The 57671-nt window shown below is 60.1% G+C and carries 53 protein-coding genes and 1 riboswitch (2 of these 54 cut by a window edge); of the genes, 41 read left to right on the forward strand and 12 right to left on the reverse strand.

Annotated elements, in window-relative coordinates:
* From KX729_RS26515 to KX729_RS26545, 7 genes are all read left to right on the forward strand, one after another.
* Window positions 1–933 carry the 3' portion of a BTAD domain-containing putative transcriptional regulator gene (locus tag KX729_RS26515; RefSeq protein ID WP_219745499.1) on the forward strand. 987 nt of this gene lie to the left of the window's left edge, so 933 of the gene's 1920 nt are visible here — the last part of the coding sequence; its start codon lies off the left edge, out of view; it ends in the stop codon at window positions 931–933.
* 8 nt (window positions 934–941) lie between these two features.
* On the forward strand, window positions 942–1373 hold the full coding sequence (locus KX729_RS26520) for a hypothetical protein (protein WP_219745500.1): 432 nt from the start codon (window positions 942–944) through the stop codon (window positions 1371–1373).
* 3 nt (window positions 1374–1376) lie between these two features.
* The gene (locus KX729_RS26525) at window positions 1377–2597 is read left to right on the forward strand and encodes a YcaO-like family protein (protein WP_219745501.1); all 1221 of its coding nucleotides are present in this window, start codon (window positions 1377–1379) and stop codon (window positions 2595–2597) included.
* A gap of 6 nt (window positions 2598–2603) precedes the next feature.
* Entirely contained in the window at window positions 2604–3299 is a 696-nt protein-coding gene (locus KX729_RS26530; protein WP_219745502.1) for a TfuA-like protein, read from the forward strand.
* On the forward strand, window positions 3292–4503 hold the full coding sequence (locus tag KX729_RS26535) for a hypothetical protein (RefSeq protein WP_219745503.1): 1212 nt from the start codon (window positions 3292–3294) through the stop codon (window positions 4501–4503). The genes KX729_RS26530 and KX729_RS26535 overlap by 8 nt, the downstream gene beginning before the upstream one ends.
* 135 nt (window positions 4504–4638) lie before the next feature.
* Window positions 4639–5061: a helix-turn-helix domain-containing protein gene (locus KX729_RS26540; protein WP_219745504.1), complete on the forward strand. Its 423-nt coding sequence runs from the start codon at window positions 4639–4641 to the stop codon at window positions 5059–5061.
* A 92-nt stretch (window positions 5062–5153) separates the two neighbouring features.
* Window positions 5154–5381: a hypothetical protein gene (locus tag KX729_RS26545; RefSeq protein WP_219745505.1), complete on the forward strand. Its 228-nt coding sequence runs from the start codon at window positions 5154–5156 to the stop codon at window positions 5379–5381.
* A 153-nt stretch (window positions 5382–5534) separates the two neighbouring features.
* Here the strand turns inward: KX729_RS26545 and KX729_RS26550 are convergent, their stop codons facing one another.
* A complete protein-coding gene (locus KX729_RS26550) occupies window positions 5535–5930 on the reverse strand; it encodes a hypothetical protein (RefSeq protein ID WP_219745506.1) in 396 nt (131 codons plus the stop codon).
* Between the two features lie 281 nt (window positions 5931–6211).
* On the opposite strand from KX729_RS26550, the gene KX729_RS26555 reads away from it, so the two are divergent.
* The 8 genes from KX729_RS26555 (at window position 6212) to KX729_RS26590 (ending at window position 15373) form a co-directional block, all read left to right on the forward strand.
* Complete coding sequence (locus KX729_RS26555; RefSeq protein ID WP_219745507.1) at window positions 6212–7465, forward strand: flavin-dependent oxidoreductase; 1254 nt, start codon at window positions 6212–6214, stop codon at window positions 7463–7465.
* Window positions 7466–7504: 39 nt separating this feature from the next.
* Window positions 7505–9250 (forward strand): ABC transporter permease, encoded by a 1746-nt coding sequence (locus KX729_RS26560; RefSeq protein WP_219745508.1) that lies wholly within the window; start codon window positions 7505–7507, stop codon window positions 9248–9250.
* A 39-nt stretch (window positions 9251–9289) separates the two neighbouring features.
* Entirely contained in the window at window positions 9290–10342 is a 1053-nt protein-coding gene (locus KX729_RS26565) for an ABC transporter substrate-binding protein (RefSeq protein WP_219745509.1), read from the forward strand.
* A 30-nt stretch (window positions 10343–10372) separates the two neighbouring features.
* A complete protein-coding gene (locus KX729_RS26570) occupies window positions 10373–11419 on the forward strand; it encodes an ABC transporter substrate-binding protein (protein ID WP_219745510.1) in 1047 nt (348 codons plus the stop codon).
* A 94-nt stretch (window positions 11420–11513) separates the two neighbouring features.
* Window positions 11514–12620 (forward strand): ABC transporter ATP-binding protein, encoded by a 1107-nt coding sequence (locus KX729_RS26575; RefSeq protein WP_219745511.1) that lies wholly within the window; start codon window positions 11514–11516, stop codon window positions 12618–12620.
* Between the two features lie 15 nt (window positions 12621–12635).
* Window positions 12636–13625: an ABC transporter substrate-binding protein gene (locus KX729_RS26580; protein ID WP_219745512.1), complete on the forward strand. Its 990-nt coding sequence runs from the start codon at window positions 12636–12638 to the stop codon at window positions 13623–13625.
* Window positions 13626–13627: 2 nt separating this feature from the next.
* Window positions 13628–14332 carry a class II aldolase/adducin family protein gene (locus KX729_RS26585; RefSeq protein WP_219745513.1) on the forward strand — a complete coding sequence of 235 codons (705 nt, stop codon included), beginning with the start codon at window positions 13628–13630 and terminating at the stop codon, window positions 14330–14332.
* Window positions 14333–14434: 102 nt separating this feature from the next.
* Window positions 14435–15373, forward strand: a complete 939-nt coding sequence (locus tag KX729_RS26590) for a LysR family transcriptional regulator (protein WP_219745514.1) — start codon at window positions 14435–14437, stop codon at window positions 15371–15373.
* Between the two features lie 27 nt (window positions 15374–15400).
* Here KX729_RS26590 and KX729_RS26595 read toward each other — a convergent pair whose 3' ends face one another.
* The 7 genes from KX729_RS26595 to KX729_RS26625 form a co-directional block, all read right to left on the reverse strand.
* A complete protein-coding gene (locus tag KX729_RS26595; RefSeq protein WP_219745515.1) occupies window positions 15401–16201 on the reverse strand; it encodes an ABC transporter ATP-binding protein in 801 nt (266 codons plus the stop codon).
* Window positions 16194–17201: a FecCD family ABC transporter permease gene (locus KX729_RS26600; RefSeq protein ID WP_219745516.1), complete on the reverse strand. Its 1008-nt coding sequence runs from the start codon at window positions 17199–17201 to the stop codon at window positions 16194–16196. Before KX729_RS26600 ends, KX729_RS26595 begins: the two co-directional genes overlap by 8 nt.
* The gene (locus tag KX729_RS26605; protein WP_312992097.1) at window positions 17198–18214 is read right to left on the reverse strand and encodes a FecCD family ABC transporter permease; all 1017 of its coding nucleotides are present in this window, start codon (window positions 18212–18214) and stop codon (window positions 17198–17200) included. Before KX729_RS26605 ends, KX729_RS26600 begins: the two co-directional genes overlap by 4 nt.
* A gap of 3 nt (window positions 18215–18217) precedes the next feature.
* Window positions 18218–19138: an ABC transporter substrate-binding protein gene (locus KX729_RS26610; protein ID WP_219745517.1), complete on the reverse strand. Its 921-nt coding sequence runs from the start codon at window positions 19136–19138 to the stop codon at window positions 18218–18220.
* 67 nt (window positions 19139–19205) lie between these two features.
* Window positions 19206–21353 (reverse strand): TonB-dependent receptor family protein, encoded by a 2148-nt coding sequence (locus KX729_RS26615; protein ID WP_219745518.1) that lies wholly within the window; start codon window positions 21351–21353, stop codon window positions 19206–19208.
* Between the two features lie 283 nt (window positions 21354–21636).
* Window positions 21637–22515 carry a MurR/RpiR family transcriptional regulator gene (locus tag KX729_RS26620; protein WP_219745519.1) on the reverse strand — a complete coding sequence of 293 codons (879 nt, stop codon included), beginning with the start codon at window positions 22513–22515 and terminating at the stop codon, window positions 21637–21639.
* Window positions 22516–22586: 71 nt separating this feature from the next.
* Window positions 22587–23492, reverse strand: a complete 906-nt coding sequence (locus KX729_RS26625; protein ID WP_219745520.1) for a LysR family transcriptional regulator — start codon at window positions 23490–23492, stop codon at window positions 22587–22589.
* A gap of 114 nt (window positions 23493–23606) precedes the next feature.
* On the opposite strand from KX729_RS26625, the gene KX729_RS26630 reads away from it, so the two are divergent.
* Together KX729_RS26630 and KX729_RS26635 are read left to right on the forward strand one after the other, a co-directional pair.
* Complete coding sequence (locus KX729_RS26630; RefSeq protein WP_219745521.1) at window positions 23607–24347, forward strand: SDR family oxidoreductase; 741 nt, start codon at window positions 23607–23609, stop codon at window positions 24345–24347.
* 54 nt (window positions 24348–24401) lie between these two features.
* Window positions 24402–25304, forward strand: a complete 903-nt coding sequence (locus tag KX729_RS26635) for an SDR family oxidoreductase (protein WP_219745522.1) — start codon at window positions 24402–24404, stop codon at window positions 25302–25304.
* Between the two features lie 90 nt (window positions 25305–25394).
* On the opposite strand, the gene KX729_RS26640 is transcribed toward KX729_RS26635, so the two are convergent.
* Window positions 25395–26009 carry a GntR family transcriptional regulator gene (locus KX729_RS26640; RefSeq protein WP_219745523.1) on the reverse strand — a complete coding sequence of 205 codons (615 nt, stop codon included), beginning with the start codon at window positions 26007–26009 and terminating at the stop codon, window positions 25395–25397.
* Window positions 26010–26112: 103 nt separating this feature from the next.
* Here KX729_RS26640 and KX729_RS26645 point away from each other — a divergent pair, with 103 nt between their 5' ends.
* From KX729_RS26645 to KX729_RS26700, 12 genes are all read left to right on the forward strand, one after another.
* Window positions 26113–26964, forward strand: coding sequence for an alpha/beta hydrolase (locus KX729_RS26645; RefSeq protein WP_219745524.1), 852 nt, complete (start codon window positions 26113–26115; stop codon window positions 26962–26964).
* 55 nt (window positions 26965–27019) lie between these two features.
* A complete protein-coding gene (locus KX729_RS26650) occupies window positions 27020–28564 on the forward strand; it encodes an ABC transporter substrate-binding protein (RefSeq protein ID WP_219745525.1) in 1545 nt (514 codons plus the stop codon).
* A gap of 40 nt (window positions 28565–28604) precedes the next feature.
* Window positions 28605–29549, forward strand: a complete 945-nt coding sequence (locus KX729_RS26655) for an ABC transporter permease (RefSeq protein ID WP_219745526.1) — start codon at window positions 28605–28607, stop codon at window positions 29547–29549.
* Window positions 29546–30367 (forward strand): ABC transporter permease, encoded by an 822-nt coding sequence (locus tag KX729_RS26660; RefSeq protein ID WP_219745527.1) that lies wholly within the window; start codon window positions 29546–29548, stop codon window positions 30365–30367. Before KX729_RS26655 ends, KX729_RS26660 begins: the two co-directional genes overlap by 4 nt.
* On the forward strand, window positions 30367–32055 hold the full coding sequence (locus tag KX729_RS26665) for an ABC transporter ATP-binding protein (protein ID WP_219745528.1): 1689 nt from the start codon (window positions 30367–30369) through the stop codon (window positions 32053–32055). The genes KX729_RS26660 and KX729_RS26665 overlap by 1 nt, the downstream gene beginning before the upstream one ends.
* Window positions 32056–32095: 40 nt before the next feature.
* A complete protein-coding gene (locus KX729_RS26670; RefSeq protein ID WP_219745529.1) occupies window positions 32096–33121 on the forward strand; it encodes an amidohydrolase family protein in 1026 nt (341 codons plus the stop codon).
* A 195-nt stretch (window positions 33122–33316) separates the two neighbouring features.
* Window positions 33317–34498: a C45 family autoproteolytic acyltransferase/hydrolase gene (locus KX729_RS26675; protein WP_219745530.1), complete on the forward strand. Its 1182-nt coding sequence runs from the start codon at window positions 33317–33319 to the stop codon at window positions 34496–34498.
* Complete coding sequence (locus KX729_RS26680; RefSeq protein ID WP_219745531.1) at window positions 34495–36066, forward strand: ABC transporter substrate-binding protein; 1572 nt, start codon at window positions 34495–34497, stop codon at window positions 36064–36066. The genes KX729_RS26675 and KX729_RS26680 overlap by 4 nt, the downstream gene beginning before the upstream one ends.
* Before the next feature lie 97 nt (window positions 36067–36163).
* Window positions 36164–37012 (forward strand): aldo/keto reductase, encoded by an 849-nt coding sequence (locus KX729_RS26685; RefSeq protein ID WP_376776074.1) that lies wholly within the window; start codon window positions 36164–36166, stop codon window positions 37010–37012.
* A 138-nt stretch (window positions 37013–37150) separates the two neighbouring features.
* Window positions 37151–38206: a threonine aldolase family protein gene (locus tag KX729_RS26690; protein WP_219745533.1), complete on the forward strand. Its 1056-nt coding sequence runs from the start codon at window positions 37151–37153 to the stop codon at window positions 38204–38206.
* 42 nt (window positions 38207–38248) lie between these two features.
* On the forward strand, window positions 38249–40864 hold the full coding sequence (gene acnA / locus KX729_RS26695; protein WP_219745534.1) for an aconitate hydratase AcnA: 2616 nt from the start codon (window positions 38249–38251) through the stop codon (window positions 40862–40864).
* Between the two features lie 25 nt (window positions 40865–40889).
* Window positions 40890–41570 carry an SGNH/GDSL hydrolase family protein gene (locus KX729_RS26700; RefSeq protein WP_219745535.1) on the forward strand — a complete coding sequence of 227 codons (681 nt, stop codon included), beginning with the start codon at window positions 40890–40892 and terminating at the stop codon, window positions 41568–41570.
* Here KX729_RS26700 and KX729_RS26705 read toward each other — a convergent pair.
* Both KX729_RS26705 and KX729_RS26710 read right to left on the reverse strand, forming a co-directional pair.
* Window positions 41567–42283: a response regulator transcription factor gene (locus KX729_RS26705; protein ID WP_219745536.1), complete on the reverse strand. Its 717-nt coding sequence runs from the start codon at window positions 42281–42283 to the stop codon at window positions 41567–41569. The genes KX729_RS26700 and KX729_RS26705 overlap by 4 nt on opposite strands.
* Window positions 42280–43518 carry a GAF domain-containing sensor histidine kinase gene (locus KX729_RS26710; protein ID WP_219745537.1) on the reverse strand — a complete coding sequence of 413 codons (1239 nt, stop codon included), beginning with the start codon at window positions 43516–43518 and terminating at the stop codon, window positions 42280–42282. Before KX729_RS26710 ends, KX729_RS26705 begins: the two co-directional genes overlap by 4 nt.
* Window positions 43519–43759: 241 nt before the next feature.
* Here KX729_RS26710 and KX729_RS26715 point away from each other — a divergent pair, with 241 nt between their 5' ends.
* The 12 genes from KX729_RS26715 to KX729_RS26770 all read left to right on the forward strand — a co-directional run bounded on the left by KX729_RS26715 (window position 43760) and on the right by KX729_RS26770 (window position 57250).
* A complete protein-coding gene (locus KX729_RS26715; RefSeq protein WP_219745538.1) occupies window positions 43760–44776 on the forward strand; it encodes an ABC transporter substrate-binding protein in 1017 nt (338 codons plus the stop codon).
* Between the two features lie 90 nt (window positions 44777–44866).
* Window positions 44867–46330 carry a sugar ABC transporter ATP-binding protein gene (locus KX729_RS26720; RefSeq protein WP_219745539.1) on the forward strand — a complete coding sequence of 488 codons (1464 nt, stop codon included), beginning with the start codon at window positions 44867–44869 and terminating at the stop codon, window positions 46328–46330.
* The gene (locus KX729_RS26725) at window positions 46327–47268 is read left to right on the forward strand and encodes an ABC transporter permease (protein ID WP_219745540.1); all 942 of its coding nucleotides are present in this window, start codon (window positions 46327–46329) and stop codon (window positions 47266–47268) included. The genes KX729_RS26720 and KX729_RS26725 overlap by 4 nt, the downstream gene beginning before the upstream one ends.
* The gene (locus KX729_RS26730; protein ID WP_219745541.1) at window positions 47265–48212 is read left to right on the forward strand and encodes an ABC transporter permease; all 948 of its coding nucleotides are present in this window, start codon (window positions 47265–47267) and stop codon (window positions 48210–48212) included. The genes KX729_RS26725 and KX729_RS26730 overlap by 4 nt, the downstream gene beginning before the upstream one ends.
* A 23-nt stretch (window positions 48213–48235) precedes the next feature.
* Window positions 48236–49153 carry an SMP-30/gluconolactonase/LRE family protein gene (locus KX729_RS26735; RefSeq protein WP_219745542.1) on the forward strand — a complete coding sequence of 306 codons (918 nt, stop codon included), beginning with the start codon at window positions 48236–48238 and terminating at the stop codon, window positions 49151–49153.
* Window positions 49154–49411: 258 nt separating this feature from the next.
* Window positions 49412–49553, forward strand: a riboswitch (FMN riboswitch).
* 118 nt (window positions 49554–49671) lie between these two features.
* Window positions 49672–50298: a 3,4-dihydroxy-2-butanone-4-phosphate synthase gene (ribB, locus tag KX729_RS26740; RefSeq protein WP_219745543.1), complete on the forward strand. Its 627-nt coding sequence runs from the start codon at window positions 49672–49674 to the stop codon at window positions 50296–50298.
* A 525-nt stretch (window positions 50299–50823) separates the two neighbouring features.
* Window positions 50824–52053 (forward strand): metal-dependent hydrolase family protein, encoded by a 1230-nt coding sequence (locus KX729_RS26745; protein WP_219745544.1) that lies wholly within the window; start codon window positions 50824–50826, stop codon window positions 52051–52053.
* 17 nt (window positions 52054–52070) lie between these two features.
* Window positions 52071–52895 (forward strand): ABC transporter permease, encoded by an 825-nt coding sequence (locus KX729_RS26750; protein ID WP_219745545.1) that lies wholly within the window; start codon window positions 52071–52073, stop codon window positions 52893–52895.
* 2 nt (window positions 52896–52897) lie between these two features.
* Window positions 52898–53953 (forward strand): ABC transporter ATP-binding protein, encoded by a 1056-nt coding sequence (locus KX729_RS26755; RefSeq protein ID WP_219745546.1) that lies wholly within the window; start codon window positions 52898–52900, stop codon window positions 53951–53953.
* A gap of 29 nt (window positions 53954–53982) precedes the next feature.
* The gene (locus KX729_RS26760; protein ID WP_219745547.1) at window positions 53983–55029 is read left to right on the forward strand and encodes an ABC transporter substrate-binding protein; all 1047 of its coding nucleotides are present in this window, start codon (window positions 53983–53985) and stop codon (window positions 55027–55029) included.
* Window positions 55030–55126: 97 nt separating this feature from the next.
* The gene (locus KX729_RS26765) at window positions 55127–55981 is read left to right on the forward strand and encodes an ABC transporter permease (RefSeq protein ID WP_246617877.1); all 855 of its coding nucleotides are present in this window, start codon (window positions 55127–55129) and stop codon (window positions 55979–55981) included.
* Between the two features lie 66 nt (window positions 55982–56047).
* A complete protein-coding gene (locus KX729_RS26770) occupies window positions 56048–57250 on the forward strand; it encodes a M24 family metallopeptidase (protein WP_219745548.1) in 1203 nt (400 codons plus the stop codon).
* A gap of 110 nt (window positions 57251–57360) precedes the next feature.
* Here the strand turns inward: KX729_RS26770 and KX729_RS26775 are convergent, their stop codons facing one another.
* Window positions 57361–57671 carry the final stretch of a GGDEF domain-containing protein gene (locus KX729_RS26775; RefSeq protein WP_246617878.1) on the reverse strand. The gene runs 1345 nt beyond the window's last position, so the window shows 311 of its 1656 coding nt (coding positions 1346–1656); the start codon falls outside the window, past its right edge; its stop codon occupies window positions 57361–57363.

Here is a 57671-nt window from a genome sequence, read left to right on the forward strand (position 1 = left end):
ACGGTGTTCGACAACACCCGCCTGTCCATCGCCCTGATCGAGGAAAACTCCTCCGAAATCATCTGGTCGCTGGAAGTGGCGTTGAACGAGCGGCAGATTTATGCGGCTTTCCGCCTGCTTTCAAAGCAGATTGCGGCAGCTCTTGCCGAGCGGCTCGAGCGATATCATGTCGAGCAAGGCCGGCATCATGATTCTTCGGCCTATATCCATCTCCTGTCCGGTCAGCAGCTTCTGCGCGGAAAATGCGATCTGCCCTTGCTCAGGAGGGCTCGGGCCGAATTCCGGAAGGCTGTTGACCTGGATTCCGGCATGGCTGCCGCAAGGGCTCGAATTGGGCAAAGCCTGCAGCTTGAATGGCTGATGCTCGGCGGCAGTGATCCTCATCTCCTGCATCGTGCGAATGCGGAGGCAAAGGCGTCGATCGATATCGATCCGACGCTCGGTATTGGCCACTGGATGTGCGCGGTGGTTGCGCTCTATCAGCGCAATTTCGATGTCTCCGCCGAAAAGTTCTTCGAAGCGGAGGCGCTTGCGCCGAACTCTGCCGACCTTCTGATCCAGCATGCCGATGCGCTTGCTCATTTCGGCGAACATGAAGAAGCATGGTCGCGCTTTCAGACGGCGATCGACCTCAATCCGCTTGCTCCCGATATCTATTGGTGGGCCGGTGCGAGCATAGCCTTGAAGCGCGAAGACTACTCGACTGCCGTGCAGCTCTGCGGCCGCATGGAGAACGACGAGTCGGCACTACGAATTCTCACGGTCAGCCATTCATTGAATGGTGATCTTGAAATGGCAAAGCAATACGGCAGACGGCTTCAGGAAAATTATCCTGAAATGACTGCCCGACAGCTAAGTCTATTGTCGCCCAACCGCGATCCCGCGGTGAATGAGAAGTTTTATCAAGCCTACCGTTCAGCAGGAATCAAATAGGAGCTACTATGCCGAATTCGCAGTTTTATGTTGTTGGGAAAAAAGGCTCGGGCGTTTTGTTCATACGCACATCGCCGCTTCGCGTAGCGTCGGTTTCTCACGACGTCATCGTTCAGTACGAAACAGCTCATCCGGGAGTCGATGGTTACGCTCGCGTTGCCGCTGCTGCAAAGGCCATGCTGGTCAGCCAGGATGGCAAGCCTGAAACCTCGATCGACCAAGTGCAGATACAGGGCATCGAAACCCTGATCGCCGGTGGCGCTGTCGTATCGGATGCCGACTTTGCTCTGGTTGGCGAAGTCGTCGATGCCGGTTGGGACTTCAACCGTGATGTTCAACTTCCGATCGAGAGCGCCCTCAAGGCCGTCGGCCCGTCTGGCCCGGCAGCCGGACAACTGTTCGAAGCAATCCTGTCGGATTCGCCGAACACCACGCCGTAATTCATGGCATCCGAGAATTCGTCGGTCGCCCTTCCTCCCTCAGGGGGGAAGGGCTTCCTGCATCTGGCCGAGACACTGGTGGAAGACCGCGCATTGCTGAAGTGGTTCGGGATAACGCGCGTCGGTGATGTTACCGATCTGGATGTCATTGGCGTGCCAGTCTGGTTTGCGGTCAGGCCCAATTCGCGAGGGCTTTCGGTCTCGCAGGGCAAAGGGCTCACATCGCGGCAGGCCAAACTTTCAGCGGTAATGGAAGCGATCGAGGGTGCTGTCGCGGAAGACACGCAACGTCATGTCTGCGCACATGGTTCGCTTCTGGCGATGCAGCAACAGAGCAAGCAGCTCGTACCTCTGGAAAATTTGAGCCGCGTCAACCCTGGGGAGATCGATCCACGGCGTGAACGGGCCTGGGTAGAGGGGTATTCGGTTCGCACTGCTTCACCTGCGCTTGCGCCTTACGAACTTGTCGGCATGGATTTTCGTGCAGATTTCCCCTGGGATCGGCATGTATTCCAAATGAGCTCACAAGGGCTCGCCGCCGGGTTCGACCATGACCGGGCAACTCTCCACGCATTGTTGGAGCTGATCGAACACGATGCCTGTTTCGCGATAGGCGCGTTCGAAACACGCCAGTTGGACATGCGGTCGATTTCGTTCTCCAACGGCATCTCCGAGCCGTTCGACCGTTTGTGGTCGCAGGTGACGGAGGCCGGTTTTGTGCCACGCTTTTTCAATATGAGCAGCTCGAACGGAATTCCGGTGATCCTTGCAGCATTGCCGCGCGAGATTACAGCCAAAGGCGGCCCGGGCCTGCGTATCGCCGCGGGGGCGGCATGCCGTCTCGATATCTACGAAGCTGCTACCGCCGCCCTGCTTGAAGCGGTCCAGTCCCGTCTGACGGATATCAGCGGCGCCCGGGACGATCTATCGGTCAGCCGGTACGATCTTGATCATACTGCGGGCAGCTGGAAAGACGCGCCCACTATCACTGTAACGGGGCCGTCGTCGGTCGCGCAGATAAATGCCGGTCGGGATGAACCGCTCTGGCGCCAGGTTGCCGAGCATCTTTTTACGGCCGGTGTCGACGACATCTATGTTTTCTCTCTGGATAGCGGCGTTCCCGGTATTTCGGTTGTCCGGGTGCTTGCCGGCGGCCTTGCGGCGGCAGGGCCGGGATGGAATCAATTCTCAGCCACCGCGCTGGACAGCTTTTTGAAACGGTGAACGCGAATGGGAGCTGTCGTCTTCGCAGGACCCTCGATATTCGGCCTGGATCTTGCCGCTTTTCCGGACGTGGAATTTCTTCCGCCTGCGGCGGCAGGTGATATTTTCGCGGCCATTCAACGAGGTGCAGCGACAATCGGGTTAATCGACGGCCTTTACGGAGATCGTGCTGCGGTCTGGCACAAGGAGCTTCTCCATGCATTATCGGGCGGCATTCCGGTCGTTGGCGCGGCGAGCATGGGGGCGCTACGGGCAGCGGAGTGCGAGCCTTTCGGAATGATCGGCGTCGGAGAGGTTTTCCAAGCCTATCGAGACGGTACCCGGACGTCCGATGCGGATGTCGCGATCGTCCATGCGCCTGTGGACCTCAATTATCGGCCGCTGACGGTGGCGCTTGTCGATGCAGAAGCAACGATCGGTTCGATGGGCGATCTGTCGTCGGATGATTCGGATCGGTTGCTCAACGTGGCGCGGAGGCAGCATTTCTCGAACCGGACGTGGCGGTCGATTGTCACGGAAGCCGGGCTTGCTCCGGAGTTTGCCAAGACGCTGGCTGACAACGTCGTGAGCCTAAAGCGGAATGACGCTCTGCAAATGCTGAAGGCTTTGCAAGCCGGAGACCTCGATCGAACGCCTCGCCCGCAATGGAAATTCCAGAACACCCTGTTTTTCCAGAGTCTGGTAGCGCGCTCCCGTGGTTGAATCCGGAAGCAGAGCAGGCAAGGCGCCCCTTTCCAGCGAGCTCGTCCAGGATTGCGGCGGCTTCATACGGCAGATCGCGCTATCGATTCCTGAGGCGTTTTTCGATGAGGCGAGTACCGGCGGATGGTTCCGGCCGCTTGTGCCAATCGGGAATCTGATTGTCTCGTTGCCTTCAGATATCGAGGTGCTGCTTCTGGTCGATGATGCTGTTCTTCCTAAGGCGAAAGCATGGGCGCACGGATTGCAAGCCAGGTGTAGGATTGCTTTCGTTCCCGTGCCGGCAGGTTCAATCGGCAGCCCTTGGATACAGGATGCGTTTCTTGTCCGAACAGGCGAGGAAACGGATTTTGAAATCCTTTCGTCCGAGGGGTCTGGTCTCGCCGCGTGTATCGCGGGCTTCTTGCAAGTGCCGCTATATTCTCTGCCAGTCCTCCCGCCGGGAGGAAATCAACTGGTTGGTCAGGATTTTCGGCTGATTGGTCGTTCTGAGATAAGATCGAGATATCAGGGGGCTTCGCCCCCCGCAACAACGGTTGCCGGCGCCGTCAAAGCACTGGAGGAGCTAGACAGACGACCGGTCAGCATCTTCGGATATCGGGCCGAAGATCTGTTGCAGGCACAAAGGCCTTCAGTACCGCGGAAGATATTGCGCACCGATGCAGCGGAGATCGAAGGGGGTGGAATCCGCTCCACGGGATCCGAAAGCCTTCTTCATGGAGGCCATCAGTTCGGCTTTCATGTCGATCAGTTCGTTTCCGTCACCGGCTTGAAACGCAATGATCGACCGCTTTTGCTGGTCGGTGATCCCACTACGGCGGGCGAGCCGGAAACCCCTTTGATTGAAAACGCCCGTCGCTGCCTCGATGCCAGCGCCGCCGCGCTGGTTCTTCGAGGGTTCGAGGTTATGCGCAATCCGGTTCCCTACGCTCTTGCGCCCGACAGCGGCAAACGTCTGCCAAGGCTCTACAACAATCTCATCCTTGAAAATCAGGTTCGTTCAGGGCGTGAAAGGCCATTGGCATGGCTGGCGCAATTCGGTGATGTCGAGCCGTCGCTGCAAGCGTTTGACCGAAATAATATCGAAATCTGGGGAGCGCTCGGGTTTGAAGTTCTTCCAGTTTATGGCTGGAGCTATTTCGCAAGCAGGAACGGCGCGCTTCGCTGCATTTCGAAAATTCTGCAACGCAGCAAGGTTTTAGTTTGAAAAATTCAAGTTTTAGCGATTGGTTATCGGAAATTCTTCAATGACTTACAGCAAAGGATTGTATTGCCGTGATGTGCTCTCGCACATATAGTGTTGACTTGGGTCCCGATGCCCGGGTGTGAGGGGAATACTCGAATGCAAAGCAAAGCGCCGAATTCAGTCGATGTTCACGTCGGTTCGCAAATAAGATTTCGCAGGCGTTCCTTAAAGATTACCCAAACAACACTGGCGACCGGGTTAGGAATAACATTTCAGCAGGTGCAGAAATACGAGAAGGGAGCCAATCGTGTCGGTGCTTCGCGGCTCCAGGCAATCGCCGATATTCTCGGCGTAGAGGTTGCATTCTTTTTTAATAATGTCACAGACGATAGTTTACCAATGCCGCATGCGGAAAAGACGGAGAGTATTATGCTCCGTACTTTCCTTAGTTCCATGGAGGGCTTCGCTCTCAATCAAGCCTTTTTCAACATCAAGAGCCCGTTGACGCGTCAGCGGATTGTTTCGCTGGTAAAGTCTCTGGCGGACCGACCGCGGGATGAAGAGGCAAAGATCGACTGACCTTATCTGAGCCGCGTGACGCTGCCGTGACGCATCTTATGATGCAAAGATATGACCTGAACCGTTTTCAGGTCGGGCAGCGCGAGGTTCCTATGACCGAATTGACAGCAGAAACCAAAGACGATGCCGAAGAAATGCTGGCTCTGGGGCGTATGGTCTCATTTGCGTGCCAGCGTGCTCAGTCGATGAAGCTGGAATTTTCCACCTATTGCTTGGAGCTGGCACTCACGTCCCTGATGCAGGATATGGTCAAGGCTGGCGTATCTCTGTCCACGAACGTACCTCAGACAAGCCTCAGCGGCCAAAACGGCCTGCATTGAGTTAATGGCAAAGCGAATTTGCAGGGCGTGCTTTGCATGCTCTTGGACTTGCTCGTCGCCTGCTGACCGGAGTTGATGAAGCCATCTGAATCTATGTCTCGTGCCGGGAAGCCTAGGCGAATACTCACCATGCGCCGCAGAGGCACCGTCGTTCTAAATCACGATATCAAGCCCATAATCTCGCCTAAAACGGCGGAGGTCGACTTCGGAGAAGGGGCATTCGGCACCATGGCTCACCAAAAAGTTGGCGAGAACTGAAATCGCCGCGCCGGCCACGTCGTTATTCGAAATCCCCACACCCCAAGGGAGTCCAGCAAAAAGGTTGGCGCGTTGCGCGGAGAATCGTGCCAACCAGGTCCCTGCGGACCTGCGCGAGATCGACGGCACAAAAGCCGAATTGAAGGTATTTTCGGCAGGCCGATATGCCGCAGGACATGAGCCGCGACCAATGCTCTTCACGCCTTGATCCACCGTATTTTCAGGCTTCCGAAAGCCATGACCGTGATGAAAAGGCTCGTCATCCGCTCCGCGCATGAGCGGACCAGTCATCTGTTTTCGAGATGACTTCAAACAATCTATGTATTTGTCTTCGGGTAAAAAGCCGCCTAGTCATTGTCATACATCGGACAGAGGACGAAGCGACGGCACAAAGGCCACCTGCTTCAAGCGCCGGTGATCGGGAGGACTGCAACATATCGAAGCTCGTGTGCGGCGGATGCTAATCCGGCCGGGTGCGGAGCTTTGCCGAAATCCTGACAACCGATTTTCACGCGCTTCCGCACTTGCGGCGGCGGCGCGCACCATTCTCGCATGGGAGAGGGAGCATAAGCATGGAAGTGACGATTGTAGGTGGAGGCATTGGCGGTCTGACGCTGGCGCTCATGCTCCACGAAAAGGGAATTGCCTCGCGCATTTACGAGGCGGCTCCTGAGTTGAAGGCGCTTGGTGTCGGCATCAACCTCCTGCCGCATGCCTCCCGCGAAATGTGCAAGCTTGGTCTTGAAGAGGCGCTGGCCAAGGTGGCGATCACCACCAAGGAATCCGGCTTCTACAACCGCTACGGCCAGCACATCTTCACCGAGCCGACCGGCCGTTATGCCGAATACGACTGGCCGCAGTTCTCGATCCACCGTGGCGATCTGCATATGGTTCTGGTCGAAGCGTTCAAGGCCCGTTGCGGCGCCGATCGCCTGATGACCGGCTGGTCCTGCACCGGCTTCGAGCAGGACGATGCTGCCGTGACCCTGCATTTCGTCGATCCGCGTGACGGCTCGGCGCGTCCTTCGGTCAAGGCCGAAATGGTCGTCAGCGCCGAAGGCATTCACTCGAAGATCCGCAAGCAGCTTTACCCGAACGAAGGCCCGCCGCGTTATTCCGGCATCAACATGTGGCGCGGCGTCACCAAGTGGAAGCCGTTCCTGACCGGCGCCAGCATGGTGCGCATCGGCTGGCTGAACACGGCCAAGGTGCTGATCTACCCGATCCGCGACAATATCGACGGTGAAGGCAACCAGCTGATCAACTGGGTCGTCGACATCGCCACCGAGAACTACAAGTCGCAGCGCGATTGGAACAAGCCGGGCCGCATCGAAGACTTCTTCGACGTCGTCAAGGACTGGAAGTTCGACTGGCTGGATTGCCCGGCACTATTCAAGGCGGCCGACGCGATCCTCGAATATCCGATGGTGGACCAGGATCCGCTCGACCAGTGGACCTTCGGCCGCGTGACGTTGCTCGGCGACGCCGCTCACCCGATGTATCCGCGTGGCGCCAATGGTTCGGCTCAGGCGATCCTCGATTGCCGTGCGCTGACCGATGCACTCGTTAAGGAAGGCGATCCGATCAAGGCCATGCATGCCTATGAAGCGGTGCGCCGTCCGGCCACCGCACAGGTCGTGCTTACCAACCGCAAGAACCCGCCGGATGCCATCCTGCGCGAAGTCTTCGAGCGTACCGGCGACAAGCCGTTCGACGACATCAACAAGGTGATTAGCCACGAGGACCTCGAGAAGCTATCCACCAGCTACCAGAAGATTGCAGGTTACCATAAGGAAAACCTCGCGATGTCGCCGGCCGGGGCCTAAACCCCGGCAAGCCGGCAGCATTTCGTTCGGGAGGTCGGGATGTCGTTACAGGAAAGCAGTTACGCAAAATCGGTCGAAAAGCCGAGCTTCTTCGGCCGTATTCGGGCCGAGTGGTTGATCATTGGCGCCGCGGTGCTGATCGTCGGCTGGCTTGCGCTGGTGCCGTTGGTCTTCCTTTTGTGGCAGAGTTTCATGACGCCTGCCGCAGGCGATGTTCCGGCCGTCTTCACGTTCGGAAACTATATCCATGCGCTGACGGACAGCACCATCCTGCCGCTGTTCCGCAATTCGGTCGTGTTCGCCACCGGCACGTCCTGCCTTGCGCTGGTCATCGGCACGTTGTTCGCCTGGCTCAACGAGCGAACGAACACGCCGTTCAAGATGATGTTCTATGCCGCGTCCATCGTGCCGCTGGTCATCCCGTCGATCCTGTTCACGGTCTCGTGGATCATGATGGCGAGCCCGCAGATCGGGCTCTTCAACCTCATCCTCAAAAACGCTTTCGGTCTCTCGGGCCCGGTCTTCGACATCTATTCGATGGGCGGCATGATCTGGGTCGAAGGCCTGCATTATTCGCCGATCGCCTTCCTGTTGATGTCGGCGGCATTCCGATCCATGGATCCGTCGCTGGAAGAATCCGCCCTGATGTCAGGGGCTTCGATCGGCCAGATCATGTTCCGCATCACGCTGAAGCTCGTCTGGCCGGCGCTGATCGCCTCCTTCTTCATTCTCTTCATTCGCTCGATCGAATCCTTCGAAGTGCCGGCTCTGCTCGGCATGCCCGTCGGTATTGAGGTCTTCACCTCGGCGATCTATGAAGCGATCCGCGAATATCCGAGCAATGTCGGGCTGGCGTCCGCCTATGCCGCAGCCCTCCTGCTGATCGCCTCCTTCGGCATCTATTTCCAGTCGAAGCTTTCCAGCCAGGGCAGCAAATATTCGACCGTCACCGGCAAGGGGTTTCGCCCGCGGCCGTTCGATCTCGGCCCCTGGCGCATCCCGGCGGCGATCCTGATCGTGTTCTACATGATCCTGGTCATCGTCCTGCCATTCCTCGTGCTGTTCTGGTCGTCGCTGAACAAGTATTACAGCGTACCGTCCTGGGCAGGACTGAGCCGCCTTTCTTTCGATGCCTATGCCAAGGTCATCAACTACCCGATGGTCGGTCAGGCCGTGTGGAACAGCGCGTTGCTTTCGCTCGGTGCTGCCACCACCATCATGTTGCTCACCGCCGTTATCTGCTGGATCGTCATCCGCACCAAGCTGCCGGCCCGCTGGCTGCTCGATAACGTCGCTTCGCTGCCGATGGTCTTCCCGGGCCTCGTTCTCGGCCTGTCGGTGATGATCTGTTACCTCTATCTCGATATCGGCATCTACGGCACGACCTGGATTATCTTCATCGCCTATGTGACGCGCTTCATGCCTTACGGCATCCGCTACAACACCACGTCGATGCTGCAAATCCACAAGGACCTCGAAGAATCTGCCGCAATGAGCGGCGCGTCCTGGAGCCAGAGTTTTGTCCGCATCGTGCTGCCGCTGCTGAAGCCCGGCCTGCTGGCTGGCTGGATTTACATCGTCGTCGTCTCGATCCGCGAACTGTCCAGTTCCGTGCTGCTCTACAGCCCGGGTTCGGAAGTGGTGTCGATCGTCATCTGGGAACTCTGGCAGAACGGCCAGTATGTCGAACTCTCCGCCTTCGGGGTGATGATGATCATTGCGCTCTTCATCGTGGTGATGCTCGCCCAGCTGGTCGGCAAGAGGTTCGGGGTCAAGGAAGCGTAAGTCGGATTGGGAGGTCCGGCTTTAAAAGAGGAGGAACGCATGAAAAAATCGCATATTCTAAAAGGTATTAGCCGCAGGGCGCTGGCAATCGGCTTCGTTGCAACGCTCGCCGCCGGCCCGGCGCTTGCGCAATCCGTTGCGGATGTCGCCGCCTATAGCGGCCCGGACCGGATGGAAAAGCTGGTCGCAGCCGCCAAGAAGGAAGGCAAGCTGACTCTCTACACCGCAACGCCGGTGGATGACGTCAATCAGGTGATCGCCGCCTTTACCGCCAAATACGGCATTCAAGTCACGCTCTGGCGCGGCAGTTCGGAAGACGTGCTGCGCCGTTCGCTGACCGAAATCAAAGCCGGCCGGCACGAGGTCGATGTGATCGAGACCAACGGTCCCGAGCTCGAGGCGCTGCATCGCGAAAACATCCTGCAGGCGGTGAATTCGCCGGTCATTTCGGAAATCTTCGCAGGCGCCGTGCCGGCTCATAAGGAATGGATCGGCAGCCGTCTCAACATCATCACCGCCTCCTACAATACCGATGCGGTGAAGCCGGCGGATGTGCCGAAGACCTGGAACGACCTGCTCGACCCGAAGTGGAACGGCAAGATCGGCATCGAATCCGAAGCCTATGACTGGCTCGCGACGGTCATCCAGAGCTTCCCGTCCAAGGAGGAAGGCCTCGCCTTTTTCAAGAAGCTGGCGACGACCAACCATCCTTCGCTGCACAAGGGTCACCCGCAGCTTGCTAACATGACTGCGTCTGGCGAAAAGCCGTTGACGATGCAGGTCTATCTCTACCGCGTGCTGCAACTGGAGAAGGAAGGTGCTCCGGTGAAGGCGCTCACCATCGGCCCGTCGATCGCCCGCATCAATGGCCTCGGCATCGCGAGGACCACGACCCATCCGAATGCCGCGATCCTCTACCAGCAGTTCACGCTGACAGAGGCGCAGAAAATCCTGGCATCGCGCTATTTCACGCCGACCAACACCAAGGAAGTGCCATTCCCGGCGGGTATGGAGGTGAAGGTCATCGAGCCGACCGGCATGCTGGATGACCTGACGGCCTGGCGGCAGACATTCGAAAAGACATTCCAGTAACAACGCTCATAATTCCTGGAGGAGGATACTATGCGCAATACCCTGAAGAGCCTGAAGACATTCGCTCTCGCCGGCGCCGTTGGCGCGCTGTTGGCCGGCTCGGCCGTGGCTCAGTCGATCGACGAGATTTCCAAATATAGCGGCGCCGACCGGCTGGAAAAGCTCGCTGCTGCGGCTAAAACCGAAGGCGGTCTGACGCTTTACACCGCAACGCCTGTGGAAGACGTCACCGCGATGACCGATGCCTTCACCAAGAAATACGGTATCAAGGTCACCGTCTGGCGCGGCTCGTCCGAAGACGTGCTGCGCCGCGCCGTCACCGAGATCAAGGCCGGCCGTTATGATGCTGACGTGATCGAGACCAACGGGCCGGAACTTGAAGCCCTGCATCGCGAAAAAATCCTGCAGCCGATCGCATCTCCGGTGACGCCGGATATCTTTCCGGGTGCGGTTCCGGAACACAAGGAATGGGTCGGTAGCCGCCTGAACATCATCACGGCCGCTTACAATACCAATCTCGTCGCCGAGAAGGACGTGCCGAAGGGCTGGAACGATCTGCTCGATCCGAAATGGAAGGGCAAGGTCGGTCTCGAAGCGGAAGCCTATGACTGGCTCGCGACCGTCAATGCCAGCTTCCCCGGCGGCGAAAAGGAAGGCATCGACTTTTTTGCCAAGCTCGCCAAGATCAACGGCATCTCGCTGCGCAAGGGCCACACGCTTTTGACCAACTTGACCGCATCCGGCGAAGTGCCGCTGGCACTGACGACCTATCTCTACAAGGTCGACCAGATGAACAAGGACGGCGCGCCGATCAAGGTTCTGCAACTCGGCCCTTCTGTCGCCCGCATCAACGGCCTCGGCGTTGCCAAGACCGCCAAGCATCCGAATGCTGCGATCCTGTTCCAGGATTTCACGCTGACGGAAGGTCAGAAGATCCTGGTCGAACGCGGTTTCACTCCGACCAATGTCAAGATCGCGCCGCTGCCGAAGGATCTCAACGTCAAGGTGGTCGATGGTGCCGCCATGCTCGATAAGCTCGCCCAGTGGCGCGAAACTTTCGAAAAGACCGTCAAGTAAGAGACAGACAGAACAGGGACGTCGCGACCGTCGCGGCGTCCCGGGAATGAAGCCGGCCGGGCGGGGAGCGCGGCGGAGGTGAGGAGATACCGAAATGCTGAATGTTCAGGGACTGACGACCGAATATGCCGACGGCAAGGGCAAGCCCGTCCGTGCCGCCAAGGATATCTCCTTCGATGTGCCGCAGGGCAAGCTCTTCACCCTTCTCGGCCCGAGCGGCTGCGGCAAGACAACGACCCTGCGCTCGATCGCCGGCCTTGAGCGGCCGGTCAAAGGCAATATCTCGGTTGAAGACGTCACCGTCTATTCCGCCGGCAAGGGCGTCTTTGTCGCGCCGAACCGCCGCAATTTCGGCATGGTCTTCCAGAGCTACGCCATCTGGCCGCATATGAGTGTGTTCGAGAACGCTGCGTTTCCGCTCCGGGTCAGCAAGTCCGGCTTTTCCAAGAAGCAGATCGAGGAAAAGGTCGAGCGGGTTTTGAAAGCCGTTGCGCTGGAAAACTATGCCGGCCGCGAGGCGACCCGCCTGTCCGGCGGTCAGCAGCAGCGCTTGGCGCTTGCTCGTGCGCTGGTCATGGAACCTCGCCTGCTTCTCCTCGACGAGCCGCTTTCCAACTTGGACGCCAAGCTGCGCGAGCAGATGCGTTTCGAGCTGAAGCGCCTGCAGCGCGAACTGAACCTGACGACGCTTTATGTCACCCACGACCAGCAGGAAGCGCTAGCGCTCTCGCACCAGATCGCCGTCATGAACGATGGCCAGATCGTCCAGCTCGGCTCGCCGCGCGAAATCTACGAAGCACCGCAGACGCGTTTCGTCGCGGATTTCATCGGCTCGTCGAACTTCATGGAATGCAAGGTGACGGCCCGCGGCAGCGAAAGCGGTCGCTGGGCGGTGGAAAGCCCGATGGGGACGATCGAGGTGGCTTCGGAAGAAGCTCTCGACGTCAAGGACAAGCTCACCGTGGCGATCCGCCCGGAAAACGTCCATCTGATCGAGCCCGGCAAGCAGAACGGCGCGTCCGGCAACCTGCTGGAAGGTCGTGTCGATACCAAGGTCTTCCTCGGCGAATGTGTCGACTACATGGTGTCGGTCGGCCAGACGCGGCTTCTCGCCCGCGTTCACCCGAGCCTGCGCACGCCGATCGGCAATCCCATTCTCGTCAACATCGACCCCGCCAAGGTCAACGTCATCACTCGCTGAGTTCCGGATATTGTCATGAACCGTTTGAAGCTTTCGATTGCCACCACCGATTACGATCATTTCCGCGATTTTCGCCTGGGCACCGTAACTGCCGAAGGCATCGTGCACACCTGGTCGATGCTCTCCCACCACGAGGTTTTTGCCCGCTTCACCTTCAACCGCGAATGGGACATTGCGGAACTTTCGTTTGCCAAGTTCATGGCGCAGGTCAGCCGGCCGGACAGCGATATCATCGGCCTGCCGGTCATCTGCTCGCGGCTTTTCCGGTTCTCGTCCTTCTACGTCAACAAGGCTGCCGGCATCAAAACGGTGCAAGACCTCAAGGGCAAACGGATCGGCGTGCCGGAATGGGCTCATTCCGCCGCCGTCTATATGCGCGGCTGGATGCACAATGAAGCGGGCGTCAAGCTGCAGGACGTTCACTGGGTACAGGCCGGCGCCAACGCGCCGGGCCGTATCGAGAAGGTCGACCTGAAGCTACCGGAAGGCGTTGCGATCGAGCGTATTGTCGACAAGTCGCTCTCCGAAATGCTCGCCTCCGGCGAGATCGACTGCGCGATCATCGCCCGTCCGCCGACCTGCTTCCTGGAAGAGGACCCGCGCGTCGAACGGTTGATCCCGGATTTCCTCGAACGAGAGGAAGACTATTACAAGACGACCGGCGTCTGGCCGATCATGCATATCATCGCCATGAAGAAGCGGATCGTCGAGGAAAACCCGTGGGTTGCCCGCAATCTCTACAATGCCTTCGAGGAATCGAAGCGCCGCAGCCTGGAGCGACTGTTCGATCCGGCCGTCTCGCGATATCCGCTTGCCTGGATGCCGATCTATGCCCGCAAGATGCGCGATCTCTTCGGGGCCGATCCTTTCCCCTATGGCATCGACAAGAACCGCAAGACCTTCGAACAGATGCTGATGTACACCTATCAGCAGGGGATTGCCGAGCGGCATATGACGCCCGAAGAAATCTTTACGCCCGGCATCATGACCAAGGTCGTGGTGTGAACATGAGCGATCAGGCGGCACTGCTGGAACTGGTGCAGGCGAACCGCATCCTGGCGCATGAGGCGGTGCTGGATGCGTTCGGCCACGTGAGCATTCGAGGCATGGAGACCGGATACCATATCTCCCGCTCCCGCAGCCCGGAAATCGTGGCGTTGGAAGATATCCAGCATTACGACGCGGATTCGAAGATCATCGGCCCGGATACGCGTGGCGGTTATCTCGAGCGGATCATCCATGGCGCCATCTATAAGGTCCGGCCGGATGTGCGCGCCATCTGCCACTTCCATTCGCCGACGATCATGCCGTTCTGTGTTACCGGCGAACCATGGCTGCCTGTCACGCATGTGGGTGCGACAGTCGGCATGACGGTGCCTTTCTGGGATGAACAGGTGGAATTCGGTGATACGGACATGCTGGTTTCGACGCCAGAGCAGGGGGCTTCGCTGGCTGCGGCTCTTGGCGAGCATTCCGCCGTCCTGCTCCGCAACCACGGCGCCGTCGTGGTCGGCGGCAGCGTGCGGGAACTGGTGATGCGCAGCATCCAGCTTTGCCGTAATGCCGACGTGCAGCTACAGTCCATGACGATCGGCAAGATCCGGGCACTCACCGCGGGTGAAGTCGCACTTTCAGGCGCGAAGAATCTCGAACCACGCGTTCTTCAACGCGTCTGGGATTACCACCTCTCGCGTGCAGAACTGGCCGACTAGCCACGTTCTTCGTCTCCCGGATGCAACCTGCCGCCACTGCCCCGGCGGCGGGCCTTGTGTTATTCATGCTGGTTCACCGTCCGGAAAAGGAGCGAGGCTTCCGTGCGCATCCGCCAGCTTGAATCATTCGTCTGCATCTGTGAACTCGGGAGCATCACCCAGGCCGCTGCCGCGCTGAACATCGTGCAGCCGGCGCTTGGCGCACAGATCAGCTCGCTGGAGGAAGAGCTCGGTGTCCAGCTTCTGGAACGCGGCCGGCGCGGCACGACGGTGACACCGGCGGGTGTCTATTTTCTTGCGGAAGCAAAGAAGATCCTCGAACACGTTTCCACCATCAAAAAGACCATCAAGACGTTTGCGCCGGGCGAGAAGGAACATATCCTGATCGGCCTCACCGCCAGCCTTTCGGCGATGCTTGCCGGGGCACTGGCGCAGGATCTCAGCCAGCTTTCGCACTCGGTTTCAGTCCAGGTCGTGGAAGACATGAGCCATCTGCTCGGCGAACGCGTTGCGCGTGGCGATCTCGATTTTGCGCTGGCCTTTAACGTGCCGGATCACAAGGCGCTGCGAAAACGCCCGCTGTTGCAGGAGTCCGTATTCTTCATCACCAGCCCCAACTCGCCCTTCGGCAGGGAAGGGCCGATCGAGATGGCGGAGCTCGCCAAGGCGACGTTCGTCATCCCGACGGAAAAGGGGCAGATCATCCACCTTTTGAAGGATGCGATGATTCAGTACGGGCTGCAGCTCAACGTCGCTTTCCAGGTCGAATCCATGGATGCGATCAAGGGCATGATCGCCGATGGTATGGCCTGTGCGGTGCTACCCTACGGCAATGTGGGGCGTGAGGTAAAGGCCGGCATGCTGATCGCGCGGCGCATCGTCAATCCGCCACTGACCAGGACGCTCTACATGCTGCAGCAGGCCAGTGGCACGATGAGTGAAGCGGGCAGAGAGGCCGAAGCAGTAATCGCCCAGAGCATCAGCCTGCTTGCGAAAAACATTGCTTACGAACCCTTGGATCTGGCCGATCTTCATCACTGAAGCGATTTACGGCGCTGCGCTATCGCCTCAGAAATCGATAGACAGCGGCAGGCAAAGCGGCGTGCCATCTGCGGGATGTGGAATGACCATCGCATCGACGTCGAAAACCGTCCTGATGAGATCAGGCGTCAGCAGATCCACCGGCCGGCCGGCCGCATGAATGCCGCCATTGGCGACCGCCACGATATGGTCGGCATATTGCGCCGCGTGGTTCAGGTCGTGAACCACCATGACGATGGTCCGACCCTGCGTGCGGTTCAGATCCCGCAACAGGTTTAGCACTTCGAGCTGGTGAGCGATGTCCAGATAGGTGGTCGGTTCGTCGAGCAGCAAGATCGGCGTTTCCTGGGCAAGCGCCATGGCGATCCAGGCGCGCTGACGCTGGCCGCCGGAAAGCCGGTCGAGTGGCCGCTCCGTCAAGTCGGACAAGCCCGTCGCGGCAAGCGCCTGCTCAACGATTTCCTCGTCATGACGGGTGGTGCGCGTCAGCATTCCCTTGTGTGGATGGCGGCCGAAGCGGCAGAGCTGCCGCACCGTCAGCCCGTCCGGCGAGACGGGGCTCTGCGGCAAAAGTGCCAGCGTCCGCGCGATGTCGCGGCTTGGCAAGCCGGCGATCGCCCTGCCGTCGAGCAGAACAGTTCCATCGATCGGCTGCAGAATGCGGCCGAGCGTCTTCAAAAGCGTCGACTTGCCGCTGCCATTGGCGCCGATCATCGCGGTGATCTTGCCGTCCGGAATGGCGATATCGACATGTTCGAGGATTTTCGTCGTCGCGTAACCGAGCGAGAGGTCTTTCGAGGAAAGACGGGAATGGCTGGCTTCAGTCATGGCGGCCGGCCTCCTTGATGAGCAAGAAGATGAGGTAGGGGCCGCCGATGACGGCCGCGACGATGCCCGCCGGGATTTCGTTCGGCAGGGCGATAACGCGACCGATCAGATCTGCGGCGGACAGCGTCAGCGCGCCGATCAAGGCGCTGACCGGCAGGAGATGACGGGCGCGGGCTCCGACCAGAAGACGCGCGGCATGCGGCGCGAGCAGGCCAAGAAAGCCCATGCTGCCGACGCTTGCCACGGCCCCTGCCGTCAAAAGCACCGAGACGGTGATAAGGCCGCCGCGGAGCCGGCCTGGTAAAATCCCGAGGCTGATCAGTGTCTCATCGCCGAACCCGCCGGCATCGAGTCTCAAGCCGGCAATGAAGACTAGCGGCAGGCAGAGGACGAGCCAAAGTGACAGCGCCATGACCTTGGCACCTGTACTGCCGTAAACGCTGCCGGCGAGCCAGATCATCGACTGGTCGGCTCGGGTCGGGAAGAGAACCATAACATATTGCATCAGCGCCTGTCCGAAGAGGCCGATCGCCACGCCGACGAGCGCGAGCGCTGCGATGCCGCCGCCGAAGCTGCGCCCGATTGTCAGCAGCATCATCGCGCCAACCACCGCGCCGGCGACGACACCTGCGGGGATCGACCAGATCGCCAAGGCAGGCGGGCTGACAAGGCCGGCAAGGAATGCGCCGAGGCCGGCGCATTTGGTGATGCCGACCACGTCCGGCGAGGCAAGCGGATTGCGCAAGGCGCCTTGCAGGAAAACGCCGGCCATGCCGAAGGAGGCACCGGCGAGAATGGAGATGACGACGCGCGGTGCGCGATATTGCGTGACGATGAAGGCGCTCTTGCCGCCGGCCAGCCCATCGACGACCTGGCTCACCGACAACGTCACCGCACCGATCGTCATGCCGAGAACGGCGATCGCAAGGATCACTGCAAGCGCAATCATCCCGGCGCTGAAGGCGCGGAGATCGGCGCGGTTCGTGACGCTGGCGCTCATCTTACCCTCTGCCTCCAGAGAATCATCAGGAAAGCCGGCGCACCGATCAGTGCCGTGACAATCCCGACCGGGGTTTCTGCCGGAAAGGCCGTCATGCGCCCGATAAGGTCGGCCGAGTTCAGGAGCAGCGGGCCGCAGATGGCGCTGAGAATAATAACCGCCATGTGATCCCCGCCCACAAGCCGCCGCACGATATGCGGCACCAGCAGGCCGATGAAGCCGATCGGACCGCTGACGGCGACAGCGGAACCGGCAAGGATGACGATGATGATTGCGGCCAATCCGCCGACGCGTTTCGCATTCTGGCCGAGGGACAGGCCGGTGGTTTCGTCCAGCGCCAGAATGTCGAAATGACGGCCGGCGATCAGCGCCGCTGCGGCACCTGTCAGCGTAAAGGGCAGAATGATCCAGACCTTGGACCATTGGGCACCATTGATCGAGCCGGCCAGCCAGTAGACGATATCCTGTGCCGTATTGTTGGCGATCAGGATCGCCTGCACGAGGGCGGCCAGCACCAGCTGGATCGAAATGCCGGCAAGCGCCAGTTTCATGTCGTTCATCGTGCCGGATGCGGCGAGCGCCCACATGGCAAATCCGATGGTAGCGGCACCCGCAAAGGCCGGCCAGACCATGCCCGCACCGCGGATTTCCGGCCAGAAGATCAGGCAGACGACGATGACCAGCGACGCGCCGGCATTGATGCCGAAGGTCTGGGGGGAAGCAAGCGGATTGCGCGTCAGCGTCTGGATCAGTACGCCGGCAATGGCGAGATTGGTGCCGACGGCGATGGCGAGCATAGCGCGGGGCAGGCGGACATCCCAGACCAGTGCGCTGTCCGCCGAGCCATCCGGAGAAAAGAGCAGGTTCAAGGCGCGCGAGACCGGCAGGTTGGAAACGCCGAACGTAATGCCCGCAACGATCGCGATCGCCAGAAGAACGAGAAAAACGGCCCCGACCGCGATGGGATTTACAGGGCCGTTCCGTGTCTCAGATTTTGCGATACTCGCGGCCACGGCTCACTCGACCTTATAGACCTTGGCGAGGATTTCCCTGACGATCAGCTCCGCTGTCTTCAGGCCGCGGAAGCGCGAGAACTGGTTTCGGTCCACCTCGAAGACCATACCGTTCTTGACGGCGGAAATATTCTGCCAGGCGGCATTGCCCTTCCACTGTTCGAAGACCGTGCCAGGGCTGTCGGTTGCGACAAGAAATACATCCGGATTGACCGCTACCAGCCGCTCGAGACCCGCGCCGCTCTCGACGGCATCCTTGGAATCGATTGCCGGCGTCAGACCCATGGCCTTGAAGACCGAGCCGGTGAAGGACGAGGACGAATGCAGGGCCATGGAGTCCGGATTGGCGACGGCCAGCATGAAACGTCGCTTCTCGCCGGCCGGGATCTTGCCGATCAGTGCCTTGATCCGAGCCTCGTGCTCGGCGATAACCTTCTCGCCCTTCGCCTTGTCACCCAATGCATCGGCAATGGTTACGACTGAAGCCTTGATCGTCTCGTAATCGCCTTCCCAGCTGTTCAGCACGATGGTCGGGGCAAGCTGGCTGAGCTGCGGGTAGATCGCCGAATGGCGCAGATCGTCGGCGATGATCAGATCTGGCGACAGTGTGCTCACCAGTTCCAGATTGGGTTCGAGCCGGGTGCCGACGGAGGAATAATCGATCTTCTTTCCGACCAGTTGTTCGATGCGTTTCGGCTGGTTGTCGTCGGTAATGCCGACCGGCACGACGCCGAGAGCGTCCAGCGCCTGCACGAAGGAAAATTCCATCGCGACGACGCGCGCCGGCTTCCCAGAAATCTCCGTCTTGCCGCGCAAGTGGGTGATCGTTCGGGTTTCCTGAGCCTGCACAAATGGTGGGGCGGCAACAACAGTTGCTGCCAGTGTCAGGATAAATGCAGAAAGAACATTTCGTCGCGTCGTCATCTTGAACCGTTTCCATCCGTTGTCATGCGGACCGGCAAAGCCGGCCCGCAATTTCGTTGATATGGCCTTAAAAGGCAACCGAAGCGTTGAGGAAGAATGTCCGCGGCTGACCGGCAAACTTGCCGCCGTTGTTGTCCGTCGAGCGGGTGAAATATTCGTTGTCGAACAGGTTTTTCACACCGAACACAAACTTCGGAGCGTTCTTCTGGTCTTCCGTCTGATATGCAACGCGGAGGTTGACGATGCCATATCCCGGAATGTCGCCGAGGCGACCCGTTGCATCCTCGTCGCGCACATAGGTGCCGCTGTCCGGATTGCCGGGTGAATGCTGGCCGGATTGCGCGAAGACGTCGGCGTTCACGATCCAGTCCTCGTAACAGTAGCTCGCACCGATCGAACCGACATGGCGGGAATAGAACGGCAGGTCCTGTCCCTTGAACCCGCCGGCTTCATAGGTCGCCTCGGTATAGGTATAGGTCGCATAAATCGACAGGCCTTCAAGCCATGGCGCGATGCCTCCCATGTCGTATTGTGTGGCGGCTTCTATGCCCTGGTGCTTGGTCGCGCCAAGGTTCGTCCAGATGCCTTCGCCGACGATGGTTCTGCCGAGGTAGAGTTCCTCGTCGAAATCGATGTAGAAGGCGGTCAGTTCGGCGCTGAAACCGTCACCCTGGTAATGGGTTCCGATCTCGTAGGTCGTCGCCTTTTCCGGGTGCAAGCCATCCGTCGTCGATGCGAGGTGGCTGTATTGCTGCGGGCCGAACGAGACGCCGACATTGCCGAAGACGCTCCATGCATCGTTGACCTGATAGGCGACCGAAAGCGTCGGCAAAAGTTCGCGCGCTTCGACTTCCGGATTGGAAACGTCGGTCACCACACCGCCGGTCAGGTTGGTGATGTCGTTATGGGTGCTGATCAATTCGTAGCGGGCGCCTGGCGTGACTGTCCAGTTGCCGATCTTGATCTTATCGTCGATGTAGAAGGCGTGAGCGGTCGTGCCGCCGTCGCTCGTCTGATAGGTGCCCATCGGCAGGCCACGGGGATCGACGCCGGTTGCCCGGTCGTAAAATGCCGTGCGTGCCGCGACTTCGGAGCTTTCCTCCCAGAGGAAACGGTACCCGACCGTCAGCTCGTGATCCGTATCGCCGAGTTCGAAAAGGCGCGAATAACGTGGCTCGATACCGAAATATTCGTATTCGCGCGGCGCCGACGTCAGGCGATAGAGCCCGGCATTGGCGCCTGTTCCCTGTTGTTCGACATGGCTGCCGCGGAACGAGTTCACGTAATAGGCCAGAACCTCGAAATTGTTCTCGCCGTCATTGTGCTGATAGCGCAGCGAGATGTCGTTGCGGCGGCCACTGAAGTCGTCCCACCGGCGGGTGGACTGATACGGCTCGTCGGCATATTCGGCGCTGGTCAGGCCGCCCGGCATTTTACCTTCGCCGCTATAATGATGGTACTGGATGCCGAGCGTATCCGTGTCGGAAATCTCGTATTTGCCTTTCAGGATCAGGTCGTCGATATCCGTGCGGTCGTTGCTGTCGCGAAAGCCTTCGCCGTGGATGCCGGAATAGAGAAGGGCGGCACCCAGGCCGTCGTCGTTTGTACCCCCGACAAAGAAGGTTGGCGTTGCTTTCACATGGCCGTTGTTGCCGGCGATTTCCGTGCCGGAGCCAAACCGCACCGTCGGATCGTCGGGAATGGGATGCGTCACGAAGTTGATGATGCCGCCGACATTCTGCGGTCCGTACCGAACGGAGCCCGCACCGCGGACGACGTCTACGGTATCGACATTGCCGAGCGTCAGGGGAAACAGCGACAGCTGTGGCTGGCCATACGGCGCGTAGGAGAGGGGGATGCCATCCATCAGAACCGTCGAACGCGGCGAAAGCCGCGAGGCTAGGCCACGGACGCCGAGGTTCAGCGACACGTCGCTGCCGCCGGTACCGTTGCTCTCCTGCACCTGAACGCCGGGAATCTGGTTGAGCGCATCGCGGATGTCCTGCACGCCGCGTTCTTCGAACGCCTTCCGCTCGATGATGGTGCGGGCACCGGCATGATTGAAGATTTTTTCCTCATTCGGCTGATCGAGCCAGTTGCCCGTAAGGACGATCGGCGTCAGCGTGGTGTCTGCGTCCTGCGCAAAGCCATGGGCCGGGATCAGCGCGACGGCAGCTAGTAGAGGGGCTTTTAGAGCCTTGTTTCGGTTGGACATTGATATCCCCCTGATATCGATTGAAGGCATAGGAAATCTGCTCCGTGCGACGGCGCCGCGCGGATTGTTCGCAAAATGGTGAAAGGTTAAGTCGGTGACGGGACCGGGCCGCGGGCGATCATGCCGGCGGCGGGGCGTTAAAAGCCCCGGAAAATATGGAAGCGATTCATGGCGACCTGCAGTGCTGTGACAATCCGAAAATGCGTTTGTCGTGCTGACTACAGTATTGTAGTGGGAATTTCAACAAACATAACTGACAAAGTCATGTTTGTTGTGGAATGCCTCAATCGCCGCGTTCGACGCCGACCCGGAGCGCGGTAAGCTTCTTTTTGGCCGCGAGCGCCTGTTCCTGATTTCTCACCGCCACGCCATAGGCTAGGATATCAGCAAGCACGATGGCGCTGAGATTCCAGCTGGCGAGCTTGGAGCGCACTCCGAGACAGGTCAGGACGGCGGACGCGCGGTCGCGATAGATCTCCCTGAGCTGGATGCCGGAAACCAGGATGAGCTTGCATCCGGTCGCAGAGATCTGCTCGATGGCGAGCTTCAGTTCGGGCACTTCCCGCGAAGCATGAAACATCACGATGACGTCGTTCTCACGCAGATCTATGAGTTCATTGGCCAGCGCGAAGCTGGATGCGCCTGAAAAGCGCGTCCTGACCCCGACCCTGCTCAGAGATGTCGCGCAATGCCTTGCCGGGATCTCCGAGGTGCCCATGCCGAGACACCATACCGTATCGGCCTTTTCGATCATCTCGACCGATGAATGGACGGCCGCTTCATCCAGCTCGTCCTTTGTGGAGGACAGAACTTCGCAAGCCTCGGTAAACATCTGACCGGCCACTTTCGACAGATCGTCGCCCGTGGCGCGAAAACGATGCTCCAGCCGGTCCGCTGCTGGAACCGTCTTGGCCATCACGCGGCTCGAAAGGCGCTTCAGTTCGGGCAGGCCGCTAAAGCCCAACCGTTTGGCGGTGCGGATCACCGTCGCGTCGCTCGTTCCGGTTTCGCCGGCAATTTCCTCGGCACTTCGGAAGATGAGGATATCGATGGGCATGGCGACGAGGTGTTCGGCAACGGCCAGTTCCGACCTGCTCAGGGCGGACCGATGGCGGTCGAAATGCTCCTTGAGCACCTGGGATGTTCGCTCGCTGGTTTCCATCGATGCTTGGGACCTCTCCGTGAAACAATTGCCCTTATCCCATCGAAGGGGTGAGGGAAACACTCTTCGGGTCAATGCACCAGGCCAGCGCCCTCTCTATACTGCTGCGTCATCCATTCGAGAAAAACCCGCAGGCGGGGCGAGAGCTGCCTTGTGTGGGAGTAGAGCGCATGCACCGGAATTGCCGGCGGCGGCATATCGCGCAGGATTTCCACCAAAGAACCGTTGGCAATCTCGGCCTCGATTCTATAGCGCGGCACCTGGATGATGCCGAGCCCGGCGCAGGCAGAGGCGACATTGGTTTCAGCACCGGTCACGGTAATGACGGCCGGCAGTATGATCTCCCGGATCTTTCCGTCGACATGAAAGGCGAGGGGTGCGATGGAGGGCATGTCCGGCGCCAGAAGGCCGACCATGCGGTGGCCGTCCTCAAGGTCGTCCGGCGTTTTCGGCACGCCGAATTTTGACAGGTAGTCCGGGCTGGCAAACGTTCCGCGGGCAAGTTCCGCGAGCTTGCGCTGGATGAGGTTCGAATCCGACAGCGCGCCGACGCGCACGATGCAGTCATAACCTTCCCGCACCAGATCGATCGGCTGGTGGGTCTCGCTGATATGCAGCTGGATATCGGGATAGTGCTCGAGAAAGGCAGGCAGGCCTGGCAGCAGGAAATAACGCGCCTGCGTGCCGTGCAGATCGACCCGCAGCAGCCCGGATGGTTTGACACCACTGAAGCCGGCCTCCACATCTTCCAGATCGGCGATAAGCCGGATGCAGCGCTGATAGTAGGCTTCTCCATCGAGCGTCGGGCGAACCACGCGTGTCGTTCGTTCGAGCAGACGCACGCCGAGCCGCTGCTCCAGAAGTTTCACCGCGTCGGTTACCGTCGAGCGCGGAATGCCGAGGTCTTCCGCTGCCAGCGAGAAGCTGCGCCGTTCCGCAACGCGGGTAAAGATTCGCATGGCATCGAACCGATCCATTGTTCGCTATCTCCGGATTATAATGGCGGATCATGCCTGATTATCTGGAGATCGCGAAGGTTCATCTTGTTCTCGTCAGGAAGCGCTGCGGCGCACCAATCAAGGAGAACGACAATGGCAGACACTGAAAACAAGGTAGCGATCATTACCGGCGCTTCGCGGGGCATTGGTGCCGCAATCGCCGAACGCCTTGCCAAGGAAGGGTTCACGGTCGTCGTGAATTATGCCGGCAATGCCAAGGCTGCCGAAGAACTGGTCGACCGCATCGAAGCCTCGGGCGGCAAGGCACTGGCTGCCCAGGCCGATGTCAGCGATGCAGCCGCGGTGGCCCGCCTTTTCGACCGCACCGAAGCGGCGCTTGGCGGCGTCGACGTATTGGTCAACAACGCCGGCATCATGAAGCTTGCAACGATTGCCGAGGGCGATGAGGCATTCGTCGACGGCCAGATCGCCATCAACCTCAAGGGCAGCATCAATACGATGCGCGAAGCCTCCCGGCGGATGCGTGCCGGCGGCCGCATCATCAACCTCTCCTCCAGCGTCGTCGGGCTCTATCATCCGAACTACGCCGTCTATGCGGCGACCAAGGCCGGTGTCGAAGCCATAACCCATGTGCTGTCGAAGGAACTGCGTGGCCGCAATATCACCGTCAACGCCGTCGCACCGGGGCCGACCGCAACCTCGCTCTTCCTCGACGGCAAGTCGCAGGCCGCCATCGACAATCTCGCCAAGCTCGCTCCGCTGGAACGCCTTGGCCAGCCGGAAGACATCGCCAATGCGATCGCCTTCTTGGCCGGACCGGATGGCGCCTGGATTAACGGCCAGGTGCTGCGCGCCAATGGCGGGATCATCTGATCCCGCACATCCTTTAACTCTCCCAAGCCAATCAGATCATTGAAGGATTTTGTCATGAGCAAGAAGATCATCCTCGTCACCGGTTCCTCCAGCGGTTTCGGTCGCCTCACCTCCGAAGCGCTCGCCCGTGCCGGCCACATCGTCTACGCCTCCATGCGTGACATCGCCGGAAGAAATGCCGGCAACGTTCAGCAGATGAACGAGATTTCCGGCAGGGAAGGCGTCGATCTCCGTCCGATCGAACTGGATGTCCAGTCCGAGCCCTCCGTCAATTTCGCCGTCGAAAAGATCATCGCCGAAAGCGGTCGGATAGATGTCGTCGTGCACAATGCCGGGCACATGATGTTCGGCCCGGCGGAGTCCTTCACGCCGGAACAGTTTGCCCAGCAATACGACGTCAACGTGCTCGGAACTCAGCGGGTAAACCGCGCGGTGCTGCCCCATATGCGCCGTGAGCGTGAAGGTCTTCTGGTCTGGGTTTCCAGCTCAAGTTCGGCCGGCGGTACGCCGCCTTATCTCTCGCCGTACTTCGCCGCCAAGGCGGCCATGGATTCGCTTGCCGTGCAATATGCCCGCGAACTGAGCCAGTGGGGTATCGAGACAACGATCGTGGTGCCGGGCGCTTTCACCAAGGGAACCAATCATTTCGCCCATTCAGGTCGCCCGGCCGATGAGGCCCGCGCGGCGGAATACGAGGCCGGCCCCTACGCCGGCTACGGTGAAAAGATCCAGGAGGCTTTCGGCAAGATCGTGCCGGATGATGCGGACCCGGCGCCGGTGGCCGACATGATCGTCGATGTGGTCGATGCCCCGTTCGGCAAACGTCCATTCCGGCTGCATTATGATCCGACGGAAGACGGCGCCAATATCGGTTTCGCCGTACTGGATCGCCTGCGCGCCGAAATGCTGCATCGCGTTGGTTTCGGCGATCTGCTGAAGCCTGTAAAAAAAGCTTGAATTATCAACTCGGCGAGGGCCTGCGCCCTCGTCGCTGACCCGTGAACGACCGAAGCCCGCGCCATCATCGATGCGCGGGCGAAACTATGGTCAGTGGCGGCGGCGGATATGATCTTCGATGACTTTGGACAAGCCGGCGGCATCGCGCTCGCGGATACAGTGGACCATCTGGCGGTGGTCTTCGTCGCTGCGGTGCAGCGTGTCCGGTGTCCGCCAGATCGTGAACGGCGCCGAACGGCCGCGATCGCGGATCGACCAGATCGTCTCGACCAGCACCGGGTTGGCCGTCAGGGCATGCATGGCCTCGTGGAATTCACGGTTGGTCGTGCTTTGGTCGAGGTGAGTGCCGGATTTGGCGGCAACCGAGAAGGCTTCCGCCAGTTCGGCAAGACGGACGACGTCTTCATCCGTAGCATTGGCGACGATCTGCGGAACAGCGCCGCATTCAAGGATCACCCGAACCTCGCGCAGATGGGCGAGCATTTCCGGGTCCAGCGCTGGAACCTTGTATCCGCGGTTGCGAACATGCTGGATTTCCTTGCGGACGACCAGCGCTTCGAGTGCCGCGCGCACGTCGAAACGTGTCGCGGCAAACCGCTCTTCGAGGTCAACCTGCCTTAGCCATTCGCCCGACCGATATTCTCCCAGTTGTATCGCCTGGGCGATTTCGTCGGCGAGCGGTCTCTTGTCTTCCTTGCGCTTCATCGGCCTCACATCCTTCCGGCGTGCTGTCTCGCATTTTGCCTATTGCGGCAAGCGATAATTTATGCGTAATAATTGGCGCCAATTTTATTGCGGAGATGAAGCCATGGATCAAGTGCCAACTCGCGCACCGGGAAAAACAGCCTTTCATGTGTATGACCTCAACAAGACGCCCATCCGTTCGCTGGCTTCGGATCCGCGGTTTGCCTATTGCCTTTATGTGCCGCCGAGCGTCGCAAAAGGCGGCCCGCAGCCGGAACTTCTGGTGGTCCAGCACGGCACCGGCCGTAACTTCACCGGATACCGCGACGATTTCGCCACCTTTGCCCGGTGGCATAATGTCATGATCCTGGCACCGCTCTATCCGATCGGCCCGCTGGGCGACGGCAATCGCGACGGTTTCAAGTACATGGTCGAAGGCGATATCCGTTACGATCATGTCCTTCTGGCGATGGTCGACGAGATCGCGCAGCGATATGACTGCGATTTCTCGAAGTTTGCGATCTTCGGCTATTCCGGCGGCGCGCATTTCGCCCACCGCTTCCTGATGCTTCACCCGGAGCGGTTGTTCGCCTGCACCATCGGCGCCCCGGGCTCCGTCACGCTGCTCGATCCAACACGTGACTGGTGGGTCGGTACGCGCAATTTCGCGCAGCTTTTCGGTCGTGAACTCGACATCGAGGCGATGAGAAAGGTGAAGGTCCAGATGTTGGTCGGCAAGGCCGACCTTGAGACCTGGGAGATTACCCACAAGGAGGGCTCCCGATTCTGGATGCCGGACGCAAACCATGCCGGCAAGGTGCGGCCGGAGCGGCTGGAAAGCCTGCGTCAGTCCTTCGAGAAGGAAGGCATCGACGTTCGTTTCGACGTCATACCCAACATGGCGCATGACGGGACGCGCGCAGTGCGCTCCGTCGAAGAATTCCTTCACGACGTGCTCGCAGAACGGCGCGGGTGAAAACCGTCAACACGGATGAAGACAATGAAAATAAATAAAACAGAGGGTAACGACAATGTTTACAAGAGCTTCGCTGCTCGCGCTTGGCATACTCGCAGTCACCTCACCCGCATTCGGACAAACGCTACGGGTCGCCCTTAACCAGGATCTTCGCAGTTCCGAGCCGGGAGTAAATCGAGACGGAAATACCGATGTCGTGATGACCAATGTCGTGGAGGGCCTGGTCAGCTACGACAAAGGTGGCGCCGTCGGTCCGCTGCTTGCACAGTCCTATGAGGTCTCGGCAGATGGCAAGACCTACACTTTCAAGCTTCGCAAGGGCGTGAAGTTCCACAACGGCAATCCGCTGACCTCAGCCGCTGTGGTCTGGAATTTCGACCGTTACATGAACCCGAAGACGAACTGGTATTGCCTGAACGACTTCAACGGCACTAATGGCACGAAGGTCGTTTCCTATTCGGCACCGGATCCGGACACATTCGTCCTGCAGATCGAGAAGCCGGATGCCCTGTTTCTCGACAGCATGGCGCGGACCGATTGCGGCGGCCTGGCCATCATGGACAAGGCGTCCCTGAAGGCGGATGGAAGCTGGGACAAGCCGATCGGTACCGGCCCGTTCACGTTCGGAGAATGGAAGCAGGGCCAGTCGGTCCAGTTCGATGCCTATAAGGGATATGTCTCGGCTCCGGGCAAGGAGCGCGACGGCTTCATCGGCAAGAAGGATCCGCTGGTCGATCATGTGATCTTCATGGCGATCCCCGATGGCGCAACCGTCAAGGCCGGCCTGGAATCGGGCGAGATCGATATGGCCATCGTGCCGGAAAGCGACGTCAAGGAGCTTCGCGCCAACAAGGATCTTGCGGTCGAAGTCGGCACGACACCAGTGCGGAACTCGTTCATCCTGCAGACCCGCGATCCGGTGCTGAAGGACGTTCGCATCCGCCAGGCGTTGGCGATCTCGCTCGATTACAAGCAGATCGTCGAGGCTGTCACGGATGGTCTCGGCAGGGTCAACAATTCCCCGGTATTCGACACTTCCGGCTATTTCGGCGACGTTGAAAAGAAGGGCTTCGAATATAATCCGGAAAAGGCGCGGCAGCTCCTGAAGGAGGCGGGCTACAAGGGCCAGCAGATTACCGTTCACGCCAACAAGCGGTCCACGGTGCCGAGCTTCCCGATGACCGTCATCGCACAGCAGATGTGGCAGGCTGTCGGGCTCAACGTGAATATCGAGGTGCTCGACTGGCCGACGCAGCTCAGCAAATATGGTGTCGGCGGCTATATGATGCAGTCCACCTCCTATTCGCCGCGCTTCGATGTCGCGTCGGGCTTCGAGCAGATTTCCGGCGACAAGGACAAGCAGCCACGGAAGGTCTGGGACAATCCGGAGGCTCTGGCCCTGATCGACAAAGCCATGGAAACGCTGGATCCCAAGGTTCGCCAGCCGATCTTCGACAAGCTGCATGCGATGATCCTCAACGACGTGCCGATCATCCTGACGCATAATCGCGTCAGCTGCATGGCGCATAGCGCCAAGGTGCAGGGCGTCGAGCCGACCTCATTCAGCTATGGCGTGTGGGGCATAACCAAAAAAGACTGACACGCCGCCTGACATCGTCACCTTACATAGGAGGCTACGAATGCTAAGGTTTATCCTGGCTCGAATAGTCATGGCGCTACCGACATTGCTGATTGTCATAGCGTCCGTCTTTCTCTTGATCCGCATGGTGCCCGGCGATCCCGCCGCACTCATGCTCGGCGACAATGCCGATCCGGCCAGCATTGCGATGCTGCATGCCAAGCTCGGCCTCGACCAGTCGCTCCCGAAGCAGTTTGCAATCTGGTTCGGCAACCTGCTGACCGGCGATCTGGGAAGCTCGATCGCGACGGGACAGGATGTCCTTTCGCTGGTCTGGGCAAGGTTCACGGTCTCGGCGCAGGTCGTCGTCGCAGCCGTATTGCTGGCCTGCCTGGTCGCGGTGCCAGCTGGCGTCATCGCCGCGTGGCGGCAGAACGGCAAGCTGGATATCAGCGCCGTGTCGATCGCCACGCTTTTGATGTCCGTTCCGACCTTCTGGCTCGGTCTGCTTCTGCTGCTGTTCCTCGGGCTGAAGCTGCGCTGGTTGCCGGTCGTGGGCTATGTCAGCATCGCCGAAGACCCGTGGCGGGGTACGCTCTACCTGATCATGCCGATCCTCACGCTTTTCCTGCATGAAATGGGCGTCATTCTGCGCATGGCGCGCGCTTCGACGCTGGAAGTAATGCGGCTCGACTATATCACCCACGCCCGGGCGAAGGGTCTGACCGAAAGTGCCGTGCTATGGCGCCACGCCTTCAAGAACTCCTTCGGCCCGACCTGGACCCTGATCGGTCTCGTGCTCGGCAATCTGCTCGGCGGTATCGCCGTAGTCGAGACGGTCTTCACCATCCCCGGCGTCGGCCGCCTGTTGGTCGATTCCATTTTCGGCCGGGATTATCCCGTCATCCAGGGCTGCATGCTGATGGTGGCGCTCGTCTACGTGGTCGTGAACCTCATCGTCGACCTTTGTTACCCACTCTTCGATCCGAGGGTGACCATCGAATGAAACGTTTTGTAGCAGCCAATGCTGCCATCGGCAGCGTCATTATCGGGTTTCTGGTTCTCGTCGCCGTCACCGGCGCGGTCTGGACCCCTTATGATCCTCTCGGCATCAGCTTCCGCGACAAGCTGGCCGCACCCAATGCCCGTCATTGGCTTGGCACGGATGAGTTCGGCCGCGACGTCGCATCCCGGCTCATGGCGGGGGCGGCATCCAGCGTCTGGATATCCATCACGACGGTCACCATCGCCGTGTCGATCGGTGTCGTCATCGGCGTGACTTCGGGTTATTCCCGCGGCTGGTTCGACCGTATCGTCATGTCGTTCAACGACGCACTACTAGCCTTTCCCGGTATTCTTCTGGCGCTCGGTCTGCTGGCGGTGCTCGGGGCCAACAAATACGGCATCATCGTCGCGCTCGGCATCGCCTATTCGCCGTCGGTGGCGCGTATCGTGCGCGGAACGGTTCTCTCTATCCGCGAGCGGGAATTCATCGCGGCATCGCGGGTCATCGGAAATTCCGAAGCCTATACGATGATGCGGCACGTGCTGCCAAACTGCCTTGCCGCGCTCACGGTGCTGACGACGTCGATGTTCGGTTGGGTCCTGCTGGCTGAAAGCTCGCTGAGCTTTCTTGGCCTCGGCGTGCCGCCACCGGCGCCGACCTGGGGCAACATGCTTGCCTCGGCCAGGCCCTATATCGGGCAGGCAATCTGGCTCGCGGTTCTGCCCGGCCTCTGCATCTCGATGACGCTTCTCGGCATCAATCTTCTCGGCGACGCGTTGCGCGACCGTCTTGATCCCCGCATGCGCGACAGGACCTGATGATGGAAAAGAACCTTCTTACTGTAGATAACCTGTCGGTACAGGTCACCGGCATCGGTCTCGACGTGGTCAAGAATGTCGGGTTCAACGTTCAGTCTGGCGAGATCGTTGGCATCGTCGGCGAATCCGGATCCGGCAAGACATTGGCCGCCCGCGCTGCGATGGGTCTGCTGCCGCAGGGCATCGGCGTCACCGGAGGCTCGATCAAGTTCGACGGAGAAGAGATCATCGGCATCGCTCCGCGCCGCCTCAGGCAATTGCGCGGCAGCCGCATCGGCATGGTTTTCCAGGAGCCGATGACGTCTCTCAACCCGTCCATGCTGCTCGGTCACCAGCTGGACGAGGGGCTTGCGCTGCATCGTCGCCTGCCGGAGGCGAAGCGGCGCGAGATGATCCTCGACATGTTGCAGCGGGTCGGGATGGATCAGCCGGAGCGGGCGCTCGGTGCCTATCCGCACGAGTTTTCCGGCGGCATGCGCCAGCGCATCATGCTGGCATCCGTCATGCTGCTGCGCCCGGCACTCCTCATCGCCGACGAGCCGACCACTGCGCTTGATGCCGTCGTGCAACGGGATGTGCTCGAACTGATGGTCGGGCTGACCAGGGAGCAGGGCACAGCGGTCTTGCTGATCAGCCACGATCTCGGCATGGTAGCGCGTTATTGCGACCGGATCATCGTCATGTGCCGCGGCGAGATCGTCGAACAGGGCAAGAGCGACGAGCTGCTAGCCCGGCCGAAACACCCCTATACCCGCAAACTGCTGGGCGCCATGCCGGCCCGCGGCGTGGAGCGCAGCTTCCCGAAGGACGAGCAGCCGATCGTATCGATCCGCAATCTGGTGGTGGAATATCCCGGCCGCCAGAAATTGCTTCGCCGTGATCCGCCGCACCGGGCGCTGCACGGGATCAATCTCGACATTGCACCAAAACAGGTGGTTGCCGTCGTCGGCAGTTCCGGATCGGGCAAAACGACGTTGGGGCAGGTGGTCGCCGGTCTCGTCAAGGCGACTGACGGCGAGGTGCGTTTCGAAGGCGCGCCGATAAGTCAGGACCAGAAGACCTATTGGGACTACCGGATGAACTGCCAGATGATCTTCCAGGATCCCTATTCGTCCCTCGATCCGCGCCAGACCATCGGGCAAATCGTTGGCGAACCGCTACGGCATGTCCCGAACATGACGCCGGCTGCAGTGAGAGAGCGGATCGCGGAAGTGTTGGAAGAGGTGAAACTCGGCGCAGATTATGCCAACCGTTTCCCGCATCAGCTTTCGGGCGGGCAGCGCCAGCGTGTCGCCATTGCCCGCGCCGTGGTCCGCAGGCCGCGTTTCGTCATCGCGGATGAAGCGGTGTCTGCGCTGGATGTCACGGTCCGGGCCCAGATCCTCGATCTCTTCACCGAGCTGCAGAACCGCCACGGCTTCTCCTGCCTGTTCATCAGCCACGATCTCGGCGTGGTCGAGCAGGTCGCAGACCGGGTCATCGTCATGGACAAGGGCCGGATCGTCGAGGAGGGCGATCGTTCGACCGTCTTCGATGCGCCTCAGCACCCGTTCACGCGCAAGCTCCTGTCCGCGGTTCCGGCCCTTCAACCGGCGCCCGGCGGTGGCGTGCGGCTTCTCTGGCGGCTCGATGCGGAGGAGGGCAGCGCGCCTGCCGGTGCGCAATCGCAAGCGGTCCACCCTGCCTGACCTTGCCCTCTTCAACCGCAACGCTTCGACGGGAGGCTGCATGATACCTTTCGACATAAGCCGCAACTTCGTTCGAAGCCTTGCAGAATGTGATGCATGGCAGGATGTGCCGCCGGAGCCGGTGATCGAGCCCGACCTGCCGATCATCGATCCGCATCAGCATTTCTGGCGCAAGCCGGACAATGATTTTCTTCCTGCCGATTATGCGGCCGAGGCAGATGCGTCCGGACACAAGATCGTCGGTACCGTGTTCATCGAATGCGGCTCCAATCATTTCAACGATGGGCCAGTTCCTTTTCGGCCCGTTGGAGAAACGATTGCCGCGGTAGCGGATACTGAAGGTAAGGCAGGTCTGGCGGCGGGCATTATTGTGCGCGCCGACCTGACGCTCGGTGCGGATGTCGGTCCAGTCCTGGATGCTCATCTGCAGGCTGGAGCCGGACGAATGCGCGGTATTCGTCATTCGCTGCGTTGGGACGGATCCGGGATCGGCATGTCCGGCCGATCGGGACCAAGGCATCTGGCCATGGATCCACAATTCCGTGCCGGTTTTGCGGAACTCGGCAAACGCGACCTGATCTTCGAAGCCTGGACGTTTCATCCTCAGCTTGCCGAACTTGCGGATCTCGCAGCGGCATTTCCCGAAACATCGATCATCGTCAATCATCTCGGCATGCCTCTGGGGATCGGCCCCTATGCCGGCCGTCGGGATGAGGTGTTTTCGGAGTGGCGCAACGGTATGGCCGCACTGGCGCATTGCCCCAACGTGTGGATGAAGCTCGGCGGCCTCGGCATGCTCTATTGGGGCTGGGATCATTATGCGGCGCCGCGGCCGCCGGACAGTGCCACCCTTGCGATGGAGTGGCGGCCTTATATCGAAACCGCGATCGAGCTTTTCGGTCCGGAGAGATGTTTTTTCGAAAGCAACTGGCCGGTCGACAAGCAGACCTGCGGTTTTCGGACCCTTTGGAACACTTTCAAACGGGTGACGACGAGCTTTTCGGCTGACGAAAAACGCGCGCTTTATTTCGAGAGCGCGAGGAGCGCTTACCGCCTGAAATTGTGATCACAGGTGAGGGGCAAAAGACCGATTTTTCCTCTTGTCGGGTCGTCATATTTATGCAACAAAATTGGCGCCAATTATGAAAATACCGATCTTAAGGCATTTGAAAGCGCGGATATCTCGGCGATCGGATCGCCCCACGTTTTGATCTGCCGTTGATTTGCCGGTCGGTCGCGCCGGCCTATGAGGGTGATGAGAATGCCGAATACAGTGCCGGGTTCGCCTGCCATTCCACCATGTCCACTGATTGAGATTTCCGGGCCGCCACGCGAGCGTGGCCGGCAATATGGCGAACAGGCGGCCGGTCGCATCCGCCTCGGCGTAGCCCATTATTCCGATCAGCTCGCTCAGCTTAATCTGGCTTCTGAGACTATTGACCAGATTGTCATGCAGTTCGCAGGTACGCTGGAAGTCGGCGCGGGTGACCTGCTTGAGGAAATCCGCGGCATCGCCGAAGGGGCAGGGGTCGGTTTTACCGACGCCATGCTCCTGAACGCGCGCACCGAGATCCTGAAGATCGCGCAGCGCCGAAGCGCCGGCCTGCCGGATTTCATCGAGCCCGATGGCTGCACCGGCGTCATCGTCCAGCCGAAAGCTACTCGCGATGGCCAGCTGATCCATGCCCAGGACTGGGACTGGAAAAAGGAATGTGCCGAAACCGCCGTGGTCCTGCGCGTGCTTCGCCATGACGGTCCCGATATCCTGACGTTCACCGAAGCCGGCGGCCTTGCCCGAGCAGGTTTCAACAGCGCCGGCATCTCGATCACCGGCAACTATCTGGAAAGCGACCGGGACTACCGGCAACTTGGCATGCCGCTCGCCGTCATCCGCCGCCGGGCGCTGGAGCAGCAGCATTACGCGTTGGCGATCCGCGCCGTTCATGCAACGGCGAAGTCCGCATCCAACAACATGATGCTGGCGCAGGCCAAGGGCGTGGCGCTCGATTTCGAATGCGTTCCGGACGAGACCTTCGTGGTTGAACCGGTCAACGGGCTGCTGTGCCATGCCAACCATTTCCGGTCTCCCGTAGCGCAGACGAAGATCATCGATCGCGGGATTGCCGGCACGCCGGACAGCCTGTTCCGTGACGTCCGCGTCCACGATCTGCTGGAACCCAAGATCGGTTCGATCGGAGTGGACGATGTGAAGCACGCGCTGTTCGACGACTTCGACTCGCCATGGTCGGTATGCCGGCCGCCGCGCAAGAACATTCAGGAGAACCTTTCCGCCACCGTCGCCATGATCGTCATGCAGCCGGCGGCTGGGATCATGGAGGTGGCGATCCTCCCGGCCCTGAACCGCAATTTCCAGGAATACCGGCTGAAGCCGGACGAAGACGCAGCACAGACAAAAAAGTATTCAAAAGGAGAGACCGTATGAGACGCATGATATTTGCAACGGCCCTTCGCGGTCTTCTCGTTGGCGTGGCGCTTGCCGCCCCCGCTGCAGCCTATGCGGATACGACACTGCGTATCGCGCTTCCTTCGGATATTCGTTCGACCGACCCTGGTGTGAACCGTGACGGCAACACCGACTGGGTGGTCAGCCATATCGTCGAAGGCCTTGTCGGCCACCGCGACGATGCGTCGGTCGGGCCGATGCTGGCGGAAAGCTATACGATTTCCCCTGACGGCAAGACCTACACTTTCCGCCTGCGCTCAGGCATCACCTTCCAGAACGGCAAGCCGATGACCTCGGCCGACGTTGCCTGGGTCTGGAACCGCTACATGGACGCGAAGACCAGTTGGCGTTGCTTTACCGAGTTTGACGGCTCGAAGGGGCTGAAGGTCGAAAAGGTCGATACGCCGGATGATATGACGGTGGTCTTTCAGCTCAATCAGCCGAATTCGCTGTTCCTCGCCAATATGGCGCGCCCGGATTGCGGCCAGACCGGCATCTATCAAAAGGAATCGGTCGGCGCCGACGGCAAATGGGTAAAGCCGATCGGAACCGGGCCGTTCCAGCTGGCAAAGCGGGAGCCGGGTCGCTATGTCGAGCTCGACAAGTTCGCAGGCTACAAGGCCCGCAGCGAGCCGAAGAGCGGCCTTATCGGCGACAAGACGCCCAAGGTGGATCATGTGCGCTTCCTCGTCGTGCCGGACAGTTCCGCCGCCAAAGCCGGGTTCCTGACCGGTGACATCGACGTGCTGTTCGACGTCGAGAACCAGGACGTCGCAGAGCTGAAGACCAATCCCGAAGTCAAGCTCGACGAAGTGCCAGGCTTCGGCATCGTCGGTTATCTCTTCCAGACCAAGGACCCGGTTCTGGGCGATGTGCGGATGCGCGAAGCCATCAAGCTGTCGCTGGACGCGCCACAGATCGTCGATGCGGTGACGGTCGGGCTTGCAAAGCCGAACCAGTCGGTCATTCCGCCAGGCAGCGCCTTCTACAGCAAGATCATGGCGACGCCGTTCGAGCCCAATATCGAAAAGGCGAAGCAATTGGTGAAACAGGCCGGCTATAACGGCAAACCCGTTATGATCATGGCTTCCAAACAACAGCCGCAGCTCTTCGAAATGGCGGTCATGGCGCAGGCCATGCTGGCGCAGATCGGCGTCAATTCCGATATCGAGGTTCTCGATTGGGCCACCCAGCTGGACCGCTACAATGCCGGCAAGTTCCAGATGATGGCCTTCAGCTATTCGGCCCGCCTCGATCCGGCGTTGAGCTACGACATGATGGCCGGCGACAAGGCCGAGCAGCCCCGCAAGGTGTGGGACAATCCCGAACAACGCAAACTGCTGGCGGAAACCATGGCGACTGCGGACGACAAGAAGCGGCAGGCTCTGTTCGATCAGATCGAGACGATGTTCCAGAAAGACGTGCCGATGATCCCGCTTTATTCGGGAGCCCGGGTGGGTGCTGTCCGCAAGAATATCGACGGCTACGCAAGCTGGTCGGTCGGTTCGCCGCGCGCCTGGGGCGTTTCCGTTACGGCAGCCAAGTAAGACAAGTCGGATAGGGAAAATGCGGTGAAGTCCTCATTGCCGCATTTTCCATTCCTCAGTTAGTGCAGGTGAGAGCGATATGGGAATCGGGCCAAGTTTGACATTCAACAACGGCGTGGAAATGCCGGCCTTCGGGCTCGGCGTTTTCCAATCTTCGAAAGAGGATACAGCGGCTGCGGTCAGGACCGCGCTGGAAGCCGGATATGGCCTGATCGACACGGCAGCCGGCTATCAGAACGAGGCCGAAGTCGGCAAAGGCATTCGCGACAGCAGCGTCGCCCGATCGGAAATTTTCATCACCACCAAGCTGCGGACCCGGGATTTTGGCTATGAAAGCGCCCTGCGCGCCTTCGATGCGTCATTGACCGAGCTTGGTGTCGATGTTGTTGATCTCTATCTGCTGCACTGGCCGGTGCCACGTATATTCGAAAATACGGTCGCCAGCTGGAGGGCCTGTGAGCGCTTTCTTGCCGAGGGCAGGGCGCGTGCGATCGGCGTCTGCAATTTCACGCCGGCCCAGCTCTCAACGCTGATGGAGCAGACCGAAGTGGTGCCGGCACTCAACCAGATCGAGCTGCATCCTTTCTTCGTACAGGCCGACCACTCCGAAACGCACCGCAAATTGGGCATCGTCACCCAGGCGTGGTCGCCGATCGGCGGTATCCAGCGTTATCGTGGTGATGGCTCCGCCGAGCGCGACCCGCTTCGCCATCCGGTCATTGCCGAGCTTGCCAGGAAGTATGGCAAGACGCCGGCGCAGGTCGTGTTGCGCTGGCAGCTCGATCTGGGTCATTCGCCGATCCCGAAGTCCATCAATCCGCAGCGTATCTTGGAGAATGCCGATATTTTCGACTTCGCGCTTTTGCCGGAAGAGGTCGCGGCGGTTTCCGCGCTCGATACGGGCCATCGTGGCGGTCCCGATCCGAACACACATGGTCCGACCTGACGAGATTACCGATCTGTCGGTGCGCCGGCAGTCGGTCGGCGCAACCTTGTATTGCGGTTTCTGGCCATATGGAGAGGAACCGCATATCATCTTGGTTCGCTTTCGTTTCCGCTCCTGTCTATATAGCAAGGCCTCGATATGACCCGGTATGCCTTTCCGTCCGACAACTGGGCGCCCGCCGATCCGGCAGTGCTCGAAGCGATATCGGCTGTAGATGAAGGGTTTGAAAAACCCTATGGCCAGGATGCGCCGTCGGCAAAGCTGCAGGACATGTTCTCGGACCTTTTCGAGAAAAAATCCTTCGTCTTTCCCGTTCCGACCGGAACCGCGGCAAATGCCCTTGCCCTGGCGTCCATCACGCCCGGTTACGGCGAAATTTATTGCCATGCCTACAGCCATATCGTGACCGCCGAGGCCGGTGCGATTGAGTTTTATACCGGCGGCGCGCGCCTGGTACCGCTTGCGGCAGACCGGGGGCGGATCGATGTCGTGGCGTTGCGGGAGATACTTGCGAAAAAGGTGCCACGCGGCATCAATGCAATGCAGCCGGCGACGCTCAGCCTGACGGTGCCGACCGAAAATGGTGCGCTCTATCGTCCTGAGGAAATTGCCGAGCTTGCGTCGATCGCCCACGGTGCGGGCCTCATGGTTCACGCGGATGGGGCGCGGTTTGCAAATGCGGTCGCGGCGCTCGGCTGCTCGCCGGCCGACCTTTCGCATCGGGCAGGAATCGATACACTCGCCTTCGGATGCATGAAGAACGGCGCGATCGGCGCCGAAGCGGTCGTCACGTTCGATCCGGTAATTGCCGGACGAATGGCGGTGCTGCAGAAACGAGCCGGTTTGCTGTCCTCGAAACAGCGATATTTTTCGGCTCAGCTCATGGCGCTCGTACAAGATGGCCGTTGGTTGGAAAATGCCCTTCTTGGAAATGCCAGGGCCGATCGGATCGGAGCGGCGATTGCAGGAAAACCTGATTGCCAGCTGCTCGTACCGGTCGAGACCAATCAGGTGTTCTGCAAGTTCGCGCCCTCCGTTGTTTCCCGATTGAAGGAGGCGGGTTTCGAACCGTCCCGCTGGTCGGCGCTTGGCCCGGATTCCTATCGCCTCGTCCTGTCCTTTGCCGACAGCGATACACGGGTTCAGCAGTTTATCGACCTGCTGAACCCGGCGCCTGCCGGCCGGAATATGTGAGACAGGCATGCTCAGGGCTCCACCCATGGAGGGCGATGCGTCATGACGTTCAAGATCACCAGGATCGCCGGCCAGAAAGTCCGGATTGTCGATTTGCAGGAAGTTTTCGGGCGGGATCTCTATCGGCTGCCTTATCTCATGCGCATCATCCTCGAAAACTGTCTGAGGCATGCGGATGGTAGCGCCGATGCCATCATAGGGTATTTTCGAGACTGGCTGGAACGCGGCACGAGCAGTGTCGAAATTGCGTTTCGTCCGGGGCGGCTGATGATGCACGACACCACCTGCGTGCCGGCGCTGGTGGACATGGCAGCGCTTCGGGCCACCTTGAGTGAGATCGGCGGCGACCCAGGGCTGCTCAATCCGGCGCTGCGGGTAGATGTCTCTGTCGACCATTCCATTGCCGTGGATGCCTACGGATCGCCCGATGCGCTGGCAACCAACATTGCCCGTGAGATCGAACGGAATAGCGAGCGCTACCGGCTGATGAAGTGGGCGATGAATGCCTTCGAGCATATCAAGGTGCATCCGCCCGGAACCGGCATCATGCACACGATGAACCTCGAGCAGTTCGCCAGCGTGATCGCCGAGAGCGTGACAGACGGCGAGACGCACCTCTTTCCCGATACGCTGATCGGTACGGACAGCCATACACCGATGGTGAACGGCATCGGCGTGCTGGCATGGGGTGTCGGTGGGCTGGAAGCGGAATCTGTCATGTTCGGCATGCCGGTCATGTTGCGCATACCGGATGTCATCGGTGTTCGGCTCTCGGGCCGGCTTGCCGAAGGCGTGCTGTCCACGGATCTCGCTCTTGTCGTTACCGAGAGATTGCGGGCCTACGGCCTGTCGGGCGAATTCGTTGAGTTCTTCGGACCCGGTGTCTCGACTCTGTCTGCGGGGGATCGTGCCGTCGTCGCCAATATGACGCCGGAATTCGGTGGCGCTACAGGGTATTTTCCGATCGACGATCGGACGGTCGATTATCTTGCTGCAACCGGCCGATCTCAGCGCAGCCAGGACATCGTGCGGGATGCCTCACGGTTTCAAGGGCTCTGGTTCGATCCGGATACGGCCCCGCGCTATAGCGATGTCATCGAGATCGACCTGTCGGCAATCACCACCAGCCTCGCCGGGCCTCGCCGTCCGCAGGATCGCATGTCGCCGGATAAGGTGCCGGCAGCAGTGGAAGCGCATTATCACCGCCCGCTGAACGAACATTCTGATCCTAACACGCCGCCAGATGGCGCCGTCGCGATCGCTGCCATTACGAGCTGTACGAACACTACCGATCCGCGGCTGTTGATTGCCGCCGGCCTTCTGGCGCGCAATGCCAGGAGGCTCGGCTTGAAGCCCGCATGGTGGGTCAAGACTTCACTGGCGCCGGGTTCGCCCGCTGCAGCAAGCTACCTTCGTCGTAGCGGGCTTATGGAAGACCTGTCGGCCGTCGGCTTCGATATTGTGGGTTTCGGCTGCACGACCTGTATCGGCAACTCCGGCCCGCTCGAACGAAGCATGGAAGCAGCGGTAAAAGGCGGCACCGCGGCCGTCGCCGTCCTTTCCGGCAATCGCAATTTTCCGGGGCGGGTTCATCCGGCGCTCGATGCCGGCTTTCTGGCGTCGCCGCCGCTTGTCATCGCTTACGCTATTGCGGGTGACACCAGAAGAGACATCCTCCGCGACCCACTGGGCTTTACCGCTGAAGGCAAGCCGGTGCTGTTGGCCGATATCTGGCCGGACAGCAAAGAGATCGATGCCGTACAGCAGGCGGCGATTGATCCCGCCGAATTTGGCCCGGCTTTCCAGCAAGCAGAAGAGAATGCGGCGTGGGCGGCGCTCGATGCGCCGTCGTCTATGCTCTTCCCGTGGGATATGTCCTCGACATATGTTCGGCGACCGCCATTCGCGTCCATCGATCAGCCGCCACGTATCGGGTCTTATAAGGCAAGACCGCTTCTGGTCGTCGGCAACGACATCACCACCGACCATATCTCGCCGGCGGGGCAAATTCCGCTGGGTAGCGATACGGCGGGCTATCTCATTGAACGCGGCGATGATCCGGCTGATCTCAACGTGTTTGCGTCCCGGCGCGGAAATTGGGAAGCGATGATACGCGGGTTATTCACCAACCGCTCGGTCGTCAATCTATTAGATCCGGGTTTGAAACCTGGAACGACGATCCACGCGACATCGGGTGAGGTCCTCCCGCTGTGGCGGGCGGCCGAACGGTATGCGGCGGAAGATGTTTCCGTCGTAGTCGTCGCCGGCGAACGGTGTGGTGCCGGTTCCTCACGCGATTGGGCGGCCAAAGGCGTGGCCCTTCTCGGCGCCCGTGCCGTTCTCACCCGCAGCTTCGAGCGCATCCACCGGTCGAACCTTGTCGGAATGGGCATCTTGCCTCTCCTTCTGCCGGAGGGGCAGACACCGGAAACGCTTGGTCTGACGGCTCAGGACTGGATCGAGATAGACGCCGAGGAAGCGAGGATACGGCCAGGCGGTACCGTCAAAGCCTGTGTCATACGGGGCGATCGGCGCTTGTTGGAGATGGAATGCCGGATGGCGATTGAGACGGAGCTGGAAGTCTCGCTTCTGAAGACCGGCGGCATCATGCCGTTCATCTTGAAACGGGCGATGAACCGTAGTTCCATGGCGTCCTAAAAGACTGGCTGGAGATGGCGAACTGATGGAAAGACAATCCGCGGGCAATCTGCCGAAACTGTTCGTTTTGGGCGACAGCATCTCGATGCATTATGGCCCCTTCCTCAAGGCGCAATTGAACGGCTTCTGCGACTACGAGCGCAAGATGGCGCCGGCGGGGGAAACGGCCGATCTCGATAGCGGCAAGGGCGCGAACGGTGGCGACTCTTCGATGGTGCTCGACTATCTCGAAAAGCGGTTCAAGGAGCCGACCTTTCGACCGGATATCCTGCTCATCAATTGCGGCCTGCACGATATCAAGACCGATCCGGCAGTCGGAACCAGACAGATTCATGAAACGGATTATCTCGCGAACCTGACCTGTATTGTGGAGCTTCTGGCCGCGACCGGCACGCAGGCGATCTGGGTCAGGACCACCCATTGCGTCGATGCGATCCACAATTCCATAAGCACGACGTTCAATCGCTATATTGCCGATCTGGATGCCTACAATCGCATCGCCGACGGAGTCATGACCGCGGCCGGAATTCCGATGATCGACCTGCACCGGTTCACGCGCAATCTCGGCGAGGATGCGGATCTTTTCCGCGATCACGTGCATTTTTATCCGGCCGTCTGCGCTCAGCAGGCCGCCTTTATCGCGGGCTGCATTGTGACGATGCTCGGCAGCAGGCAGCTCCGTGGAGCAACCGCTTCCGGCGCCTAATGCCCACCGGAATTGCGCAGCTCGCGTTCGGCTCTTTCCAGCGCGCTGGCATTCAGCACCTTGCGCAGCAGGGCGACCGCGACCGCCCGCATGCGAAGATTGTACCAGCCTTCCGGCCCGTCGCCTGGAATTTCATAGACATCCAGCTTTTCGTAGAGCTGCTGCAGGCGGTTCTGGACGCTGCGCAGGGAAAGCTTCTTGCGCTGGGCGATTGCCTTGTCTGTCAGGCCGAGCGCCACATCGACGAGGATTTCGTATTCCGCATCGCTCAAACCGTGCGCATTGCCGAGGTTCTTCTGCTGGATACCGCGGACTTCCCGGTCGATGACGCATTGCGACTCCATGAAGACGCTGCGCAGGGCGAGCTTCAGCCGTTCGTCGGAAGCCGATTTCAGCACATAGCCGTATGTCGCGCCCTCTGGCACGATGCGCGCCACGCCGCGCACATAGGCCTCGTCGGAATAGTTGGACCAGAAGAGGATTTTTGTATCTGGCCGTTCGCGCCAGATCGTGCGGGCGGCTTCGATGCCGTTACGCTCGCTCATCTGCAGATCCATCACCACATGTTCAGCCCTCAGCTTGCGGGCCTGAAGCTCGCCGCTCAGGCCGTTGTCGGCCTCCAGCACCGTCTCGCATTCGGGCAGAGCAGCGCGCACCGCCTCGTTGAGATAGGAGCGATGCAGCGGATCATCCTCAACGATCAGAACTCTCATGCCAATGTCTCCGCAATACGCTTTCGCTCGACAGGCAGCGTGACCCTTATCGACGTACCGAACCCGCCGACCTTCGCACCAATCTCGAACCGAGCGGAGATCAGCCGCGCCCGCGTCTTCATATTGTCGATCCCATGGCCTGCCTTCTCCCGCGGGCTGCGGATGCCGCCGCCGTCGTCTTCGACCTCGATCGATAATATCCCATCGCAGCTCACAAGGCGAACCAGAATGCTCTTCGGCTGGCCGTGCCGGATGGCGTTGTTGACCGCTTCCTGGACGATCCGGAACAGTGCGGTCGCCACCGTCTGGTCGAGATCGACCAGCGCTTCATGGCTCTCGTCGATCATTCTCCATTCGATCGCGTGGCCGCTTTCACGCACCGAACGCTCAAGATGGTTCTCGATCGCCTCGGCAACGCCAAACAGTTGAAGCACGGTCGGCTTGGCTTCCTCAATGATCTGGCGAAGATCGTGCATGCATTGCTGCAGCGTGCGGCAGAGTGGCTCGACCGCATCCCCATGCAGGTCCGCCAATCCTGACAATCGCTCCATGCGCCGGGAAAGCCGTGTCAGGTCGGCGAGCGTCTGGTCGTGCAGGTCCATGCCGATCCGCTGGCGCTCCGCTTCCAACGCTTCGGTGAGTTTCAGAGCACCGAGCCGCAGACCTTCTTCGCGAGCTCGAGCTTCTGTCTCGACGATTGCAGAGCGTTTGGCCTGTTCGGCTGCCCGCAGGGCGAAGAAATACGGTGCGAGCAGATCGGCGATCGAGCGGGCGCTCTCGACGTCCTCCATCGTGTAGCAGTCGCTTAGATGGCTTGAGCAACTCAAAGCACCGATGATGTCACCCTGCACCTTCAGCGGCACATGCAGGCGGCCTCTGAGTGCAAGCTGGATGATCGGGCTTGAAAACGCGCCTTCGAAGTGAAAGCGTGGATCGGCGCAGGCATCCGCAGAAAGAAGGTAATCCACTTCGCCCGACAGCAGCGTGCGGATCGGGCTGCCGGTCAGCAGCGCCGGGGGATGTTTGCTCCAGGCTGTCTCCAGCCCGCTTTCATAAGCGATATGATATTTGCCATCCACCATCTTGATGCAGACGTCCAGATGGTCGTGCGGAATGATGTGACTGATCTCGGCTGCGACAGCCTGGATGATCGAGTTGAAATCGAGCTGGCCCGCCAGCAACCGGGATATGCCGAGGTAGCGCTCGAACAGCGAATTCTGTGACGGATTGAGCATGGCGGACCTCCTCAAGTCCTCGAACCATTAGACGCTTCGCCGTAGTTCTTGTCCTGCGGGAACCCGCAAATTTTGCGCGAATACCCGCAAAAGGGTTGCTTGTATGCGCCTATACAACATCTGATTTCTCCTCCATTCTGGCTTTACTGAGCAAACGGGGTTCAGTGCAATTGTTATCTTCGGGGCAACCGTTGAGGAGCGGCCTGGAGAAATTCCCGTCGGGAACCTTTGGGAGGAAATCATGATCATCAGAAAGATGCTCGTCGCATCTGTCGCTATCGCATGCGTTGCCGGGCCGGTTTCCGCCCTGGCCGATACATCCGGCAAGAAGATCGCTCTTTCGAACAATTACGCCGGCAATTCCTGGCGGCAGGCCATGCTGACCAGCTGGGACAAGATCACCAAGGACGCCGTTTCCAAGAAGATCGTCGCTGCGGCCGATCCGTTCACCACCGCCGAAAACCAGGCGACCGAACAGGCCGCGCAGATCCAGAACATGATCTTGCAGGGCTATGACGCGATCGTCATCAACGCCGCTTCGCCGACAGCGCTCAACGGCGCGATCAAGGAAGCCTGCAGCGCCGGCATCACCGTCGTCTCTTTCGATGGTATCGTAACGGAACCCTGCGCCTGGCGCATCGCCGTCGATTTCAAGGCGATGGGCGAAAGCCAGGTCGAATATCTCGCCAAGAAGATGCCGAAGGGCGGCAACCTGCTCGAGATCCGCGGTCTTGCCGGCGTTTCGGTCGATGACGAAATCCATGCCGGCATCCAGGCGGGCGTGCAGAAAAACCCGCAGTTCAAGGTGGTTGGCGCCGTCAACGGCGACTGGGCGCAGGATGTCGCGCAGCGCGCCGTCGCCGGCATCCTGCCGAGCCTGCCGGAAATCGCCGCTGTCGTGACCCAGGGTGGCGACGGTTATGGTGCGGCCCAGGCGTTCGCCGCCGCCAAGCGCCCGACCCCGACCATCGTCATGGGCAACCGCGAGGATGAGCTCGTCTGGTGGAAGAGCCAAAAGGACAAGGACGGCTACGAGACCATGTCTGTCTCGATCGCACCGGGTGTCTCGACGCTTGCCTTCTGGGTGGCGCAGCAGATCCTCGACGGCAAGCAGGTGAAGAAGGACCTCGTCGTGCCCTTCCTGCGTATCGACCAGGCCAATCTCGAGACCAATCTTGCCGGCACCCAGAAGGGCGGCGTCGCCAACGTCGAATATTCGCTGGAAGACGCGCAGAAAGTCATCAGCAGCACCAAGTGAGCTGATCCTCCCCAAGGCGGGACACGGCGCCGAGCGCCGTGTCCCGAAAATATGCCCGGCGTCTGCCGAACCACCAATGACGTGTCCCGCATGAATGACGTAACAGCAAGACCAGAGGTGGTCGCCGCCCGCGGCATCAAGGTGACCTTCGGCGCCGTGAAAGCGCTGGATGGCGCCGACCTCGTCATCCATGCCGGCGAATGCGTCGGGCTGGTCGGTCACAACGGCGCCGGCAAATCGACCATCGTCAATGTCATCAACGGCGGCCTGACTCCGCATGCGGGCGACATTTCTTATGGCGGCAATGTCGGCCAGCACGGCATCTCGGCGGCAAGAGCCAATGGCGTTCGCTGTGTCTTTCAGGAACTGTCGCTCTGCCCCAACCTCATCGTCAATGAGAACGCCCGGATCATGCATGCAGAGCTTGCCGGCTGGAACTGGCGGGCCAAGGCTCTCGCGCTCGTCGAGCGGCAGTTACGGGAGATTTTTCCCGGCCACGGTATCGATTGCGACAGCACGGTCGACGATCTCTCCATTGCAGAGCGGCAGATGGTGGAAATCGCCATCAGCTTCGCCGGCCTGCACGATAGACCGAAGCTCGTCATTCTCGATGAGCCGACTTCGTCTCTCGATGCGGGGCTTGCAGCTCAGCTCATGGCCTATATCCGCCGGTTCGTCGGCGAGGGCGGTTCGGTTCTGCTGATCTCCCATATCCTCGGCGAAATTCTCTCTACCTCCGATCGTATCGTGGTGATGAAAGACGGCCGCGTTGTCGCCGATCGGCCTGCATCCGAATTCAGCACCCGCACGCTCGTCGAGGCCATGGGAAACGTGGTGCGCGAAAAGGAATGGCTGCGCTCATCGGACAAGCGTGGCGGTACCGCCGCTCTCTCGATGCCGGCACGTCGCGGCCATGGCCTCCCGTTCGAAGCCCATCGCGGCGAGATGATCGGCCTTGCAGGTCTTGGCGGCCACGGCCAGACCGAAATGCTTCTCGACCTCTATCTTTCGCGCAACGGCAACTGGTGGCCGGCCCGCAAGGGCGAGATCGCTTTCGTTGCCGGCGACCGTAGCCTTAACGGCACATTCCCGCTCTGGAGCATTCTGAATAACCTCAGCATCGCTTCACTCGGCAATCTCTCGTCCCGATCGATCGTCGACCAGGGGCGTGAAACCTCGCTTGGCGATGGCTGGAAAAAGCGTATCGAAATCCGCACCCCGGATATGGAAAACCGCATCCTCTCCCTCTCCGGCGGCAACCAGCAGAAAGTGCTGTTCGCCCGCGCGCTGGCGACGACCGCGGGCATCGTCCTGATGGACGACCCGATGCGCGGCGTCGATGTCGGCACAAAACAGGAGGTCTACGAAATCCTGCGCTCCGAAGCCGCCAATGGCCGCACCTTCATCTGGTATTCGACGGAAATGGATGAAATCCGCCTCTGCGATCGTGTCTATGTTTTCCGCGAAGGCTCTATCGTCGCCGAGCTGGTGGGCAACGAGATCACCGAGCAGAATGTCCTTGCTGCTTCCTTCAGCGGAGGAGAGGCGGCATGAAGATATCGTCCGGCACCATCCGCCTGATCATTCCGGCTGCATCGCTGGCGTTGCTTCTGGCCGCAGTCTTTTATATGCAGCCACGCGCCATGAGCTATACGGGGCTGAACCTGCTGTTCAATCTGGCTGTGCCGATTGCGCTGGCGACGGTGGCGCAGATGCTGATCATGGCGGTCAACGACCTCGATCTGTCGATGGGCACGTTTGTCAGTTTCTGCGCCTGCGTGGCGGCGACCTTCCTGCAGTCCTCGCCAGCGATCGGCGTGCTGATCCTGCTCGGAGCCATTGCCGCTTATGCCGCGATCGGTGTCGTCATCCATATCCGGGAGCTGCCCTCGATCGTCGTGACACTCGGCATGAGTTTCGTCTGGGGTGGGCTGGCTGTGCTGATCCTGCCATCACCCGGCGGTGAGGCACCGGGCTGGACTCGCTGGCTGATGACATCGCGGCCACCCTTCGTGCCGATGGCGATAGTTGCGAGTGTCGTCATCGCCGTCGTGACGCATTTCCTGATCATGCGCTCGTCCGTTGGCGTGTTGATCCGCGGGGTTGGCGGCAATGTCCGTTCCGTCGAGCGCGCCGGCTGGTCGGTCATCCGCATCCGTGCGGGAACCTATGCGCTGGCCGGCTTCTTCGCCGTCTTGTCCGGCATTGCGCTGGTCGGGCTTACCACTTCGGCGGATGCCAATATCGCCCTGCGCTACACACTGCTGTCGATCGCCGGCGTCATCCTCGGCGGTGGTGAATTCGTCGGGGGCAAGGTTTCGCCGATCGGTGCCGTCATCGGAGCCCTGACCCTGACGCTTGCAGGCTCGTTCCTGTCCTTCATGCGCATTTCGCCTGATTGGCAGATCGGCGCACAGGGCGCGATCCTGATCGTCGTGCTGGCGCTGCGGCTCTTCCTCAACCGGCTGGAAAAGCGGGAGAAGAGCCGATGAACTCCGCCCGCATTCTTTTCTCAAAGCCCTGGATCTGGTCCTTTGCAGCGACAGTCATCGTCTGGGTCGTTACCGTGCTGTTTACCGGCGGCGCAAGCTCGCTCGGCCTCTCCCAGGCGGCACTCACCTTTGCGGCCTTCTCCGTCATTGTCGGCATCGGACAGATGTTCGTCATCACGCTCGGCCCTGGGAATATCGACCTTTCCGTGCCCGCCACGATGACGCTTTCCGGCACGCTGGCATTGAAGCTGATGGACGTGCAGGACAGCATGATAGTCGTCGGCCTGCTGGTCTCGATCCTGCTTGGCTTTGCAATCGGCATCGGCAATTACGTGCTGATCAAGCTGTTGCGCATCCCGCCGATTATCGCCACGCTCTCGATGAGCTTCATCATCCAGTCGACGGCGATCTGGACCAATCGCGGCCTGCGCATCAAGCCGCCGGAAGTGCTGGCAAATTTCACGACGTCCAGCCTGTTTGGCATTCCGAATATCGCCATCGTGGCGCTGATCCTATCCGGCATCGCCTGGGTTCTGCTCGAAAAGACGATCTACGGCCGCTGGATTTCGGCGATCGGCCAGAGCACGTTTGCTGCCCGCATGACTGGTATCCCGGTCGATGGCACAAGGCTCGTCACCTATATCCTCTGCGCGATTCTGGCCTCGATCTGCGGTTACCTGCTTGCGAGCTTCTCCGGTGGCGCGGCACTCAACATGGGGTCGGAATATCTCCTCATGTCGATCGCCGTCGTGGTGATCGGCGGCACCGCGGTTGCCGGCGGTAATTCCAACATCCCCGGCATCTGGGGCGCCTCTCTCTTCATGTTCCTTGTCGTGTCGATGCTGAATACCTATGGCTTCGGCGCCGGTTTCCGCCTCATTCTCACTGGCATCATCATCATCGCCGTTATCCTGGTTGCCGGCGGCCGCCGGGCCAATCGATGAACAACACCAATCGGACGCCTCCCATGCCCAAAGCTCCCTCCATCTACGAAATTCACGACGAACGTTTTCGCCAGCTGATCGTCGGCAGCGCGGCCCTGGAAGAGCTCTATTCCGATTGTCGCTGGGCGGAAGGGCCGGTCTGGTTCGCGGATCTGAACTGCCTCATCTGGAGCGACATCCCCAACCAGCGCATGCTGCGCTGGGCGCCGGAAGGCGGTGTATCGGTGTTTCGCTCGCCATCGAATTTCACCAACGGCAACACGCGTGATCGTCAAGGCAGGCTTGTCTCTTGCGAACATGGAGGCCGTCGCGTCACGCGTACGGAAATCGACGGTTCGATCACCGTGCTTGCCGACCGCCATCAGGGCAAGCGGCTGAATTCGCCGAACGACGTCGTGGTCCGCTCCGATGGCAGCGTCTGGTTCTCCGATCCGACCTACGGCATCAAGTCCGATTACGAGGGTTATCGTTCAGAGCCGGAACAGGCAACGCGCAACGTCTATCGTCTGGATCCCGAAACGGGAGCACTCGACGCTGTCGTGACCGATTTCGGCCAGCCGAACGGGCTTGCCTTCTCACCTGACGAGACGAAGCTCTATGTGGCGGACTCCGCTTCCAGCCACGATATCAAGGCGCCGCGGCATATCCGGATTTTCGATGTTGTCGATGGCCGGCAGCTGAGCAACAGTAGGGTCTTCTGCAGCCTGGATAACGGCCTCCCGGATGGCTTCCGGGTGGATGTGCAAGGCAATGTCTGGACCAGCGCGGGAGACGGTGTGCATTGCTTCTCGCCGGATGGCGCACTGCTCGGGAAAATCCTCGTGCCCCAGACCGTCGCTAACGTCACCTTCGGCGGCCCGCGCAAGAACCGGCTGTTCATCACCGCGACCAAGTCGCTTTATTCCGTTTTCCTGGCAACCAATGGCGTGGCTTTGGGATAAATGACGCGACCGGCATTGGTTGCGGTCCTAAGTCGCCCTGTTGGGATGCGGCGGCCGCGAAGATCATCGGCGGGGTTACGGTAGGGACCTCACGGGCGTAGATCGCTCGCGCATCGGCTCTTTCCGCGGGCATGCCATTGTTTGGTCGATGAGTATGGAATTACTCAAATTCGTCATCCGACGACATCGCAATCTCAAGCCGCTGCTTTATTTGACAATCAAACCATTGCAGGAAAAAGCATCTCTGATCTAAGATCGCCGAGTTCTCAGGGCGGGGCGCAATTCCCCACCGGCGGTATCGGGAGAAATTCCGGAGCCCGCGAGCGCCTTCTTCGGAAGGGTCAGCAGATCCGGTGCGATGCCGGAGCCGACGGTATAGTCCGGATGAAAGAGAGCAATGCAGGTGGTCCCCTTCCGGGGCCGCGTAGCCTTGTTCGCCCAAGGGATAATCCGCGCATCCCGTCTATCGGATGCGCAAAAGCCGACCCGTCGGCATTACCCTTGTAAGGCATGAAGACATGACAATATCCAAAATCGAAGATGCCATCGCAGCGATTTCCCGCGGCGAGATGGTCGTGGTCGTTGATGACCAGGACCGCGAGAACGAAGGCGATATCATCGTCGCATCGCAGGACATTACACCGGAAATCATCGCATTCATGATGAACCGCGCCCGCGGCCTCATCTGCGTGGCGATGGAAGGCGAGCGGCTCGACGTGCTCGACATCCCTCTGATGGTTCCGAACAATACCGAAATGCACAAGACCGCCTTCACCGTTTCGGTGGATTACCTGCACGGAACGACGACCGGCATTTCGGCCGCCGATCGCGCCGCAACGGTGCTTGCGCTGGTCGATCCGAGGTCGGTCCCGCTAGATTTCGCGCGTCCCGGTCATATTTTTCCGCTTCGCGCTCACCCGGGCGGTGTCGCGGTTCGTCCCGGACATACGGAAGCAGCTGTTGCCCTGGCGAAGCTCGCAGGCAAGGCGCCTTCCGGTGTCATCTGCGAGGTCGCGAAGGACGACGGAACGATGGCGCGGCTGCCCGATCTTGAACTTTTCGCCGAAGAGCATGGTCTCGTCCTTGTCACCATCGAAGACCTTATCGCCTATGTCGGATCGGAAGCCGAGGCAGAAGCCGCCTGACCGTCCACAAATGTCGCTGGCGCCGTAATCAAACGGCGGCGCCAGCGACCAGGTTCGTGATTTCGGCCCTTGTCGATTGCTCCTGTAGATCGCCCGAAAATCCTTCGATGAGATCCGCGCTGCTGACCGGCGCCTGATCTAACTGTCGGTGTCCGTCAGCCTGCCAGGCGTTGAGCGAACCGATTGAGCTTCCGTGGAGAAGCCGCTTTCCCATCAAATACAGATGCCGAATGCCGCAGCCGGGACCATCGTTTCCGCCTTCGTGAGGGCCTCGCGCAGGCGGGAACAATAAACAAGCTGACGTTGAATTAAACTGTTGCGCAGTTGTCGACAGCTTGTATTATCGCGCCAACAAATAACAAGGGAACTCGTCGATCCGCCTAAAATGAGCGGACGGCGATCATGAAAACAGACAGGCACCGATTGCGAATGATGGCCAAGAGATACGGTTGTCACGGACGGCGAAGCTATGGTTTTGCTGATGATCGGGCCTGCCGGAAGATGTTTTGAAACTGGAGGCGAGAGATGACGCAGTATATTTTCACCGGTGGCCAATTCCTCGACGTCAAGGCCAAGCAGCTGCTTGGCGGTGTCGAGGTTCTTGTCGAGGACAATACCGTGCGTGAGGTCTCCGACAAGCCGATCACCGGCAGCAGCGCCGAACGGATCGACCTCCGCGGCAAGACGCTGATGCCGGGTCTTGTCGACGCTCACGTGCATGTCGTCGCAACCCTCGTCGATCTGGCCGCAAATGCCGAGCTGCCGAGCTCGCTGGTGGCTTTGCGCACCGCGAAGATCATGAACGGCATGCTGATGCGCGGCTTCACCACCGTGCGCGATCTTGCCGGCGCCGATCTCGGGCTCAAGCTCGCGGTCGAGGAAGGCCTGATCGACGGTCCACGTCTCGTGATCTGCGGCAAGGCGCTCGGCCAGACCGGCGGCCATACGGACTACCGTACCCGCTTCGACAACCGTCCGCTGCATGAGGCGAGCCTCGGCGCCCTCGGTCGTATCTGCAACGGGATCGACGAAGTCCGTCGCGGCGCTCGCGAAGAGATCCGCAACGGCGCCGAATTCATCAAGATCATGGCAAATGGCGGTGTCGCGTCTCCGACCGACCCGATCCATGTTCTGCAATATTCCCGCGAGGAAATTATCGCGATCGTCGAGGAAGCCAATAATGTCGGCACCTATGTCTCGGCGCACGTTTATACCGACGCGGCCATTCGCCGGGCGGTCGAGTGCGGTGTTCATTCGCTCGAACACTGCAACCTGATCGAAAAGGAAACGGCTGAACTCGCCGCCAAGATGGGCGCCATCGCCTGCCCGACGCTTGCCGCCTATGAAGGGCTTGCGATGGAAGGTGAAGCCTTCGGCCTGAAGCCGGATTCCGTCGCCAAGATCGAGACCGTCCGTGTCGGCGGCCTGCGTTCGCTGGAAATCCTGCGCGATGCCGGCGTGCCGATGGCTTACGGCTCCGACCTGCTCGGCCAGCTCCACAAGTATCAGTCGATCGAGTTCACGACCCGCAACAAGGTGCTGCCGGCGGCCAACATCCTTCAGTCCGCAACGCTTATCTCGGCAAAACTGTGCCGCATGCAAGGCAAGATCGGCGAGCTTTCGCCGGGCGCCTTTGCCGATCTGCTCGTCGTTGACGGCAATCCGCTGGAAGACATTTCCGTGCTCGAGCAGCACGACAGGCTGAAGGCAATCATGAAGGGCGGAAAGTTCTACAAGAACGAACTCGCTGCCTGATCGCGGGAGACGCGAATATGGTACAGGGCAAGACCTTTGCAGAACGCTTAGGCCGGTTTTCGGTCGGCTTCATCAACACGGTCGGGCTGGGCATATGCATTCTGCCGCTCATCCTGATCCTGTGGCTGTCGGTCATCTCCAACAGCGTGCTTTCGCTTCCGGCGGAAGGCTACACGTTGAACTGGTTTGCCGAAGTCTGGCGGCAGCCGCAGTTCATCGGCGGCTTTTACTTGAGCACCATGGTCGCGGTCGGTGCGACGATTATCGGCATGATCGTCACCATTCCGGCGGCGATCGTGCTGGTGCGCAAGCGCTTCATCGGCCGCACCGCCATCATGCAGCTTTTGATGTCGCCGCTCATCGTGCCTGCCATCGTCATCGGCGCATCGCTTTATATGACGCTGGTGGAGCTTGAGGTCAGGACCGGTATTCCGGCGACAGGCTCGCTGACCGGTTTCATCGCCGGCCATGTCCTGCTCACCATCCCCTGGTGCATCAGGCTCCTGACCGCCAACCTTGCGGGCCTCGACGAGATTGTTGAGGAGGCAGCCGCCAGCCTCGGCGCCTCACCGCTGGCCGTCATCTCGAAGGTCACTCTGCCGCTGATCCGCCCGGGCATCGTTGCCGCGGCGATCTTCAGCTTCGTCGTGTCCTTCGGCAATCTCGAAGTCTCGATGTTCCTGTCGACGCCCGGCCAGCTCACTTTGCCGGTGGCGATCCTTCAATATCTGCAATGGAAGATCGACCCGACAATCGCGGCGGCTTCCGTCATGCAGGTGGCGATTATCGGGCTGGCGCTCGTCATCACCAATCGTTTCGTCAATCTCTCCAAGATGGTTTGAACATGGCAACAGTCACGATCGAAAACCTACGCAAGATCTATGGTGATTTCGTTGCCGTCGACAACATGAGCCTGGAGGTGAAGGACGGCGAGTTCCTGATCCTTCTCGGGCCCTCCGGCTGCGGCAAGACGACGACGCTGCGCATGCTCGCTGGCTTCGTCGAACAGAACAACGGCAGGCTTGCGATCGGCGAACGCGACGTCACCGCCGAGCCGCCCTATCGCCGCAATATCGGGCTGGTTTTCCAGAACTATGCGCTCTTCCCACATCTGACGATCTTCGAAAACGTCGCCTTCGGCCTTCGCCGCCGCAAGCTGCCGGAAGACGAGATCAAGCTGCGCGTCCGAGAGGCTTTGGAACTGGTGCGGCTTGGCCATCTGGAGGACCGTTATCCGAAGCAGATGTCCGGCGGCCAGCAGCAGCGCGTCGCGATCGCCCGCGCCATCGCCATCCGCCCGGATATTCTCCTGCTCGACGAACCGCTGTCCAACCTCGACGCTAAACTGCGCCTGCAGGTGCGCGACGAGCTGCGGGCGCTGCAAAAGAAGCTGAACATCACCACGATCATGGTCACCCATGATCAGGATGAAGCCATGTATGTCGGCGACCGGCTCGTCGTCATGCAGGAGGGCAAGATCCAGCAGATCGGCACGCCGATTGAGCTCTACAACAACCCCGCCAACCGCTTCGTTGCGTCTTTTATCGGACGGACCAATTTCGTCGAAGGCGAAATTGCCAAGGGCGAAACCTCCTTCAAGGCGAAGAGCGGCACGGTGATCGCCACGACCGCGGCCGCGCGCGCATCCAACGAAATCGTGGTGCGGCCGGAAATGATCGAACTGTCGGCGCAGAAGACGGACGAGGCCAACTGCTTCGATGCCGAGATTACCAGCAGTGTCTTCCTTGGCGGCAATATCGAGATTGTCGCCACCTTGCCGATGGGCGACGCGTTCACTGTCATCACCACCGTCAAGCATCTGAAGGACAGGGGGCTCGCCGCCGAAATCGGTAGCCGTCTCGTCCTTTCTTTCTCGCCGGAATCCGCAGTCCTGATGTGAATGAACAAACAACGGAGAAAGGGAACAGCATGACAAACAGCATCAACAGAAGACAGTTCGGCCTGATGGCCGGCGCGCTCGTCGCAAGCACCGCACTGTCCGGAACCAAGGCGATTGCCGCGCCGAGCGGCCGCGTCGTTGTCGGCACCTGGGGCGGCGACTACCAGAACCTGCAGCAGCAGTTCATCGTCGATACGCTGATGAAGGGCACCGGCATTGACGTGGTGTTCGACACGGCCAACGACACGGTCCGCAAGACCAAGATGCTGGCCGAACGCCGCCTGCCGCGCGGCTCGATGGATATCGCCTGCCTCACCGGTCAGGGCGCATTCGAGATGAACCAGAACGGTCTGCTCGAGACGCTCGACGAGACCAAAGTGCTGAATATGAAATATATCCCGGCCGCATTCCGTAACAATTACAGCGTCCCGCACATCTATACGGGCCGCGTCATTCTCTACAATCCGAAGTTCGTCAAGACGCCGCCGACCTCGTATGCCGACCTGTGGGATCCGCAATATGCCGGCAAGATCGGCGTGATCGATATCCAGTACCAGACGACCATCGAATCCGCCGCGATGATCTCCGGCGGCGCGCTCGACAATTACGAGCCCGGCAAGCAGAAGATGCTGGAGCTCAAGAAGCAGGGCGTGAAGATCTATCCTACCAACGAAGCCATGGCGCAGGCGCTGAAGACCGAAGAATGCGTCATGTGCATCATGTGGAATGCCCGCGGCTACATGTGGAAGAAGGCCGGTATTCCGGTCGAGATCGCCGTGCCTAAGGAAGGCCTTGTCCTCTACATTTCCGAAATGTGCGTTCCGAAGAATGCACCGAACAAGGATGCGGCCTACGCCTATCTCAATGCCATGATGGAAAAGGGCCCGCAGACGGCCTTTGCCGAAAGCATGGGTTATGCGCCGACCAACTCTACGGTGAAGCTGGCACCGGACCTCGCGAAACTGGTCGACTATACCGAAGAGCAGCGCAAGGGACTGATGCTCCAGAAGATGGAATATCTGGCAAAGACCGATGCCGCCCTGCAGGACTGGTGGAACAAGTCCTTCAAGGGCTGATCTCACTGGGCTTATCCAGAAACGTCGGCCGGGCTCGTCCCGGCCGACAGCTCGATACAGCACCCAATCCGGTGCATTGAAGGAACGGCGGGGACATATGATCAAGAGGGGAACGACGGCAGCCGCAATGCTGACACCTGCCACACTGATGGTGGTGGTGTTTCTGGCTCTGCCGATGCTGCTGCTTCTGCGCTACAGCTTCAATCGTTATGTGCCCGGCGAATTCATGGTCGAGGGCATGACGATCGCCAATTATGTCTCGCTGCTCTCCGATAGCTATTATCTCGCTGGCCTGCGAACAACCGTCCTGATGGCTTTCGGCGTCACGGTCGCCTGCATCGTCATCGGCCTGCCGCTGGCAAGCTTCATTGCCCGCCAGAAGGGAAGCCTCAAGACGCTGCTGCTGCTGGCGATCATCCTGCCGCTTTTCGTCAGCAATGCCGTGCGCGCGGCCGGCTGGATGGTCGCTTTCGGCCAGAACGGCGTGGTCAATTACCTGCTCGGCGCGATAGGCCTGATCGGCAGCCCGTTGACGCTGATGTACACGCCGACCGCCGTTTTCGTCGGTATCGTCTCGGTCAATCTGCCCTATGTCGTCCTGACGCTGCAAAGCGTGCTGGAAGGCCTCGATCCGAACACCAAAGATGCCTCGCTCAGCCTCGGTGCCGGTCCGTTCGAAACCTTCCGATTGGTCACCGTGCCGCTCGTCATGCCGGGCATTCTTGCGGCCTTTGTGCTGTCCTTCATCCTGACGATGAATGCCTATGCGACACCGGTCCTGCTCGGTGGCCCGAATTTCCGCATGATGGCACCGATGGTGGTCGATGAAGTGCTCGGCAAGGCCAATTGGCCGTTCGGCGCGACGCTCTCCTTCATCCTCATGGCCGTGACGCTGGTCATGACCATTGCCAGCAGCATGTTCATCGCCAAGCGCTACAATTACTCCGAATGAAACCAACCAATTCAACGCCGATGCGCCGTATTCCGGCGGCTTTACGATCCCGATAGGAAATTCATCATGAGTGCCCCCGCTTACAAATCCTTTGCACAGTCCCTGTCCGAATTCGGCAATATCGCAGCCGTTATCCCGCCGATCTCGGCTGAAGAGCTGAACGCCCGCATCGCCAAGCTGCAAGGCCTGATGCGGGAGGCAGGCGTCAAGGCCGTCTATCTCGATACCTCGACCAGCCTGACCTATTTCACGGCAATCACGCTCGGCGCCAGCGAGCGTATGCATGGCGCGATCATCCCGTCGTCCGGCGCCCCGATCTATATCAGCCCGGCCTTCGAAGAGCCGAAGACGCAGACGCTGATCACCATTCCTGGCGAGATAGCAGTCTGGGAAGAGCACGAGGATCCGGCTCTATTGGTCGCCGAGCTGATCTGCGGACTTTCTGCAGCAGGCGATACGCTGGCCTTCGATCCCGCAACGCCGTTCGTCTTCTCCAGCCCGATCACTGCCCATATCGGCAGCCGCCTCAAGGTCGTCGGCGCCAAGGAGCTGATCGCGCAATGCCGACAGATCAAGTCGGCAACCGAGATCGCCATTATCCAGGCCGCGATGACGGCGAGCCTCGGGGTCCATAAGGCGGTATGGCAGGGACTTTACGAAGGCGTCTCGACGACGGAAGTCACCGACTTCATCGCTGCCGCTCATCAGAAACTCGGCATGCGCCACATCTTCGCCGCCGCCCAGTTCGGCGAGGCGACCGCCTATCCGCATGGCGTGCCCTATGCGCAGACGCTTAAAGTCGGCGACATGGTGCTGATCGATCTCGGCGCCCATATCCACCGCTACTGCTCGGATATCACCCGCACCTACGTCTTCGGCGAACCGACCGACCGCCAGCGGGAAGTCTGGACGCTGGAGCAAAAAGCCCACCGTGCCGCCTTCGAGGCGGCTCAGCTTGGCACGCCGTGCGAAGACGTCGATTTTGCCGCCCGCAAGGTGCTGACCGATGCCGGTTACGGTCCGGACTACAAGGTTCCTGGCCTGCCGCACCGCACCGGCCATGGGCTCGGCATGGACATGCACGAGAATCCCTACATGGTCCGCGGCAACAAGACGCCGCTTCAGCCCGGCATGGTCTTCTCGGACGAGCCGATGCTGGCAATTTACGGTGAATGCGGCGTGCGACTGGAAGACATCATCTATATGTCCGAAAACGGTCCGGTCTTCTTCACGCCGCCTTCGAAGTCCCTCGACAAGCCTTTCGACTGAAACGGACGAAGTTGAAGAGCGCCGTACACGGCGCCCTATCGCTCCGGCATATCTGGCAAATCGCCGAACAGGCCGTCAACGAGAGGAGGGCGGGAATTGGCATATTGCCGTCAGGAGCTGAGATGCTCTGATCGCGCGTGCTTGGCCATACCGTCGAGCACCGAATGCGTATCGTCCCTTGCCATTGGCAAGAGCGCCGATTTGGTTCGGTTTCGTCCGGAAAGTTTGGCGTCGTAAAGCAGCGCGTCTGCCTGCTTGTAAAGATCTGCGAAGTTCACGTCCGCATCCCGCGGCGCACCTGAAATGCCCATGCTGGCGGTCACGGGTCTCCCGAGTCCGGAGACCGCGTTTGCGATGGCAGAGGGGATCGCCTGGCGGCGGCGTTCCGCCCGCAACTCGGCATCCTCACCGCGCAACAACA

The organism is Neorhizobium populisoli (assembly GCF_019430945.1).
GTDB lineage: Bacteria > Pseudomonadota > Alphaproteobacteria > Rhizobiales > Rhizobiaceae > Neorhizobium > Neorhizobium populisoli.

What these genes read in the sequence shown, in the direction of transcription:
- KX729_RS26520 (WP_219745500.1), top strand. Translation starts at nt 942, where the DNA reads ATGCCGAATTCGCAGTTTTATGTTGTTGGGAAAAAAGGCTCGGGCGTT.
- KX729_RS26525 (WP_219745501.1), top strand. Translation starts at nt 1,377, where the DNA reads ATGGCATCCGAGAATTCGTCGGTCGCCCTTCCTCCCTCAGGGGGGAAG.
- KX729_RS26530 (WP_219745502.1), top strand. Translation starts at nt 2,604, where the DNA reads ATGGGAGCTGTCGTCTTCGCAGGACCCTCGATATTCGGCCTGGATCTT.
- KX729_RS26540 (WP_219745504.1), top strand. Translation starts at nt 4,639, where the DNA reads ATGCAAAGCAAAGCGCCGAATTCAGTCGATGTTCACGTCGGTTCGCAA.
- KX729_RS26545 (WP_219745505.1), top strand. Translation starts at nt 5,154, where the DNA reads ATGACCGAATTGACAGCAGAAACCAAAGACGATGCCGAAGAAATGCTG.
- KX729_RS26550 (WP_219745506.1), bottom strand. Translation starts at nt 5,930, where the DNA reads ATGACTGGTCCGCTCATGCGCGGAGCGGATGACGAGCCTTTTCATCAC.
- KX729_RS26555 (WP_219745507.1), top strand. Translation starts at nt 6,212, where the DNA reads ATGGAAGTGACGATTGTAGGTGGAGGCATTGGCGGTCTGACGCTGGCG.
- KX729_RS26560 (WP_219745508.1), top strand. Translation starts at nt 7,505, where the DNA reads ATGTCGTTACAGGAAAGCAGTTACGCAAAATCGGTCGAAAAGCCGAGC.
- KX729_RS26565 (WP_219745509.1), top strand. Translation starts at nt 9,290, where the DNA reads ATGAAAAAATCGCATATTCTAAAAGGTATTAGCCGCAGGGCGCTGGCA.
- KX729_RS26570 (WP_219745510.1), top strand. Translation starts at nt 10,373, where the DNA reads ATGCGCAATACCCTGAAGAGCCTGAAGACATTCGCTCTCGCCGGCGCC.
- KX729_RS26575 (WP_219745511.1), top strand. Translation starts at nt 11,514, where the DNA reads ATGCTGAATGTTCAGGGACTGACGACCGAATATGCCGACGGCAAGGGC.
- KX729_RS26580 (WP_219745512.1), top strand. Translation starts at nt 12,636, where the DNA reads ATGAACCGTTTGAAGCTTTCGATTGCCACCACCGATTACGATCATTTC.
- KX729_RS26585 (WP_219745513.1), top strand. Translation starts at nt 13,628, where the DNA reads ATGAGCGATCAGGCGGCACTGCTGGAACTGGTGCAGGCGAACCGCATC.
- KX729_RS26595 (WP_219745515.1), bottom strand. Translation starts at nt 16,201, where the DNA reads ATGACTGAAGCCAGCCATTCCCGTCTTTCCTCGAAAGACCTCTCGCTC.
- KX729_RS26600 (WP_219745516.1), bottom strand. Translation starts at nt 17,201, where the DNA reads ATGAGCGCCAGCGTCACGAACCGCGCCGATCTCCGCGCCTTCAGCGCC.
- KX729_RS26610 (WP_219745517.1), bottom strand. Translation starts at nt 19,138, where the DNA reads ATGACGACGCGACGAAATGTTCTTTCTGCATTTATCCTGACACTGGCA.
- KX729_RS26615 (WP_219745518.1), bottom strand. Translation starts at nt 21,353, where the DNA reads ATGTCCAACCGAAACAAGGCTCTAAAAGCCCCTCTACTAGCTGCCGTC.
- KX729_RS26620 (WP_219745519.1), bottom strand. Translation starts at nt 22,515, where the DNA reads ATGGAAACCAGCGAGCGAACATCCCAGGTGCTCAAGGAGCATTTCGAC.
- KX729_RS26625 (WP_219745520.1), bottom strand. Translation starts at nt 23,492, where the DNA reads ATGGATCGGTTCGATGCCATGCGAATCTTTACCCGCGTTGCGGAACGG.
- KX729_RS26630 (WP_219745521.1), top strand. Translation starts at nt 23,607, where the DNA reads ATGGCAGACACTGAAAACAAGGTAGCGATCATTACCGGCGCTTCGCGG.
- KX729_RS26635 (WP_219745522.1), top strand. Translation starts at nt 24,402, where the DNA reads ATGAGCAAGAAGATCATCCTCGTCACCGGTTCCTCCAGCGGTTTCGGT.
- KX729_RS26640 (WP_219745523.1), bottom strand. Translation starts at nt 26,009, where the DNA reads ATGAAGCGCAAGGAAGACAAGAGACCGCTCGCCGACGAAATCGCCCAG.
- KX729_RS26645 (WP_219745524.1), top strand. Translation starts at nt 26,113, where the DNA reads ATGGATCAAGTGCCAACTCGCGCACCGGGAAAAACAGCCTTTCATGTG.
- KX729_RS26650 (WP_219745525.1), top strand. Translation starts at nt 27,020, where the DNA reads ATGTTTACAAGAGCTTCGCTGCTCGCGCTTGGCATACTCGCAGTCACC.
- KX729_RS26655 (WP_219745526.1), top strand. Translation starts at nt 28,605, where the DNA reads ATGCTAAGGTTTATCCTGGCTCGAATAGTCATGGCGCTACCGACATTG.
- KX729_RS26660 (WP_219745527.1), top strand. Translation starts at nt 29,546, where the DNA reads ATGAAACGTTTTGTAGCAGCCAATGCTGCCATCGGCAGCGTCATTATC.
- KX729_RS26665 (WP_219745528.1), top strand. Translation starts at nt 30,367, where the DNA reads ATGATGGAAAAGAACCTTCTTACTGTAGATAACCTGTCGGTACAGGTC.
- KX729_RS26670 (WP_219745529.1), top strand. Translation starts at nt 32,096, where the DNA reads ATGATACCTTTCGACATAAGCCGCAACTTCGTTCGAAGCCTTGCAGAA.
- KX729_RS26675 (WP_219745530.1), top strand. Translation starts at nt 33,317, where the DNA reads ATGCCGAATACAGTGCCGGGTTCGCCTGCCATTCCACCATGTCCACTG.
- KX729_RS26680 (WP_219745531.1), top strand. Translation starts at nt 34,495, where the DNA reads ATGAGACGCATGATATTTGCAACGGCCCTTCGCGGTCTTCTCGTTGGC.
- KX729_RS26690 (WP_219745533.1), top strand. Translation starts at nt 37,151, where the DNA reads ATGACCCGGTATGCCTTTCCGTCCGACAACTGGGCGCCCGCCGATCCG.
- acnA (WP_219745534.1), top strand. Translation starts at nt 38,249, where the DNA reads ATGACGTTCAAGATCACCAGGATCGCCGGCCAGAAAGTCCGGATTGTC.
- KX729_RS26700 (WP_219745535.1), top strand. Translation starts at nt 40,890, where the DNA reads ATGGAAAGACAATCCGCGGGCAATCTGCCGAAACTGTTCGTTTTGGGC.
- KX729_RS26705 (WP_219745536.1), bottom strand. Translation starts at nt 42,283, where the DNA reads ATGAGAGTTCTGATCGTTGAGGATGATCCGCTGCATCGCTCCTATCTC.
- KX729_RS26710 (WP_219745537.1), bottom strand. Translation starts at nt 43,518, where the DNA reads ATGCTCAATCCGTCACAGAATTCGCTGTTCGAGCGCTACCTCGGCATA.
- KX729_RS26715 (WP_219745538.1), top strand. Translation starts at nt 43,760, where the DNA reads ATGATCATCAGAAAGATGCTCGTCGCATCTGTCGCTATCGCATGCGTT.
- KX729_RS26720 (WP_219745539.1), top strand. Translation starts at nt 44,867, where the DNA reads ATGAATGACGTAACAGCAAGACCAGAGGTGGTCGCCGCCCGCGGCATC.
- KX729_RS26725 (WP_219745540.1), top strand. Translation starts at nt 46,327, where the DNA reads ATGAAGATATCGTCCGGCACCATCCGCCTGATCATTCCGGCTGCATCG.
- KX729_RS26730 (WP_219745541.1), top strand. Translation starts at nt 47,265, where the DNA reads ATGAACTCCGCCCGCATTCTTTTCTCAAAGCCCTGGATCTGGTCCTTT.
- KX729_RS26735 (WP_219745542.1), top strand. Translation starts at nt 48,236, where the DNA reads ATGCCCAAAGCTCCCTCCATCTACGAAATTCACGACGAACGTTTTCGC.
- ribB (WP_219745543.1), top strand. Translation starts at nt 49,672, where the DNA reads ATGACAATATCCAAAATCGAAGATGCCATCGCAGCGATTTCCCGCGGC.
- KX729_RS26745 (WP_219745544.1), top strand. Translation starts at nt 50,824, where the DNA reads ATGACGCAGTATATTTTCACCGGTGGCCAATTCCTCGACGTCAAGGCC.
- KX729_RS26750 (WP_219745545.1), top strand. Translation starts at nt 52,071, where the DNA reads ATGGTACAGGGCAAGACCTTTGCAGAACGCTTAGGCCGGTTTTCGGTC.
- KX729_RS26755 (WP_219745546.1), top strand. Translation starts at nt 52,898, where the DNA reads ATGGCAACAGTCACGATCGAAAACCTACGCAAGATCTATGGTGATTTC.
- KX729_RS26760 (WP_219745547.1), top strand. Translation starts at nt 53,983, where the DNA reads ATGACAAACAGCATCAACAGAAGACAGTTCGGCCTGATGGCCGGCGCG.
- KX729_RS26765 (WP_246617877.1), top strand. Translation starts at nt 55,127, where the DNA reads ATGATCAAGAGGGGAACGACGGCAGCCGCAATGCTGACACCTGCCACA.
- KX729_RS26770 (WP_219745548.1), top strand. Translation starts at nt 56,048, where the DNA reads ATGAGTGCCCCCGCTTACAAATCCTTTGCACAGTCCCTGTCCGAATTC.